This is a genomic window from Streptomyces sp. rh34 (assembly GCF_002551245.1).
In the GTDB taxonomy this organism is placed as follows: domain Bacteria; phylum Actinomycetota; class Actinomycetes; order Streptomycetales; family Streptomycetaceae; genus Streptomyces.
Window position 1 is genome coordinate 1 of the sequence record NZ_NTGZ01000014.1, and the last position, 56,200, is coordinate 56,200.

Here is a 56,200-nt window from a genome sequence, read left to right on the forward strand (position 1 = left end):
CTCGCGCCATCAGAGATGTGTATAAGAGACAGACATGGGGCCGTGCCCGAAGGACCCGGCGCGGGCCACGGCGGAGGCCGAGGCGTTCGCCGGGGCAGCGCGCGCCGCCGGGTGGCCGGCCGGTCCGGCCGTCGCCGTACGCACCGGGTTCACCGACGCCGCGGAGGCGGTACTGGCCCGGCTGCGCGTGCTGCGCGCGGCCGGCCTGTGCGACCTGGCCGACCTCGCGGCGCCGCTCGGCGGCGCCGCCGAGCCGGACACGGTGCTCGACGCCCTCGAAGCAGCCGACACGGTACGCACGGCCCTGGGGGTCCCGGTCATGCTGAGCGGCTTCTGGGCCCGCCCCGACCAGGTCGCGACGCACATCCTGGCAGGTCGAATCGACGCGTGGTGCGTTCCGGGACCGCAGTAGCCCGGCCCGCATCCCCGCCGGCGCGGGGGCCGCTCCTCTGCGGTACCGCCCCGTCGCCATCATGCGCACGAACCGAGCAACAAAGGGAGATTGACAGATGATCAGCCGCAGAACCCTGCTGGGAGCAGGCGCCGGCCTCACCGCCGCCGCCACCGCCGGCGGAATCGTCACGGCCTCCGCGGCCGGAGCCCGCTCCGCGCCGCGCGCGGACGCGAAGTGGGACGCGCTGCGCGCGTCGCTCACCGGCGATGTGGTGCTCCCCGCCGACACCGGCTACGACAGCGCCAGGATGCTGGCCAGCGCCCAGTTCGACTCCATATATCCGCAGGCGGTCGCCCTCTGTGAGACGCCTCAGGACGTCAGCACGTGCATCCGTTTCGCCCAGGACCACGGCATCCACGCCTCGGTGCGCAGCGGCGGCCACAATTACGGAGGCTGGTCGACCACCGAGGGCCTCGTCATCAGTCTGACCCGGATGAACCAGGTCGTGCCCGGGGCCGACGAGGTTCGGCTCGGCCCCGGTGTACAGACGGTGGACGTCGTGTCCCGGCTCAGCCCGAGCGGGCTGACGGTGCCCTCCGGCTTCTGTCCGACCGTCTGCCCCGGCGGCTTCATCACGGGCGGCGGCACCGGCTGGCAGTACCGCAAGTACGGCCCCGCGTCCGACCGCCTGCTCTCGGCCCAGGTGGTCCTGGCGGACGGGTGCGTCGTCACCGCGTCGAAGGACCGGAACGCCGACCTCTTCTGGGCGCTGCGCGGTGGTGCCGGGGGCAACTTCGGCGTGATCACCGACTACCGGATGAAGGCGACCGCCATCCCCCGGGTCGGGCACTACAGCCTGACCTGGTCCTGGGACAAGGCGCAGGCCGCGATCGCCGGTTACCTGGAGTGGGTGGCGCAGGGCTCCGCCGACCTGGCCTGCGGCGGCGTCCTGCGGATGCCCGACGCGAGCCCAGGGGCCGTGCCCGTGTTCGGCGTCTCCGGTGTGCACTTCGGCTCGATGGAGGCGCTCGACGCCGAGCTGCGGATGCTGTCGGCCCTCATCGGCAGCGAGCCCGCGACGCGCGTGGTGCAGGACCTCACGTACGAGAAGGCGATGATGCGCGTCTTCGGCTGCGAGGACAAGACCGTCGACGCGTGCCACACCACGGGCAGCTCCCCCGAGGCGTCCCTTCCGCGAACCGCCTACATCAAGAACCGCGGCCGGATGTTCAGCCGTGTCCTGCCCCGGACCGGGGTGGACGAGATGCTCGCCGCGTTCGACGCCGACCGCAGGGCAGGCCAGTTCCGCGTCATCAGCCTGCTCGGCCTGGGCAAGAACGCCAATCTCCCGGCCACGGACTCCACGGCCTGGGTGCACCGCGACGCCCTGTACAGCGCGACCATCACGACCAGCCTCAAGGGCGCGTACCTCACCGACGAGGACAAGGCGGCCGCGGGGCAGTGGCTGAACGGCGTGTTCGGAGCGATGGACCCGTACTCCAACAGCCGTTCGTACGCGAACTTCCCTGACCCCGACCTCACGAACTGGGCGGACGCCTATTACGGCTCGAACCTTCCCGAGCTCAGCCGTGTCAAGCGCACGTACGACCCGAACGGGTTCTTCCGTTTCCCCCAGGCCATTCCTGCCTCTGTGTAGCCTGCGTTCGACGTGACGCGCGGGTTCTGAGGGTCCGTGTCCGCCGCCCGACGACCGGGCGGCGGATGCGGACCAGGTTCTTTCCGTGCAGGGTTCTTTCCGTGCAGGAGCCGAACCCGTGGCACCCGGTACTGCGCGGGGGCCGGCATCCTCGTACGCAAGCACACATGGGGCCGAGCCGCGCCGTCGCCGGGGCGGCGATCGACGGCGAGTCGTCGACCGAGTCCATCGCCCCTGAGGTGAGGTCTGAAGCCGGTGGCAGACGCCGCTGTACGAAGCACACGCGCAGGCCGGTCAGGGTGTGCCGGGCACCAGTCCGACCCGGTAGGCGAGGACGACCGCCTGGACGCGGTCGCGCAGGCCGAGTTTGGCCAGGATACGCGACACGTAGGTCTTGACGGTCTCAGGCGTGATGTACATCGACGCGGCGATTTCCGCATTCGACAGCCCCTCGGCGATCAGTTGGAGCACTTCCAGCTCGCGGGGCGTCAGCGCACGGACAACCTCCTGTCTGGCCGGCCGGGAGGCATCGGCCGGTCGCAGATGCTGGGCGAAGTGGCCGATGAGGTGGCGGGTGACGGCGGGTGCCAGCAGGGCCTCGCCCCGGGCGACGGTCCGGATACCGTTGACCAGCTCCGCCGGAGGCGCGTCCTTGAGAAGGAACCCGCTCGCTCCGGCGCGCAACGCGTCGTAGACATAGGCGTCGACGTTGAACGTGGTGACGACCAACACCTTCGGCGCGTCTGCGGTCTCGGGGCCGGCCAGTTGTCGCGTCGCCTGGATGCCGTCGAGCAGGGGCATCCGGATGTCCATCACGACCACGTCGGGGCGCAGCCGCCGCGCGGTCTGGACCGCCTCGTGACCGTTCTCGGCCTCCCCGACGACCTGCAGATCGGGCTGTGCGGAGAAGATGGTGACGTAGCCGGTCCGCACCAGTGCCTGGTCGTCGCAGACGAGCACACGGATCGGTGGCGGAACATCGCTCACGAGGTCACTCCTGAAGGGGCTTGGACGGAATCGTGGCACGGACCTCGAACCCGCCTCCGGGCCGGGGACCGGCCTCCAGTTCACCATCGAGCAGCCGCACCCGTGCACGCAGCCCGGCCAGCCCCCGTCCGCCCTCGGGGCCCGGCTTCCGCGCGACCGGTACGGCGGCGGGTCCGTCGGTGGTCACCACGATCTCGATGTGCTCGTCGCCGTGCCGGAGATGGACCCGTGTCGGCTTCCCGGCCGCGTACTTCAAGGCGTTGGTGAGCGACTCCTGCACCACCCGGTACGCGGCCAGCTCCACGTCCACGCCCTGCGGCCGCCGCTCACCCTGCTCGCCGAACTCGACCGGCTGTCCCGACCTGCGGGTCTGCTCGATCAGGTCCCCCACCCGCCCCAGGGCGGGTGCCCGGCCCACGCCCGCAGGTTCCGCGGATGCCGCCTCGCCGGTCGCCTCCAGGACACCGAGCAGGTACCGCAGTTCCCTCAGCGCCCGACGGCCGGTGTCGCTCACGGCCGTCAGTCCCTCGCCTGCGCGTTCCGGCGCGGACGTGAGCAGGAACTGCGCCGCGTCGGCTTGGACCACCATGGCCGTCACGTGGTGGGTGACCACGTCGTGCAGCTCGCGGGCGATCCGCGCCCGCTCGGTGGCCGTGGCCACCTCGGCGGCCAGCCGCCGCCGCTCCGCCTCTTCCGTCCGCCGCGTGCGCACCATGCTCCCCACCAGCCAGGCCGTGGCCAGGGCCAGAGAGAACGCGAGGTAGTCCGGTAGCGAATTCGGTGAGCCGAGACGGTCCAGGACGACGGCCAGCACGGCGTAACCCGCACTCGCCACGACGACCGGGCCGTGGCGGAAGCGGACCTGGTGGGCTGCGGCGGAGTACAGGGCCAGATACAGTCCCATGCTCGCAAACGTTGTCGCGAAGCCCAGCGCCTGGTGCACGGCGAACGCACCCGCGACGACGGCCAGACAGGCTGCGGGCCACCTGCGGCGGACCGCCAGTGGCACGGTCTGGGCCAGGACCAGCCCGACGCTCAGCACGTTCGTCGGCCGCTCGGGCAGATCGCCGATCTGCGCACCGATCCGGGACAGGGGCGGCACGAAGGCCAGCAGGGTGAGCGTCAGGGCGAGGACACCGTCCTTGAGGAGAGCGTCCCGCTCCCGCCACCGGTCGAGCGACGCCCGGAGCAGCGGGAGGCTCCAGGTTGCCTGACGGGACATCACTTCAGGTTCCTCCAGCCGTCCTGTCTCAACGGGGCACGCTTTGACGGGACTTGATGCCACCGTTCTGGTGAGCGCGGACGAGCATCGGAACGGCGATGGCCACGCCCATGAGGACGGGCACGATCGATGCCTCCAGACCGAAGCTGCCACCGGTCAGAAGGGCGGAGCCATGGACGTCGACGGTGAACAGGCCCTCGGGGGCGTGTCCGGAGACCGGGATGCCGAGCAGCTGCTGCGTGGTGTTCCAGGCGAAGTGCAGCCCCACGACGAACCAGATGTTACGCCGCCACAAGAACGCGGCTCCGAGCAGGACCCCCGCCTCCAGGGCGATCGCCAGCCCGCTCCACGCGCTCGCTCCAGGGGCGCCCAGGTGGGCGGCGCCGAAGAACACCGAGGTGATCACGATGGCGGCCCGGCTACCCCACAGCTGTTCAAGAGCCTGCAGGGCAAGACCGCGGAACAACAACTCCTCGGTGACCGCAGCACCGATCTGGACCACGACCGCTGTCCGGACGACCGACATGAAGCCGTCGCCCGCCCAGGTGAACGAGTAGCCTCCGAACGCCGTGATCAGGAGGGCGGAGACAAGGATGAAACCCAGGCCGATCCCGCCGCCCAGCAGCACCTCCCGAGCGGCCCCGGACCGGGCGATCTCCGGCGCGGAGCGTCGTGCCACACGGCGCATGACGTAGCAGTAGACGGCCACCGCGGCAACCGCGCCCAGCACCGGCACGGGGCCGGGTCCGGTCGCCGTCAGCCCCGACACCAGGCCGACGCCGACCATTCCCGCCAGCATCCAGCCGAGCGGAGACCTCATGATCCGACCGAAGCGGCCGCCGCCCCGGTCACGGTCCGTTCCCGGGCCGGAGCCTGCGCTGTGTCGTATAGCGGATGTCGTGCCCATGGCGGCCTCCCTGGCAGTGGGTCACCCTCGCGGCAACCTGACGACCACACTAGGAATCCGCAGACGTCCGCAAATCACCCGTGCATGGACAGCTCCTGTAGCTCTCACGGGGGATGCGCCACCCGCCCGCGCCCGTTCCGCCGCGGGACGCGGCCGAAGCGCGAACGAGACTGTACGCCGCAAGAGGCGAACGTGTTCGATGCCGCCCCACAGCAGCTGGATCGGCTGCGGGCCTCCTGGTACCGGCAGAGCGCTGCCCTCGGTCGTGGTCTGCTGAGGCACGGTCATTCCTGGCGGCGGACCACGGTGACGGGGCAGTGGGCGTGGTGCAGCAGGGCCTGGCTGACGAAGCCGAGCAGCAGGCCGGTGAAACCACCGCGTCCCCGGGCGTCGACGACGACCAGTTGGGCGTCGCGGCTGGCGTCGAGCGGGGCCGGGCGGATCCGGGCACGCTCCAGCCCACGTCATGGTGGAGCGGCTGGCGTTGAGGGGGTCGCCGGGGCCTTCATGGGCGCGCTCGCTCCAGGTGCTCCAGACGTGCGGGGCCACCAGCGGCGCCCCGCGCAGAGCGGCCTCGGTGAACGCGAACTCCATCGACGGCCTCGCGCCGCACGCCATCCGCCTGGTCTTCAGCCACCTGGAGGCACCGGCCACCGACGGCGAGGTCATGGAGCCCCCCGCCGCGGCCGTCGAGCGCCTGCGTGACGCCGTCGGGCATCGAACCGACGTTCAAGGCGCTGGGAGTCGACGGACGGACCTACCTGGACGCGCTGTCGCGGCAGGCCCTCCGCGCCTACGCGCACCAGTGCGCACCGGCCAACCCCCGCACGCCGATGCCGGACGACATGCGGGAGTTGACGCGCACGGCCCACTACGGCTGAACACGCGGTCATGTCCGCGCGGGAGCTGCCGCCAAAGCCTTCCCCCGACAGCCCTGGCAGAGGACCGCCCGCATGCGCGATCACCGTCCAGCGTGCTTCGCGACCAGGGCTGCGGGCGGGCGGGGAAACTGCTCTCGTCCCTACCGTCGGATGTGGTGCGGCGCGTTCGGGGCGAAGCGGCGTGCGGCTCGGATTCCCAGGCGGCTCAGCCGGTGGCGGGGCCGGTCCAGCCTGTGGGGACGTGGCCGAGGCGGACCCGCTGCGGATGGTCGCCGACGGGGATGGAGGTGACCTTCTCGCCGGTGGCGAAGTCGATGGCCGTCACCTGGTCGGTGCCGCTCTCGGACACCACGCAGTGCTTGCCGTCTCCGCTGACGGTGGCCCAGTACGGCTTGGAGGCGGTGACGAGCGGGCCTTCCTGAAGCGTCTCACGGTTCACTACGGTGACGTAGTCGTCCATGGTCCCGGCGATGCAGAGCTTGTCTCCCCGGGGGCTCATGGACATGCCGTGGTGGCGGGAGTCGTTGACGTAGGTGGTGCGGTCGTCACTGGTGTCCGGGTTCTTCGGCAGCGTCTTCACCCGGGTGATCTTGTCGTTGTGCACGTCGTACTCGACGAAGCCGTTGAAGAAGGAGACCTGGAAGTACATCTTCGACTCGTCGGGCGTGAAGGCCACGGGGCGCAGCGCGTCGGACAGGTCCTTGCGGCCGAAGGCGTCGAGCCGCTCGCGCATGTCGATGATCTTCTTGACCTGGAAGGTCTTCGCGTCGGCGACGGTGATGCGGCGGTCCCCCTTGGTGAAGTCCTGCCAGGGCGCGTCCATGTCGGTGTTGACCTCACCGATGGCCATGTTCCAGAGGTACTTGCCGCCGTCGGTGTACACGTTCTCGTGCGGCTTGTCGCCCGTCCTGAACTTTCCTGCCTCCTTGCCCGTCGCCATGTCCAGCACGTGCACGGTGTTGGAGGTCGAGGAGGAGACGGCGACCTGGGTGCCGTCGGGTGAGACCGCCATGTGGTCCGAGCGGAAACCGGACACCGGGAAGCGCCAGTTGATTTCGCCGCTCTCCACGTCGATGGAGACCACGTCGGCGAAACTCGGCCGGGAGGCGATCACGGACTTGCCGTCCTTCGTGGTGTACATGTCGTCGACGTACTGGTCGTGCCCCTCGCCCGGGCCGAGCCGGATGCCGAGGAAGAACGCGAGCTTGACGGGGTTGAGGTAGATCTCCCACAGGCGCTCCTTCTTGTCGGGGATCATGTCGATGCGGCCGATCTTGGCGTAGTCGCCACGGGAGCTGATGACGTCGGCGGTGCCGTCCCAGTTGTTGCCGACGAAGAACACCTCCTTGAGCTCCTCCGAGGAGGTCCCCCGTGCCTGCTTCGGGATCTCGCTCGCGCCGGCCGAGCCGGAGATCGCCGGCAACGCACCTGCGGTCAGCCCCAGGGCGACAAGGACGGCCGCGCCGAAGGGGGACCGACGGCGAGGGCGACGAGCGGGGAGGGAACGCGTCATGGTGAACTCCAGGGGCCGGGGTGGGCGGCGCGCCGTCAGACAGGCTCACGCCTGTTACTGGAGGTAACGTAGCCAGGAGCGGGAAGCTTGAACAGAGCCCAATCGAGATTCCTCGACAGGTGCCATCGAGTCGTCACAACGGTTCGCCACGTGTCAGTTCGGGCGACAGTCCCAGCTCAGCGCAGCCTCCGCCGCGCCTCCCCCGCGCCTTCAGCGGCGCCGAAGGCAGCTCCGGGGCCGGAATCGGAGGGTCGGCGTAGCTCTTCACCTCACCGAAGCGGGTGCCGTTCATCCAGTCGTCACGGGCCTGTGCGCTGTCCTCCTGGGACCGTCCGATCCAGTTCCGGAACATCTTGCGCTGCAGGCATCTTTCCGCAGCTCAGACACTCTGCGGATCGCTGCCGGCCAGCAAGCCGCCCGCCTCGGAAGCACTGGGGTGTCAGAAACGTGGCGGCTGGGGCCTGTTGTGAAGGTTGGTGGCCAGACTTTCACCTGGCGGATGGAATGCCCAGGCACACCTGGAAGTTGAGCACGTCATGACTCAAGGTCCAGCACCCCGCTCCCTGTCCGACGATGCACTCTCCGAACTGCTGAGCACTCAGCAGTTCGGCACCCTCGCCACCAATAAGAGCAGTGGCCATCCTCATCTCACCACCATGGTCTACAACTGGGACGCCGAAGCGCGCATCGTGCGGTTCTCCACCACTGCCGACCGCATCAAGGTCAAGCAACTCCGGCGGGACCCACGCGCGGCCGTGCATGTTCCGGGCGGCGACGTATGGTCGTTCGCCGTGGCTGAGGGCGAGGCCGATGTCTCCGAGATCACGACCACGCCGGGGGATGCGATCGGGCGAGAGCTGCTCGCGATGGTGCCAGGGGCCGCGAAGCCGCAGGATGAAAATGCGTTCTTGCAGCAGTTGGTCGCCGAGCGCCGCGTGGTCATCCGGCTGAAGGTATCTCGGCTGTACGGGACGGCACTCGACATCAACGGCTAGAACGGTCACAGTCAGGAAGGCGAGCGAGGGTGCCGGGGCGTCGGGGTCGGCATCGACCACCGGTGCCGTGTGGGCCCCGGAACCCGCCGGGAGGCGCCGACCTCACGCCGCAACCGAGCGCGGAAGCCCTCGTCGTGGGCGAGGTCGGCGTGTAGGGGTTTGACGGCGAGGAGGCGACCGTCCGCGGTCGCAGCCAGCAGGACCCGGCCCGTGGCAGCCCTGGCCGAGCAGGGCGCCCGTCCTGAACTGCCCCACGTACGACGGGTCGTCGGGCCCCAGTGCCCGCAGTCCGCCGTCTCCCCCGAACGGCTGACCGTACCGGACCATGATCCCAGAGGGTGGTCGACGCGCTCTTCTCCCCCAGCCGGTGGCACTGCCGCTCGGCGCTCCAGGTCACCCCGCCGAGCGGAGGCCGGGCTCCTGGTGACGGACGGGCGAGGCGGGCTCACTTCCAGACGGCGAACGCCTCGTCGTCGCTGCTGCGCAGCAGGCCGCCCTTGACCCACTCGACCCTCTCGGGCTCCGCACTGGAGCCCGACTCGGAGAGGTAGACGGAGCATGCCTCATAGCTCTCACCCGCCGCGGCCTTCTCGAACTTGCTTGAGTCGTGCTCGTCGAGGCACTTGTCGAACTTCGGCGCCTCCTCGTAGTTGAGCTGCCCGTCCTCGCCCACGACCGGCTTCGGGAAAGCGCTCATGATGTTCAGCCGTGTCAGGCGGTCCCCGTCCGCCATGACGTCGAAGGAGGGCCCCTTCACGTCCCCGGCCTCGGTCTTGGTCACCCGGTAGTGGACGTAGTACGGCGTACGGCCCTGGTACTGGGCGGCGTCCTCGAGCATGGACAGGTCGCCGGAGGTCCCGGCGTCCACGCGCACCACGCTGACCTCCAGATTGTCCTTCTTCGCGTTGTCGCCGTAGGACAGCTCCTCGGTGTCGGCGGAGCATCCGGTGAGCGCGAGCGCGGCGGCGAGGACGGCGAATGCGGTACGGGCGTTCAAGGCTCCTCCTGGAGGCAGTGGTCGTCAGGATCGGTTGGTCGGTCGGTTGATCGGTTGATCGGTTGGTCAGTAGGGGCCGGTGTCGGGCTGGTGGGGGCCGGACTCCCCCGAGCTCCACTCGTCGCGCCCTGCCGCGGGGCCCCCGCTCCGGGCGAGCAGCCGGTCCATGGCGACGAACCCCGCCAGCCCCACGAACGCTCCGAAGTGCAGCAGCCACCAGCCGCTCTCGTAGCCGCTGAAGGGATGGCCTTTGAAGGCGTCGTGCGCGAGGAGTACCAGCGGAAAGGCCACGGCACACAGGAGGCCCACGATCCGGAACGCACGCGACGGCGCGTGCGGCCCGAGGGCGCGGTAGGCCAAGGTGAGTGCGGCCAGGAGGAAGAGCAGCGAAGGCCAGGTCACCAACCCGCCCGGGGGGCCGCCGGGCGGGACGTCGGACAACCCGAGGACGTCCTCCGTCAACACGGCGATGCCGCCCGTCGCACCCACACCCTCATACGGGAAGACCATGGCAATCCGGGTCAGTGCGGCAGCGAAAACCGCCGAGACCGCGACACACGTCAGCACAGCGGCCAGGGCGAGGCCCCAGCGAGGCGCGTATCCATCCGGCAGCACGGTCCGCGACCGGCCGGACACCACCCCCGGTTGCCCGGCCGCCGCGTAGGGGTTGCCGGCGGCAGGATGGCCGGTCCCGTACGGATTGGCGGAGCCCGCGTACGGATCGCCGCCCGCGACCGGGCCGCCTCCGAACCGCCCGGAAGCGCCTGCTGTCGCGTCGACGATCTGCACATGCGGCGGCGCATACCGCCGCGCCTTCGCGGTCAGCTTCCCGAGATCGAACTTCCGCCGCTCGACCGCCACATGGAGCTGCGCGGGCATAGCCGGATCGGGCGGCAGCACGTCGGCCCCCGCGGGTATGAGCGTGCCGTCGCGCAGCCGCGTGCCGAGGAGCACCCGCGGCCCGAGCGCGGCGGAGTCGGCGACGACGAAAGCGACGACGTCGGCCCATGGCAGCTGAACGCTGCCGATACGCACGCCGGAGGGGCCGAATTCGAAGAGGACGCGCCGCGCGTCGAACCACAGGAAGACATACGGGGCGGCCACCACGATCACCGTGCCGCCCTTCACGTCCAGTACCCAGCCGCAGAGCAGCGCGACACCCACCAGAGCGCCCATCAGGCCCCAGAGCGCCGCGAGATCAGCGGGGGAGAACGGCCCCGTCAGCCGGTAGCGCTCCCAGCGCGTACGGCGCCAGGCCGACGACCGCGGCACAGGAAGAGGCTGCGGATCGGGCATGTCGTGTTCCTCTGCTGAGCGTCGTAGACCAGCACGGCACGGCAACACCCTGTAGGTGCCCAACCGTTACGAGCCCCGGTCAGCCCGCGGAATGTTTGTACCGCACCCGAGTGACAGGTCGTCCACATCGTCCAGAACCGGAGACGAAGATCACAGGGATGGAGAGCGCCTGGTTGAGCAGTGCGCATGCCGTGATCCCCGGCCGATGCCGGCCGCGACCCGGCCGCGCAGATCCACGACCTCGAAGGGCACCGGCCGGCGCCCTGACCTGGCAGGATTCGGGTCTCCGGTCGGGGTGAGCAACGGTGTTCCATGATCGCCGACGGTCCGGCTCGCGTGCGGGGGTGCTCCGGCCAGTTCACGAGCCCGCCGTACAGGGCTGGCGCGGGATGCAGTTCGAGTTCGCCCGAGGCAAGGAGCGACGCCGGTCCGCCCACGATGACGGCTGAGACGTGTAAAGCTTCTTGCACAGGTCTTCTGCGGCCTCCAGCCCTCGCACCTGCACAGGAACCGATCTGCCACCGCCGCCTTATAACGGCGGGCAGCAAGACGTCCTGCTCGTTCCGGCCGGCTGGCATTCGACGTGCTCACCCGACGCACCTGCGCACCGGGCTCTTTGCCTGCCGACCTCGGTGGCACCCGCACTGCCTTCTTCGTCGCATCGGTCACGACGGACCGCGCCTCCCGGTTTACCGGGAGGCGCGGCGCAGGCTCAGGAACCTAAATCGTCGTGCCCCGGCCCGGCATGGCCGCCGGCGGGATGCGCTGGCTGGTGCCGCCCGACGGCGGCCGCACCCTCAACGACCCTGCCGAACTCGATGACGCCCTCCCCGAGGCAGCTGCCCGCATCGCGGCAGGTGATCCGCTACGGTCCTGATCACAATTCCGCGTGCTTCCACTTCACCGCCGCCGGACCATTCGCCGCAAGACACGTCCCGTGCCGCGCCTGTCTCGCGTCTACGCGGCGTGGAGGGCGAGGGTGGGGGAGATCCGGGCGGCGCGGACGGCGGGGTAGAGGCCGGCGAGGGTGCCGATGGCGAGGGTGGCGGCGAAGCCGCCTCCGACGGCCCATAGGGGGACGACCCAGGGGATATTGCCGGCCAGGGCGTACAGGGCGGTGGCTGAGGAGCCGAGGATGATGCCGGCGGCGCCGCCGAGGGTGGACAGCAGGAGGGACTCGGTGACGAACTGGCCGCGGATCTGGCCGCGGGTGGCGCCGATGGAGCGGCGCAGGCCGATCTCGTGGCGGCGTTCGAGGACAGAGATGATCATGGTGTTGGCGACGCCGACGCCGCCGACGAGGAGGGCGACTCCGCCCAGGCCCAGCAGGAGGTTGCTGAAGGCTCCTTCGGTGGCGGCTTTGGCCTGCAGGGCAGCGGAGGGGTCGGAGACGCTGACGTTGCGCGGTGTCCGGGGATCGACGGCGCGTGGGATGAGCTGGTGGACTTGTCCGACCTTGTTGTCGGCGGAGCGTTCGTAGATGGTGGTGGGCCGGGCGTCGAAGCCGAGCTCACCGGCGGCGATGTCCCAGCCGACGAGGGCGGAGCGGGCGATCTCGGGGGCGAGCGGGAGCGGGTCGAGGATGCCGACCACGGTGAAGTACTGCTGGTTGATGTAGACCTGCTGGCCGGGTTCGGTGATGCCCAGGCGTTGGGCGGCCACGTCGCCGAGGACGACCGCCGGGTATGTGCCGGTGGCCTCGTTGAGCCAGGTCCCTGAGTGCATGGTGCCGCGCAGCGTGGCCAGCAGGTCGTCGGTGGCCGCCTGGACGGTGATGCCGCCGGTGATGGTGTCGGCGATCTTCTCCGAGCGGCGCACCGTGTGGGGCAGGAGTCCGGTGGCTCCGGTGTGTTCGACGCCCTCGATGCGGGCGACCCGGCCGGCGGCATCCTCGGCGAGAGGAACTTTCCTGCCGGTGAGCAGGTCGGTGCCGGGGGTGATGACGAGCATGTTGGTGCCCAGCTTGTCGAGTTCCTGGAGGAGTTGTTCCTTGCTGGAGGCGGAGATGCCGACCACGGAGATCATGGTGGCGATTCCGATGGCGATGCCCAGTGCGGACAGCACGATCCGCATCGGCCGGGCACGCATCCCGGCGGAGCCGGTGTGCAGGACGTCCCGCGGGGCCAGACGGGCCGGTTTGAGGGCCGGCCGACGGCGGCTCACCACTCCCGCCCGGCTGCGTGCGTGCCGGCGGTCGTGTCCTGGGCGATACGGCCGTCGCGGATGCGGACCTGGCGGGGCAGGCGGTCGGCGATGTCGGTGTCGTGGGTGATGACGGCGATGGTGGCGCCCTCCTGGTTGAGTTGGTGCATGAGTTCCATGACGGCCTGGCCGGAGGCGGTGTCCAGGGCACCGGTCGGCTCGTCGGCGAGCAGTAGATCGGGCTCGCCGACGACGGCGCGGGCGATGGCGACCCGCTGCTTCTGTCCGCCGGACAGTTCGTGCGGCCGGTGGCTCGCGCGGTCTGCGAGGCCGACGCGTTCCAGAGCCTGGGCGGCGCGGCTGCGGCGCTGGGCGCGGGGAAGGCCGGAGTAGAGCAGGCCCTCGGCGACGTTGTCCTGGGCGCTCATGCCGGGCACCAGGTGGAATGCCTGGAAGACGAAGCCGATGTGCTGGGCCCGCAGCGCGGAGAGCTGCCGGTCGGTGAGGGTGGCGGTGTCGTGCCCGGCTATGTGCACCGAGCCGGTGGTGGCGGGGTCGAGGGTGCCGATGATGTGCAGCAGGGTGGACTTGCCCGACCCGGACGGGCCGGCGATCGCGAGGAGCTCCCCGCGACCGATGGCCAGGTCCACGCCCTGCAGGGCGTGGACACCGCCCGGATAGGTCTTGGTCACCCCTGCCAGCTCGACCACCGGACCGTGCGCGGCGGTGGGCCCGCCGGCAGTCGTGGGAATCTGGGCGGTGTCGTTCATATCGACGGCACTCCGACGCGCATGCCGGCTTTGAGGCCGTCGCCGGTGACCTCGACGCGGCCCTGGGCGAACATCCCGAGCTTGACCTCGACCTCGCGTACCTGGTCGCCGTCGACGACCTGGACGCCGAAGGAGCCGCCCTTGAGCGCGAGCAGGGCTCCGACGGGCACGCTGAGCACATCTTTGCGGGTCTGTCCGGTCAGCTTCACCGTCGCGGGGGCCTTGTCGATGCCGGAGACCTTCTCCGGGTCGTCGAAAGTGACCGTTACGTCGATCCGGGGCGTCCTGTCGTCCGGGCTGTCTCCGCTCCTGGCGACGGTGCCGACGGAGGCGACGGTGCCGCTGGTGGTGGTGCCCTCCGGCAACTGGATCTCCACCTTGCTGTCCGGCTTGGCCAGCGACGCCTGGGACACCTTGACCTTGAGCTGCACGACCCGGTCGGAACTGGTGGTCGTCAGCACCTGCTGCCCGGGGTCGGTGCGGTCACCGACCGCCGCCTCCGCGCCGGCCACCCGCACCGGGCCCGGAGCGAAGGCGACCAGATTCGGGCCGATCTCGCCGGTCTGCTTCAGCCCGTGGTCCTTCTGCCAGCGCTTGACGCCCTTGGTGGTGCCGTCGGTGAACTCGTCGTCCGCGGCCAGACCGGTGCCGTAGCCCAGTGCGATCAGGTTCTGCTTCAGCTGCTTGACGTCCGTACCGGTGTCGCCGTTCTTCAGCTTCCGGTACATCGGCTCCGTGCCGTACATGAGACGGACCGGCGTGCCGTCGACCGCATACAGCTTTCCGTCCCGCTCAACCTTCGCGCCGCCCGAGGCCACCCAGGTCAGGGTGCCGGTCGCACCAGAGTTGATCTTGCGTTTCCTCGAATAGCCGAGGGTGCCGTCCACACTGGTGGTACTCACCAGATCGCCCTGTACAACCGGCTCGGTGGCGGCGGGCAGGTTCGCCTGGTCCTGTCCGGCGTCGGCTGCGTCGCCTTCGGTCAGAGTGGTGGCGGCGAAGCCGCCGCCGACCAGGACGGCCGCGACGGTGACCGAGACGATCAAGGTCGTGCGCTTCATGCCACACACTCGTTCAGCGCCGTCATGAACGTGTCCTGGTCCGCGCCCTCGGGGATCGTCCAGGCGTTGCGAGAACCGTCCGGGCCGGCCTTCGGGTCGGGCATGTCGAAGCCCTTGCCGCGCAGGCACTCAGCGATCTTGACCTGCTGGTCCAGCGACTGCTGTTCCCCGGTATCCCCGCCACCGCCGGAGCCGCCTGGGCCCGAACCGCAGTCCTCCAGGGCCTTGGACCACTTCGCCGGGTCCGAGCCTAGCGGCGGCTGAAGCATCGTGGAGTAGGGGTTCTCGCCGGGCTGAAGGTCGGGCACATCCATGCCCTTGTCCCGCAGGCACTTGCGCGTAGCCTGCGCCTTGTCGAACGCGGCCGTGTCCGGCCCCGCTCCGTCCGACCCGCCCGAGCCGGAAGTCGACTCGCTCGGTCCCGGACTGTCGGAGGACTGGGAGCAGCCGGTGGCGAACAGCGCTACCCCCGTCAGCGCCGACATCAAGGCCAGGGCGATCTTGTGGCTTCTCAAGGTCATGTCTCCTCGCGCAGGGGCCACCGGCACGGCGGCGGCCCGCCTGATTGCGGACGAGGGCATCGTGGCCAAGAGCGCTGTTTCATTTCTCTTACAGCGCCCGCCTCCCCCGCTGACGGTGGCCGCCCCGGTGCTGTAACAGCGATGAAAGCCACAGGTCAGGTACACAGGACACATGCGTGTTCTGGTGGTGGAAGACAAGGCGTTCCTGGCCGCAATGATCGCCGACGGGCTACGCCGTGACGCGATCACGGTCGATGTAGCTCTCGACGGTCTGACCGCCCTTCGCAAGCTGCAGTTCGGCGACTACGACGTGGTCGTCCTCGACCGGGACCTGCCCGGCCTGCACGGGGACGAGATCTGCCGCCGGGTCGTGGCCAAGCAGCTGCTCACGCGGGTGCTGATGCTCACCGCCTCCGCCACCGTCCCCGACCGCGTCGAGGGCCTCAACCTCGGGGCGGACGACTACCTGACCAAACCGTTCGCCTACGACGAACTCCTCGCCCGCGTCCTTGCTCTCGGACGGCGGGCCCAGCCCGCGCTGCCGCCCGTGATCGAACGCGCCGGCATCACCTTGGACACCGCGCGCCGCCAGGCATACCGGGACGGCACACCGCTTCCCTTGTCACGTAAGGAGTTCGCCGTGCTGGAGACGCTGATGCGCGCCAGCGGTGCGGTCGTCAGCGGTGAGGACCTCATCGAGAAGGTCTGGGACGAAGGCGCCGGGTACGACACCAACCCGGTGCGCGTCACCCTCAGCCGCCTGCGCGCCAAGCTCGGCGACCCGCCCGTGATCGAAACCGTACCCGGCGCCGGGTACCGCGTCCCCGCTGGTCCGGACGGCGAGCGACCTACCGCGCCCGGGGAGGCGGGGACATGATCCGCCGCCTTCTGCCGACCACCGAGCGGGCCCGTCTGACCGCCCTGTACGGGGGCCTGCTGCTGCTCGCCGGATGCCTCCTGATCACCGTCATCTACCTGCTGGTCCAAGACGGCCTCGACAGCCGCATCCAGGACGCGGTCTCCCACGCCACCCTCGACCGGCCCGTTTCCACGCCCGACGACTCGCCCGATGACATCGTCCCGCCCGAGCGGGCCGGCCGGTACGCCCAGACAGTCACGGTCGAGGCAGTCACCGCCACCACACTGAGCCGTCTGCTGACCGTCTGCGCGCTCGCCTTCGCCCTCTACACGCTCCTCTCCCTCTTTCTCGCCTGGTGGATGGCCGGCCGCGTCCTGCGCCCAGTCGGCGTCATCGCCACCACGGCCCGGAAACTCTCCGGCCAGAACCTTCACCAGCGCATCGACCTCAAAGCCCCGCCCGGCGAACTCAAAGACCTCGCCGACACCTTCGATGCGATGCTCGAGCGCCTCGAGCGGCTCGTCACCGCCCAACAGCGATTCGCCGCCAACGCCGCCCACGAACTGCGCACCCCGCTCGCCATCCAGCGCGCAGCCGCCGAAATCGGCCTCGCCGACCCCGGCCCCGACCTCGAACGCGTCCGCTGGATCCGCCGCGAACTCCTGGAAGCCGCCGACAGCAGCGAGAAACTCATCGACTCCCTGCTCCTGCTCGCCGCCACCGACCAGGGCCTCCAGCGACCGGAACCAGTCGCACTCGACGAGATCACAGCCAGCGTCACCACCGGCTTCTCGGACCAGGCCCTTGAGCAGGACATCAGCCTGCACCTCGCCCTGGAACCGGCCACCATCACCGGTGACCCCGTTCTACTGCGCCACCTGGTCCGCAACCTCCTCGCCAACGCCCTCACCTACAACCGCCCCGGCGGCCACGTCCATATTTCCCTCGCCGACAGGGCGCTCCGCATCACCAACACCGGCCCGGTGATCCCCTCCCATATCGCCCCCCAGCTCTTCGAACCCTTCCGCCGCCTCACCGAACGCACCCACACCCCCGGCGAAGGAACCGGCCTCGGCCTGGCCATCGTCGCCTCCATCGCCCACGCACACCACGCCCACGCCACAGCACACGCCAACGAAGACGGCGGACTGACCGTCACCATCACCTTCCTGTGACACGCCCGGCCCCGCCTACCACTCCGGTCTTCGGCGCACAGCGCAGCGAAGGCGAAACGATTCCTCGCCGGCCCTGGCCCACCACTCCCCTTGGCCCAGTCACTGACCGCGCGGTGCGGGCGAGCAGCCCCACCACACACGCCCAAGGAGCCCGCAGGCGCCCGAGGCTCTTACCGGACAGACCGGGCGAACGTGACACGTTCTCGAAAGGTCACCCGTATGCCGCGCTTCCTCCGGCGAAAGAGATCGTTGTGCGGAGTACAGGAGCGGAAAGCATATTTCGTTTCAATTTTGAAGATTTCCGAGGTCGCGTCCCCGATGGCGTGCGCGCCTCCTACGAACACCCGAACGTTCCGGCTCCGCGGCGCAGGGCAAGGGAACGATGCAGGAAACGAGGAGCAGATGAACGAAGAAAGTATTCCGCTCGAGGACTTTCTCGACACCTTGAACCGGCTGCAGGCCGACTTCGAGCAACGCCTCGGAGGCATCGAACGCAAGGCACTGCCGACATCCCTGGCCGACGCTCACGTGCAGGAACATCCCAGCCGTTCAGCATGGACACAGGGTCACGGCTACCGTTCACTTGGACTGGAGGCCATCTGGACCTCACCCCGAACTTCTTCGGATGAACGTTCAATTGGCCAGCGGGATCCCATCTCCTCGCGACACTTGGAGACCCTCTGCGACTAGCCCTCCAGAAGAAACGTTCCACTCGCCTCGCAGCAGCGGTAGTTGGCGTCGTACCAGCCTGACATCGGGGCGGCTTCGACGGGCACCGCCCGTGCGCTGGTCATGGCCGATCTCACCGCCGGGCAGGTCGCCCAAGCGGACGACGTCTCGCTGGACTAGGAAGCGGCGCCCCATCGGCGGTGGCGGTTGGAGCAGTGGCCGGAGGGCACGGAGTTCGTGGCCGGACTGGTCACCCAGGACGATGCAGGACGCGCTGCTGGAGCGGTACGGGCGGTGGCCGCTGTGCCCGGCGGGCGATGTCCGATCCGGCGGACGGGTCGTCCTCGCGGACGTCGAGCAGCAGCTGGCGGCTGGCGGCGCTGAACCCGGTCGGCGAACAAACCGGCTGCCACCTCGACGCCCTCCCCGAGGACTTCGGCGAACTCGAACCGAAGGGCCCGGTGGCCTGACGGCGCCGATGGAGGCGCAGGGGTGGCGGAGGAACGGCTCCGCCACCCCGAGCGGAACCAGTGGTCTGCCCGTTCGGGTCAGATGTTCCAGTAGTAGCCGCTCGATCCGTAGGCGTAGTCGGCCCGGCTGTCCACGTGGGTGAACGTGTTGTAGCGGATGATGCCGGAGAAGCCCGACGTCTGCGCGTAGGAGATGACCTGGCTCACCGAACGGCCGCTCACCACGATGTCGGCGGCGATGCCGTACATGTGCTGGCTGTTGGACGCGCCGCCGACATTGGAGTTGTGCCGGATGCTGCGGAATCCGCTGTTGACCGTGATGGCCTGGTTGCCCGCCTTCTTGCGGACCGCCTCCAGCTTGTACATCAGCCGGCGGACGTTCTCCTTGACCGTTCCGGAGTTGACCTTACCGCCGCTGAAACCGGAGCCGTCCTTCGAGTAGAACTCGGAGAAGTTGAAGTGGTCCGTGGACCTGTCCGAGTCTTCCAGGCTGTTGAGCACGCGGTGAGTGGCCGGCCCGACGACGCCGTCGGCCGTCAGACCGTAGGCGCGCTGGAAACGGACCACCGCGGCCTTGGTACCTGGACCGAACTCGCCGTCCACGGCGACGCGCGTGCGCGTGGGACTGTCCGCGGCCCATCCCGCGACGCGAATCTGCAGCTCGCGGACATCGGCGCCGCTGGACCCCGCGCGCAGCGTGCGGGACCAGTCGTAAGCGTGCGCCTTGGGAGGTGTGGCGATCTGCGCGACGCCGAGGGCCAGCAAGGCCGCGAGGAGTACGAACATCGACCGGCCGAGCCGGGAGGTCCTGGTTCTGAGGATCACAGTGGTCCCTTCGATGGTGCTGTGTGGGGATAGTGCCGACCCGCCCGCGGTGCCGGGGCGGCGCGGACTGCGGTCGGGTGGGGCAGTGGCTCGGTCGACCCCACCCAGGCACGCGATTCAGAGCCTGCTGTTAGCCCTCGGGCATCACCGATGGCCGCCCTGCAGGCCGGTGGCCCGTGGTGATCGCCATGAGCACGACATGATTACTGCATGCGCCGACGCGCTTGTAAAGCGCTGTTAAAAATTGGTACTGGTCTACACCACTTGACGGCCCTCTGAGCTGCGCCTTCCGGACCAGTTTTCCGCGAAATTCCACGAGAGGCGGCCCGCGTGGTGATCTCGCCACCTCTTACAGCCCCGAGCGGTTCCTGGACGAACTGCGGTCCAACACGCCCGCACGCCCTATGCCTTTCGTGACCGCGTTCGGCAGACCTGAAGCGGTCGCGGCAAACGGCTGACCTTCCACGAGCGCGCAGAACCGGGTCTGCGTACCTCCTGTCAGGTCATCCGCTACCTGGACGGCGCCGACGCGGACACCACCGCCCTGGCCGACCTGCTCATCGCGGAGGGTCTGTGCGAACCACTGACGGAGATGTCGTCCTCGGCCCATACCGGTCCCGTCACCCCCGTGACGTACTCGAAGCAGCCGCCGGTCTCGGCGTAATGCGCCTCGACACTGCCTCGAACTACCTCCGCCACCGCTCGCATGAGGCCTTGAAGACGGCTGCAGGCGATCCCCGGCCGAAGTTCTCGCTCTCCACCAAGGTCGGGTACTTTCCCGGAGAACACTCCCTCGACCCGGCCCGGCTGCGCGCCGGAGTCGAGCGGGCGGCGAAAACCTGGGACGGGAGCCAGACACGGAGCCCTTTTCGTCTTGATCAGGTGGCGAGTTCGAGGGCCACGACGGCACGGACGACGGCGGTGATCCGGGTGGTGCTGCACCGGAGTTTCCGCAGGAGCCGCCAGCATTTGAGGGTGGCCGTGGCACGTTCGCCGAGGCTGCGGATCTTGGCGTGAACGCGGTTGTGACGCCGACGCCAGCCGCGCGGATTCTTGCCCCGGATCGGGACGCGCACCGCAGGGCCTGCGCCCTGATACGCCTTGTCCGCACAGCACTTGATGACGTCGACGGCGAGAGCGTCGGGAATGCCGTGGGTCCGGGCCGCGGTCAGATCGTGCACGGCCCCGGGTAGCGCGTCCGAGACCCAGTTCAGGCGGCCGGCTGGATCCGCGAAGCCCTGCACGTTCCTCCCGTGGTGCTTCTTCTTCCCCGAGTAGTACGGGCGGTCGGCGGCGGTGCGGTCGATCGGCAGCACCGTGCCGTCGAGGATCACGTACGTCTCCTTCCGCACGGTCGTCATGGTCTGTTCCAGCGTGGGCGCGAGGGCGGCCAGGGGGTCGACGGCCTCGCGTCTGTAGCGGCATGCGGTCGCGATGCCGATACCGAACCCGGCGGCGCGTTGGGTGCAGGTGTCACCACAGCGCGGATGGGCCAGGGCGAGCAGAGCCTGACGGCCGGCGGTCAGACGTCGCCACCGGGTCCCGATCTCCCGTCGCCGGGCAGCGAGTCGCCCGGTCAGATACCGCAGGGAGCGACTGGGCAGGTCGATCGACGACGGAAAGACAAGCACACGAAGCTCCTGGTGGCTGCGGGCAATCTTGGTCGAGAACTCGTCTACCAGGAGCTTCGTCGTTCCGCAGTTCCGTCCAAAACCGCTGGCTGAGGCGTCAGTTGGCCGGTTGGGCGTTGACCGGTCAGGTGCGCCGAATCCCATGCGGGCGCGCCGTCCCGTTCTACTCCACCGGCTCGCACCAAGCGGCGACGAGATCTTTGAAGCCCGAAAATCGGGTGCCAGGAACAGTCTCACCACTGAACGTCTCGCCGTTGAGCCAGCAGATGTCGAAGATGTCGGTCTCGGTGTCGAGGAGGCAGCACACACCACCGGTAGTGGCGGTAAGTTCGGTGAACACCTTCCTGATGCTCGCGGACTGTACGAACATCCGGCTCATGCTCGAGGTAGCGGCTGTGAACTGCAGTGACGCAAAGTTCGGGTGCCATGCAGGGGAGAACCTGACCGTCAGGTAGATGTACCCGACCGACACCCGTCCCTGCTCGTCGACCCTGTCGGAATCGCGGAGGAAGAACTCGCGCACCGCGTCGTCGACGCCGACGACGATCGAGGTGTCCAGTTCGAGCGAGCCGCCTGAAGAACAGTCGACCGGTTCGCTCTTGAACTTCGAGGTGAACGGCACGAGCAACTGCTTTCCGCCCGGCAGGGTCACCGGAAGCGGCAGCGTCTCGCGGCCTCGGGGAGCGAGCTCGGCCAGCCGGGTCAGTGCTCTCGCAACGTTCCAAGGGGGCATGAAGATCTCATAGCTGTAGTCCAGCCCCATACCGCCCCGCCTCCCCCGTCCTGAACCGTCATCCTGTCATGATCAGGATCGATCACCCAGTTGATTCCAACGCGGCTGGCTTCATCCGGACGCGGTCGGCAACATATGTGAACATCGACTCGTCTCCGAGGAGGTCAGCTCCGAGCGAAAGGGCTACCGCCCACTGCTCACAGGGGACCCCGCAGCGGATGAAGACGCCGATCTGACGCGGCTCCACCTGTCGTTCCAAAGTGCGACCTGACTGACGAAGGCACTACCGCGAGCCGAACTCCCAGGTGGCCAGATCAACCGCTCACCGGCCACCCGAAGCGCTCAGTCACAACACGGCGCCACCGCCGTCAGGTTGGAAATGGCTCACGGTGCTCCTCCACAACCCCGAGCAAGCCGAGATCAGGATTGACGCTGATCGCGACGATCGTCCGGTCCGGGCGACGGGTCTCCGAGGCGGTGAGTTGCGACAGCTGGGTCGGGCCGGGCTAGACCGTGATGACGCGAGAGCGGCGCGGCACGTGGTCAGGCGACATGCCGCTGCTCACCGCCGAGGCGGTCGAGATGCGCATCGCAGGCCTGCCCCCCAGAGCGCTGCTCAACGCCGGGCCGCCCGGAACGATCGTGGAGCAGCGTTCTCGACTCCGCCCGGTGAGCGGATCCGCGTGCGCGCCCAGGCGGCTCGGCCCGGGTTCGGCCCGCAGAGATTTGCCGCACGCCGACGTAACGACTATTGTTACGACGAGGTTGCAGGGTCGAGGGAGTGAGGTCCAGGTGAGCGCCAACAGCAGGCTGACCGTCGCAGCGCATACCCTCACGTGGATAGGGCTGTATCAGCGTCGCGGTCACGAGGTCGCCACCTCCGAGCAGATCGCGACGAGCGTCAACACCAATCCAGTGGTGATCCGTCGCCTCCTGGCCGAGCTACGCAAGGCCGGCCTCGTTGACTCGCGGCGAGGTACGGGAGCAGGCTGGACGCTCTCCCGGGACCTGGCGGCGATCACTCTGCTCGATGTCCATGAAGCGATCGCCGCCGGGCCGACTTTCGCCCTGCACCGCTCGACGCCCGACCCCGAGTGCGTCGTGGGCCACGGCATAGGACCAGTGCTGACCTCTGTCTACGACGAGATCGAGGCCACCCTCCGCAGGGAGCTGGCGAGAACCACACTGGAGGACGTCCTGCGGGACGTACTCAAAAACGCGTAGCCCACCCCTGCTCTCGGCGGTGGCACGTTTTCTGCGCCCGTCAATGTAACAGAAATGGTTACGTCAAAGATTTGGAGAACCCCATGGGACAGCTGGACGGCAAAACCGCCCTGGTCACCGGCGCCTCTACCGGCATCGGTCTCGCCATCGCGCGCACGTTCGCCATCGAGGGAGCGACGGTCTACCTGACCGGCCGCCGCAAGGCCGAACTGAACACCGCTGTCGCGCAGGTCGGCAACCGCGGGATCGGCATCCAGAGCGATGTGTCGCGGCTCGACGACCTCGACCGGCTCTTCGCCGAGATCGCCGAGCGCAGCGGAGGCCTCGACATCGTCGTCGCCAACGCCGGCGTCGGGGACTACGGCCCGCTCGGCGAGATCACCGAGGAGGAGTACGAAAAGACCACCTCCATCAACCTCAAGGGCACGATCTTCACCGTCCAAAAGGCCCTGCCCCTGCTGTCGGCCGGCGCCTCGGTGACTCTGCTCTCCTCCAGCGCGGCCCTGCGCGCCGCCCCGGGCCTCGGCGTTTACGCCGCCACCAAGGCCGCCATCCGCAGCCTCGCCCGCACCTGGGCCGCCGAACTGGCCGGCCGCGGGATCCGGGTCAACGCCCTCACTCCCGGCCCTGTCGAGACCCCCGGCGGTGACGAGCTGCGGGCCGCGTTCCCGCAAGGCGATCAGTCCACGGTGGCCGAACCCCCCGCGCCGACCCCCCTCGGCCGCGCCGGTCGTCCCGACGAGGTCGCTGCCACCGCCCTCTACCTGGCCGGAGACCACAGCTCCTTCACCACCGGTGCGGAACTGCTCGTCGACGGCGGCGCCACCCAGCTCTAGTGGTGACGTGAGGCACATGCACATGCGACACCCACCCCACACTACGAAAGGCAAGGACACGCACAATGACAACAGACACCCAGGCCTCACGGGCAGTGGCCGAACAGTTCCTGGAGCGCCTCGGCAAGCAGGACCAGGACGGCATCCAGGAACTGTTCGCAGCAGACATCTACTGGCACGTCCCCGGCAACGACGAACTGCCCTGGACCGGCCGCCGTACCCACCGGGAGGAAGTCGCGCCCTACTTCACCAGGATGTGGCCGCACTTCGTGCCCGGCAAGAGCAAGGTCGTGCTGGAGCGGATCATCGTCGACGCCGCTGACGTGATGCTGCTCGGGGTCTTCACGCACACTGTCGCGACCACCGGCAAGGAGTTCACCACCCCGTCGGCCATGCACCTGGTGGTCGAGGACGGCGAGATCGTCCGCATGCACCTCTACGAGGACACGCTTACCGTCGACCAGGCGTTCAACACCGACTAAGAGCGAAAAGGGTTCACGGCCATCTCCGGCAAACCGCCGCTTGGCGTCTGGCTGGGATCGACGGTCGGGTGGCGCTGGTCCTTCGCCGCGATGTCACTGCTCAGCGTCATCGTCATGGTCTTCGCGAAGTTCCTCGTGCCCGACGCACCGGGGCAGTCGGCGCGGACACGCGCTCCGCCCGGTCGTGTGCTGGGCATGCCCGGCGTGGCGAGCGTGACCCTGTTCATCGTCGCCGCGGCGTTTCTTGCCGCCGCGCAGCAGTCCACGGTGCTCGTGCTGCTCGCGATCGTCCTGTGGGGCCTCGGGTCCGGTGGCTCGGCGACGCAGTTGCAGACGGCCATGAGTGAGACCGCGGGCGAGAACGCCGATGCGGCGAACGCGATGCTGACGACATCCTTCGACATGGCGATCTTCGCGGGCGGTGCTGCGGGGGCCCTGGTCGTCGATGGCGTGGGCGCACCGGCTCTTCCAGCCGGGATGATCGCTCTCAGTCTCGTGGCACTCGTCTCGGTCGGCTTCGGCCGCCGCGCGGCATTCCCCGCAGGGCGTTGATCGAGGCAGGAGCTCGTCGCCGCGATGCGTGCCGTGCGCCGCCGACTCCGGACGCATCCGGCTCCGGCAGGGTGCGCACAGCGTGCCGAACGGCTCAGTACCGCCATCCGCGACACGCATAGCCCGGACCATCGGCAGCGGCTCCGGAACGGTCTTCCCCTGTCGGCCCGCCTGACGGCACGTATCACCGACGGGTGATCGGGTTGAGGCCGCGTCGTCATGCAAGCCCGGGACATGCGAACGCAGCCGCTCAGGCCGTCTCTTCCGCCCAGTGGCCCAACTCGTTTGCCCGGTCGACCTCGGCCATGTGCTCTTCGGCCCAGGCTCGGAGGCCGGCGAGCGCGGCCTCCAGTGACAGGCCGAGTCCGGTGATCCGGTAGTGCACGCGGGGAGGAGCTGTCGGCTCGACGCGGCGCGTGACCAGGCCGTCGCGCACCAGGTTTTGCAGCGTCACCGAGAGCATCTTCTGTGAGACCCCCGGCATGCGGCGCTGCAGTTCCGCGAAACGCACCTCCTGCGGGGAGGCCTCTGCCAGCACCTTGACCGCCATCGATGTCCACTTCGTACCGATCCGGTCGAGCAGCCGACGTGTCGGGCACTGCGGGTCGAACAGATCGCCGCGCACGCCGGAATCGTCCCTGACCTGGGAGGTCACCTGGAGCTCACCACCTGAGGAGAAAGTGCCGTCTTGGACACTTCAGTGTACTTACCTAATGTTCCCTTGTAACCAATCGATACCACTGGAGCACACATGACCGCCAGGACCGTCCCCCTGCCCGCCGACCCCTCCCATCCGGAGTTTCCCTCCGAAGTCGAGTTGCGCCGAGTCACGGCCAACGGGGTCGAACTCAACGTGGCGACCGCAGGACAAGGGCCCGCCGTCCTGCTGTTGCACGGCTTCCCGCACACCTGGCGGGTATGGAGCCATGTCATCGGCGAGCTGGCCACGCGCCACCGGGTGATCGCACCGGACCTGCGGGGCTTCGGTGACAGTGCCCGGCCCTCGGACGGCTATGACGCCGGAACGCTGGCCGATGACGCCGAATGCCTGCTGGAGGTGCTCGGCGTCCCCTCCGCGGCCGTGGTGGGCATCGACGTCGGCACCCCGCCCGCCTTCCTCCTGGCCATGCGCAGGCCCGACCTCGTACGACGGTTGGTGATCATGGAGTCGCTGCTGGGCCGGCTGCCCGGGGCCGAGGGTTTCCTCGCCGACGGCCCGCCGTGGTGGTTCGGCTTCCACGGCGAGCCCGGTCTGGCGGAGTCAGTGCTGAAGGGTCACGAAGAGCGGTACGTGGAGTGGTTCCTCAACCGCGGCACGCTCGGCCGCGGGGTACCGCAGGACGTGCGCGCCCCGATCGTCCGGGCCTACGCGGCAAGCGATGCGCTGCGCACCGCGTTCGGCCCGTACCGAGCGCTGCCGGCGTCCGCCCGCCACATCCGGTCAGCCGTGGACTCGGCTCGGTTGGCCATTCCCGCGATGACGATCGGCGCTCACCCTGTGGGCCGCGCTCTCGAACACCAACTGCGCCCTTACACCGATAACCTGGAAGGACACGTCATCGAGGACTGCGGCCACATCATCCCCCTGGACCGCCCCGACGCCCTGCTGCCCCTGCTGCGGCCGTTCCTCGCGGCGGACCTTTGAGTCCAGGTGACGTCGAAGCCCCCTCACCGGGCGGCCGCCGCGCACGCCGGTGACGTCGACGTCCCATCCCGCGTCGGCGAAGACGCGCCCGGGATCGGCGGCTTCGGACACGGTGCAGCCGGTGGGCCGGCCGGTACCGCCGAGAATGCCGTGGCTGGTCACCACCACAGCAATACCTCGCCGAGCCACGTGACCTTTTCGGGGTCGTGGTGGTCGAAGATGTGGCTGCGGGCGGTGCCCAGGCCGGTGATGCGTGCTCCTTCGTCGTCGGTGAGCTGGAAGGCGATGACGTCGGGGGTCGCCGCCCTGCCTTCGGGCCGTACCGACTTCGGGATCGCGACGACCTCCGCCGGACAGTCGGCGTATGCCGAGGGCGGGGCCTCGGCGAGGGAGGTCCCGATGCATGTCCAGAGGTCAGAAGCGCATCTGAAAATGATTATCATCGTGCTACGGTCGTCGCGCACTCAACCATTGGCCTGCCCTTATTACCCGGAGTGACCTCGTGCGCGTCCCGACCCGTCCCCTGCTCCTGCCCGCGGTCCTCGCCGCCTCCGCCCTGCTCACCGGCTGCTTCGCGTCCCCGGAGGCCGACGATGCCGGTGCCGGCAAGCGCCTCCGCGTCGCGATGATGCAGCCTCCGCGCTCGGGCCTGTCCCCGCTGTCCGATGACGCGTTCAAGCTGTCCCGCTGGTCCACTGCTGAGACGCTCGTGAGCCTGAACGCGGACGGCGACGCCGAGCCCGCGCTGGCCACCGAGTGGAAGCAGTCCGGCCGGAGCTGGACCTTCACCCTCCGTGAGGACGTCACCTTCCACGACGGCTCCGAGCTGACCGGCGAGGCCGTCGTCCGTTCCCTCACGAAAGCCGCTGGCGCCTCTCCCAAGCCCCGCATTCTCGACGGCGTCGAGCTGACGGTGAAGAAGGGAAGCCCCGGCACCGTGGTCGTCACGACCGCCGAGGAGGACCCTCTGCTCCCGCAGCGGCTCAGCTCCCCGCAGTTGTCGATCCTCGCGGCGAAGGCGTATCGGGGGAAGACGGTGAATCCGGCCGGTGCCGGCACCGGCCCCTTCGAGTTGACCAGGGTCAACGGCACCTCCTCCGCCACACTCGACCGCTACGACGCCTACTGGGGCGGTGTGGCCAAGGCTCCCGGCATCGACGTGACGTTCGTACCCGACGGCACCGCCCGCGCCGCCGCTCTGCGCAGCGGCGAGGCCGACATCGTCGAGGCGGTGCCCGTCTCGCAGGCCGCGCTGCTGGACGAGGACCTGATCACCGAGGTCCCGATGCCGCGCACCAACACGCTCTACCTCAACACGGAGTCGGGCGCCTTCACGGACCCGGCTCTGCGGGCCGCGGCCCGGGAGGCGATCGACGCGGAGTCAATCGTCAAGGGCGTGTACGAGGGAAGGGCCGACATCGCCGAGGGGCTGCTCGGGCCCGCCCTGCCGTGGGCGGCCGACCTGCGGGAGCCGGTGCGCCGTGCGAAGGCGGGTGATCCTGCGGGCAGGAGCATCACCATCGGCACGTTCACCGACCGGGCGGAACTGCCCGAAGTGGCCGCCGCTCTGCAACAGCAGCTGAAGAAGGCGGGCTTCCAGGTGAAGCTGGAGGTGCGCGAGTACGCCAATATCGAGTCCGACGCCCTGGCGGGCGTGTTCGACGCGTTCATCCTCTCCCGGGCCACGGTTCTCGATTCCGGCGACCCGGCCGCCTACCTGTACAGCGATTTCGCCTCCGACGGTTCGTTCAACATCCCCCAGCTCGCCGATCCGGCCGTGGACAAGGCCCTGGACAAGGCGGGCGCGACGCCGACCGGTGATGCCCGACGTCGGGCCGTCGTCGACGCCGAGGCCGACGTACTCGCCACCGACGCGGCGGTGCCGATGCTCCACGAGCGCGTGATCCAGGGTGACGCCGGCGACGTGGCCGGCGCGGCCCACGATCCGCGGGAGCGGGAACTGGTCACGCTCGACACGCACGTCAAGTGAGGCCGACCAGGGCGGGGGTGACCCGCGCTCTCTGCCTCGCCGCCGCGTTGGCCGCCGTCGGTCTGCTGCCCTGGCTCTCCGGCCGGGACCCGGCCCTGACGGTGCTGCGTGCCCGGTCCGCCGAACAGGAGCCGACCGAGGAGGCCTTGTCGGCGATCCGCCGGGATCTCGGCCTGGACGCGGGCCCGCTCTCCCTGCTCGGCGACTGGGCAGCCGGACTCCTGCGCGGCGACCTCGGCACCTCCTGGGTGTCGGGGACGGACATTCTGCCGTCCGTCGTCTCCGGGCTCCAGGTGTCGCTGGGCCTGATGGTCGCTGCGCTGACCGTGGCGGTGCTGCTGGCCGCGGCCCTGGTGGTGCCCGTGCTGGTGCGGGGGCGGGGGTCGGCCGGGGCGTTCGCGGCCATGACCGCTGCCGTGCCGGAGTTTCTCCTGGCCACCGTGGCGTTGCTGGTGTGCGGGGTGTGGCTGGGGTGGCTGCCGACGTCCGGCTGGCGGGGGCCCGAGTATCTGGTTCTGCCTGCCCTCGCGCTCGGCGTTCCCGCCGGCGGCCTTCTCGGGCGGCTCGTCGCGGACGCGCTGCCCGCCGTGCTGGACGAACGATGGGTGGAGCTGTGGCGGGGAGCGGGAGTGAGCCGCACCCGTGTCGTGTTCGCCGCGCTGCGTCGTGTACTCCCGCCGCTGGTACCGCAGTTCGGGATGGTCGCCGTCGGTCTGACGGGCGGCGCGGTCGCGGTGGAGACCGTGTTCGCGGTGCCCGGCATCGGGCGTACCGCGCTGGGGGCGGCCAAGTCGCAGGACCTGCCGCTGCTCCAGGGGTCCGTCTTCGCCCTGCTCGCTCTGGGTCTGGTCATGGGGGCGGTGGCCGCCCTCGTACGGCGCCGGCTGCTGGGCCCCGCCCTGCGTGACGCCGGGCTCTCGTTGCCGCCGGCCCGCCCGGTCCGGGTACACCCGGCGGTCCCGGCCGTCCTCGGGGCCCTGCTGCTGGCGGCGATCGGCTGGGGTCTGTTCCGCGACCCGTACGCGGTCGACACCACGGCCCGGCTGGCCGCGCCCTCCTGGGCGAACCCGATGGGCACCGACGGGCTCGGCCGCGACGTGCTGGCCCGGCTCGGCCACGGTGCCGCCTCCACGGTCGGCACGGCGGCGGCCGTGTGCCTGCTGAGCCTGGTGGTCGCCCTGGCCCTCGGTTTCCTGCCCGGCGTCGCGGCGGGTGCTGCGGATATCGCCAATGCCCTGCCGCCGGTGATCGTCGGCATCCTCGTCGCGGCGGTGGCCGGTCCGGGCACCGGCGGCGCGGCCCTCGCGGTCGCGCTGATCTCGTGGCCGCCCCTGGCGGCGCATGCGGCGGCGCTGGTGCAGGAGGTGCGGGCGTCGGCGTTCCTGACCGCCCAACGCGCCATAGGGGCGCCACCGCTGTGGATTCTCACCCGGCACGTCCTGCCGTCCGTCGCCGCCCCGGTCGCCCGCCACGCCCTGTTGCGGCTGCCCGGCATCGCCCTGGCCCTGGCCTCACTGGGGTTCCTCGGCCTCGGTGCCCAGCCGCCCGCCCCCGAGTGGGGCCTGCTCCTCGACGAGTCCCGCGCCTATGTGGAACGCGCCCCGTGGGCGGCCCTCGCGCCGGCCGCCGCACTGGCCCTGCTGGCGGGGCTGGCCGTGTCGGGGGCGGCGTACGCCCAGGGCCGGGGAGGCGGGCGCACGCCCGCGCGCACTGTACGGAAGGAGACCGCCCATGCGGTCTGAAGCACTGCTGTCGGTCCGTGACCTGCGCATCTCGTTCGGCGAGGCCGAGGTGGTACGCGGACTGACCTTCGATGTCCGTCCGCGTGAGGTGTTCGCCCTCGTCGGGGAGTCGGGTGCGGGCAAGTCCCTCACCGCCCGGGCCCTGCTCGGCATGGTGCCGCGCGGTGCCACTGTCGGCGGCGACCTGCGGTTGCGGGGCTCCGCCGATCTCGTCGCCGAACGCGGGCGCAGGATCACCTTCGTCCCCCAGGACGCCCTGTCCGCTCTCTCCCCCGTCCACACGGTGGGCGACCAGCTCGCCGCCGCCGTGCGGTCGGTACGGCGACTGTCCCGCGCGAAGGCGCGTGCCCTGGCCGTGGAGGCACTGGACCGGGTCGGCATCCCGGACGCCGCACGCCGGGCCCGGGCCTACCCCCATGAGTACTCGGGCGGCATGCGGCAGCGCGCGGTGATCGCCATGGCTACGGTCAACGAGCCCGATGTCGTCGTCGCGGACGAGCCGACCACCGCGCTGGACGAGGAACGCCGCGAGCAGGTACTGCGGGTTCTCGCCGAGCAGCGGGAAGCGGTCGGCGCCTCGCTGGTCCTCGTCACCCATGACCTGGGCGTCGTGCGGGCCCACGCGGACCGCGTGCTGGTGATGTACGCGGGGCGGTCGACCGAACTCGGCCCGGTCCGTCAGGTCCTGGACCGTCCGCGCGCCCCGTACACGGCGGGCCTGCTGGCCTCCCTCCCGCGGGACGGCCCCCGGCGCCGCCGATTGCCCGTGCTCCTCGGCACCCCGCCCACGCCGGACGCCCTCGGGCCTGGCTGCGCCTTCGCGCCGCGCTGCCCGCTGGCGACGAACACGTGCCACGACCGCGAACCCGATCTGCAGACCGTGGACGGACGTCTGGTCGCCTGCCATCACGCCGCCGACGTACCCGCACCTTTCCGGGAGCTCCTGTGAACCACCCTCTTCTGGATGTTCGCGACCTCGTCGTCCGTCACGGCCCGGTGACCGCCGTGGACCATGTCTCCTTCGCACTGGACGCCGGTGAGACCCTCGCTCTCAACGGACCTTCCGGGTGCGGCAAGACCTCCACGGCCCTCGCGGTACTCCAGCTACGCCGGCCCGACGCCGGGAAGGTCCGCTTCGAGGGACAGGAGCTGACAACCCTGACGGAACACGAACTGCGCCCGCTTCGCCCACGCATGCAGCCGGTCTTCCAGGACCCCTACGGCTCCCTCAGCCCTCGCCACCGCATCCGCGACGCGGTGGCCGAGCCGCTGAAGGTCCACGGCAGGTGGAACTCCGCCGACGGCCCCGCACGCGTGGCCGAGCTGCTCGACCAGGTCGGCCTCGCCCCGTCATGCGGGGACCGGCGACCCCACGAACTGTCCGGCGGCCAGTGCCAGCGGGCGGGAATCGCCCGCGCCCTCGCCTCCGGGCCGCGCCTGCTCGTCCTCGACGAACCCGTCTCGGCACTCGATGCCTCCGTGCGCGCCGGCGTGCTGAACCTGCTCGCCGACCTCCAGGACGAGCTGGGCCTCGGCTACCTGTTCATCTGCCACGACCGGGCAGTCGTACGGCACTTCGCGGACCGGGTGATCGAGATGCGGGACGGGCGCACCGTCCCCACCTGAGACCGCGATGAGGCGTGCCGGGCTGCGCCCCCGAACTCCGATCGAACCATGATCAGGTACGCAGTGTCAGCTGGGGTCGACATCCAAGCACGCCAAGGGGCAAGTGAGCAGCTGCGAGTCGCCCAGAAACGGAACTCCTCCGAAGCCAGCCACCCTGAGGCCAGTTCGGGCGATAACCCCAGATCAGCGCAGCCTCCCCCGCGCCTTCAGCGGCACCGAAGGCAGCTCCGGGGCCGGAATCGAAGGGCCGTCGTAGCCCTTCACCTCACCGAAGCGGGTGCCGTTCATCCAGTCGTCACGGGCCTGCGCGATCTCCTCCTGGGACCGTCCGATCCAGTTCCAGAACATAACATCGATTTACCGTTTCATCCCAGCTCAGGGGCTTGATCGACCATCCGGGGTCAGCAAAAGGTCAGCAAGACGCCCGGGAGTCGACAACATGGCCACCATTAACCTCGTCCGCGGCATGGGAAGCTTCTTCAAGGAGTGCGAGCACCCTGAAAGCCGATGGCCGAAGTGCCCGCACGATTACAAGATCCGCTACCGCAACGCGGCCGGACGGCAGGCCGAGGAATCCGGCTTCTCCACCCAGGAGAAGGCGAAGGCCCGCCTCGCCGAGGTCTACCAGGCCCGGAAGAACAGCCCACAGAACCAGCACAAAGTCGAGCGCATCCAGAAGTACGGCCCGATGCGGTTCGAGCAGTACGCCACCGAGTGGAAGGCCAGCCAGCGCGACCTCAGCCCCAGCTCCCGGCGACACCTTGACTCGCTACTCGTCCACCACCTCTACCCTGCTTTCCAGAGCCGCCGGATGGGCACCTTCGACCACAAGGTCGTCGAAGCCTTCATCCAGTCCATGGAGCGCAACGGCGTCGGCCTGGCCACTCAGTCCAACGTCTTCGACAAACTCAAGTCGATCCTGCTGGACGCCCACCGGCTCGGTCTCTACGACGACAACCCGCTCGGCGGCGTCAAGCCCCCGCAGTACGACCCCAAGCGCGCTGTCATCCCCTCCCCCGCTCAGCTTCACGGCATACGCGCCGCCGGCGACGACGTGTTCCGCCTCGTCGCCGACCTTATGAGCGGCTGCGGTATGCGCAACGGGGAAGCGCTGGCCGTCAACATCAACAACATCGTGGCCGACAACGTGTACCGGATCACCGAGCAGGTCAACCAGACCACGAAGGCCTACGCTCCCCTCAAGCACCGCAAGGTCGGCGACTACCGCGACGTCCCGCTCCCGGCACGGGTCAAGCACTCCATCGAGTGGTACGCGGACACGTACGGCACCATTGACGGCTACCTGTTCCGCAGCCCGCGAGACCTGACCAAGCCGATGCTCAACTACTGGATCGGGAACCAGTGGCAGCGCATGAAGAAGGCTGGCCTCGTCGAGATCCCCGAAGGCATGGTGGTCTACGGCTTCCGCCACTTCTTCGCCTCCAACTGCCTCACCCACAACATCCCCATCACCGACGTCGCGGAATGGATGGGCCACCGCAGCCTCGACATCACCTTCAAGATCTACCGCCACCTCATGCCCGGCTCGATCGGCCGCGCCGCCAAGGTCCTGAACCTCGACCTCGCCGCCTGAACGTGCGAGGCCCCCTCCATCGCCATGGAGGGGGCCTCGCACACATCCAATCACGCGACCTCAACCACCCGACGACCGCTGCTGTTTCACCCACGCTTGAACCTCGGCCACCTTGAACTGCAGCTTGGCATTTCGCCCGCTCCCGAACCTGTACGGAATGAGGCCCGCGCGAGCGGCTTCGCGATACACCCACGGTACCGACATGTTCAGGTATTTCGCGGTTTCCTTGGCACTCATGAAATTCTGGCTCATTGGGATTCCTCTCGACGACGGTCAGCATCTGCCGGAGAGAATCACGCGCGGAGAGTCGTTTGGCTGAACCGAAATTCTGCGCTAACGCGCCTTCCACGCACCCCTAAATAGCCGCAGGACAAAGGGTGCGGAGAGCCTGGAAGTTGCCAGGGGTACGGGACTTGTTCAGGTCGCGGGTACACCCCGGCCTGGCCTGGGAGAACCACAGTCGGGGCCGTTCGGGCGAGCGATGAACTACACGGTCATCCCATTCCGACCCTGTTTCATCGAGTAGCACGGCTCGTCCGCGTGGATCCGGTCGATGGGGATCAGGATGCATCGACGACCGCTTTGCGACCCTCCGGAAGGTCGCGACGACCGCAGCCACCTTGTACGCCGAGTACAAGGAGCCGCTGTACGCCGCTCCCCCGCTGCTCCAGCGGATGGTCGACGCGGGGCGCCTCGGCCGCAAGACGGGGTCGGGCTTCTACGCGTACTGAGCGTCCCCCGGGCGGGCCCGTCGCTCACGTCGGCGGGCCCGCCCGGGGCACGTTCTCCGAGGTCAGGGCCATGTGCGGCTCCGAAAGAGCCTCGTCTTTCACTGCCGACCCGACCCCGTGCCGGAGCACTACGGGGCGACGGGAGATGCGCGAGCCCGAAGCCCTGGGCCCTTCAGCGCTGTCGCAGCCTTCCGTGCTTGTACTGCGAAAACTCCCTCGGATGTCCCTCCGACAGAGCTGAAAGTCCCTGAAAAGTCCCTGGCGACTCGGACCTGGGACCTACGCATTACGAGACCGTGAGCGTTCGTGTTGCGTGGTGCTTGACCGTACTACCGAGTGACGTTTTGCCTGATCAGAGCACGTGTGGCTGGTTGGCCTGTACCCGCTGGTATTTTGATGTCCAAGGGCGTCCGGCCACCGGCTGGCCACCGGAGGGCGCACTGATGGCTACAACTAGGAGCCTCAGGCGGATTGTGGGCCTTCCACAGTGCCTCCTGCAGCCGATCCTTTTCCTGCGTAAGCACTCCCAAGAGCACTTCACCCGCAGACGGTACGGATCGCCACGCGGTGACCTATCACGTCGAAGGTTGTGTGCAGCGGTGAGGCCGGACATGAACCCAAGCCTCCCCGCTTCCTAGACCGCGATACAGCCGCTTCACCTGCGGCCGAAGTGTGTGCAATGAGGACACGAAGGGTGCGGTCGAGGTCATCGCCGGACCCCATGGCCGTGGTCCCTCCAAAGGGGCCGCCCCCGCCCTCGGTCACCCCGGAAGGCGACCGCCACCGCACGCATCGCGTATGCACGCGCGTCCGCCGAGCTGTTGCGATCCTCGGCCACCCTGGAGGGCGACCGCTACGTGTACCCGTACTCCACCCGCACTGTTGCGAGCAGTTGCGATCCTCGGCCGCCCCGGAGGGCGGCCGCCACGACGGCGAGCACCGTGGTGACCACCTCTCCGGTGGTGTTGCGATCCTCGGCTGCCCCGGAGGGCGGCCGCCACCCCGGGTGTGGCAGAGGCTCGAGCCCGTACGCCACGTTGTGATCCTCGGCCACCCCGGAGGGCGGCCGCCACGCGGTACAACGCCTGCCGGCCGACGCTCTACACCTCGTTGCGATCCTGCCGCCCCGGAGGGCGGCCACCACTTCTGACGCGTCATCTTGTGCCCGTTCTCCGTGAGGTTGCGATCCTCGGCCGCCCCGGAGGGCGGCCGCCACAGCTGGTGGACCTGGCCCCGGGGTCGCGGGTGCGGTCGTTGCGATCCTCGGCCGCCCCGGAGGGCGGCCGCCACAGCTACCCCACTAGCTCAGCCCCCACAAACCATGACGTTGCGATCCTCTATGTCTTCAAGGCAGTTGTATGCGCATAGTCGCAGTCCGGTCTCGGGAGTGCGGCATGAACTGGCGGATCACCTGCGTGAATCGGCGGTTCTCGCTCGTAGGTTCGGAGAGGTCTTCGGGGCTGGTGAACTCGCGGAGTACCTCGCTCTGGTGCACGACGTCGGCAAGGGGTGCTGTGCTTGGCAGGACGGCCTGCTGCAGCGGGCCGAGCCGGAAGGAAAGCCGGTGGGGATTCCGCACAAGGAGGCCGGCACCCGTCTGGCCGCCGAGTACGCGAGCCTGCCGTTCGCCGCTGTGGTACAGGGACATCATGGTGGTCTTCCGGACCAGCAGAAGATCAAGGACGTGCTGACCGCGCTCCAGGGCAGCGGGCGGGACGCCGAGGCCGCGCGGGAAGCGACTCGACGAGTTGCCGAACGGGTTCCGGAGATCGTGCGCACGGGTCCGGTGGCGTTGCCGCCGTGGGTGTCGGCCTTGCGGGGGACCGCTGCCCGGGCCGAGGTAGACCTGTTGGTGCGCATGGTGTTCAGCTGTCTGGTGGACGCCGACTTCCTCGACACCAGCGCGCACTTCGACGGCCGCGTGACACCGCGGCTCGCCCCGGCGAGGGGCATGGCCTTCTTGTCCGAGAGGTTCGAGGAGAGGCGTGCCGCGTTCCTCGCGAAGCGGCCGGTGTCCCCCGTGGACAAGATCCGCGGCCGGGTATTCGCCGAGGCGGTGGCCGCTGCCGCGCGCGAGCCCGGTATGTATGTCCTGCACGCGCCGACCGGAGGAGCGAAAACGATTGCCGCAGGGGGCTTCGCCCTTCGCCATGCTGCCAGGCACGGGATGCGGCGGGTCGTGTTCGCCGTCCCCTTCATCAGCATCACGCAGCAGAACGCCGCGGTGTACCGGTCGCTCCTCGACCCTCTGGAGGAAGACGCGGATAGCGAACCGGTGGTTCTGGAGCACCACAGTTCCGTCAGTCTGGATGAAGACAGCGACGACGAAACCTGGGCGCGTCTGGCCGCCGAGAACTGGGACGCTCCCGTCGTCGTGACGACCATGGTTCAGCTGTTCCAGTCGCTGTTCTCCGCGAAGCCTTCCGCCATGCGCAAGCTGCACCGGCTGGCGGGATCGGTCATCGTGCTGGACGAGGTGCAGGCGCTGCCTGACCGGCTGCTGAACCCGATCCTGAGCGTGCTGAGGGGGCTGGTCGAGCGGTACGGGGCGACGGTCGTTCTGGCCTCGGCGACGCAGCCGGACTTCTGGTCGCTGTCGAAGCTGGACGGTGTGCCGCGCCTCGGCATGGTGGCGGACGTGCCCGGCTTGTTCGACGAGCTCAGGCGTGTGACGTACGAGTGGCAGCTCGGCAGCGATGTCACCTGGCAGAGCGTGGCCGAGGACATCGAGGAGCGAGCCGGCGACCAGGTCCTTGCGGTGGTCAACACCACCCGGGACGCGGCGTTCCTGCACCGCCTCCTCGACGAGTGTCCTTCCGGGCCCGGCCCGGTCCTGCACCTGTCGACCCGGCAGGTGATGGGCTCCATCAACCTCTTCGGACTCGTGGCCATCGTCGGCGCGCTCGCCGTCAGCGCGGGCGTCTGGGCCTGCACTCGGTGGCCGTGGACCAGCGCCGACACCGAACTGCCGGTGACGGGGGTGGAAGGGTGAGGGCAGCACCGAGTAGGACGGGACGGCCTTCGTGGTTTGGAGTACGCGGGTAAGCAGGGCGTCGACGACGAGGACGGTGTGGCGCCGCCGGTCGGTGCCGGAGTAGGCGGCTGGCTCGGCGACCGATGTCTTGAACACGTACTTCAGGCACATGACCTACGCGATGACCTGGACGTCGACGGGGACCTGCTGGGTGGTAGCGGCCCGCCTTGCGCTCGACGGGCAGGGTGGTGCCGTCGGCGTGCGCTTCGACGGTGTCGCAGATCCCGGTCAACCCGTGCCCGTCGTGCCAGACAGGAGGCGCGTGGACGGTGCGCACGGCGCTGCGGCCGCGGTTACCGGGGGTGTCGACGTGCTGGTGGAGAAGAGTGCCGCGCACCGCGCCCGCGTCGGTGACGGAGCCCTAGAGGAGGATCAATTCGCACTGGCGTGGCAGAAGGCGTAGCGCACCAGGGCGGAAAGGAAGATCTGCAGGACGTCTCCCTCTCCGCCCTGTGCGGGGCCGGGAGGCGTCATCCCAGGGGGCGTGGGGCGAGGGTGGTTAGGGTGACGCCGGACGGGAGGTCGGTGTCACGGATCTCGACGGTGCCGTAGTCGGAGAAGCTGCGTGCGTTGGCGTCGTCGCGGGCTTTGACTGTGATCCGTTCGAACAGTTCGTGGGCGGGGGCGCGGCCGAAGGCGTCGTCGTGGGTGAAGACGTACAGGCCTCGCAGGGCGAGGTTGGCGCGAGCGGCGGCGCGGTCGTGTTCGAGCATGATTTCGAAGGCGCGCCAGAACAGGGCGAGGTCGTCGGTGGTGACGCCGGTCCGCTTGGCGAGGGGGGCGCTGAAGTGTCCGGTTCCCCGGTACAGGGCATAGGGCACGACGTGCTTGGAACCCATCTCGGTCTCCTTGCCCTTGTTCTTGCCATCGGTGTTCTCACCGCGCTCGAGCCACGCCTTGAGGTCTTCCTCCTTGGTGGGGGTGACCCGGGTGATGCCGATGTCGAGGGGGGTGATGCGGTCGATGGAGCGGGAGAACCCGATCTGGACCGGTCCCTGGACGCGGCCGGCCTGCTTGTCGCGCTTGCCGGTGGTCATGACGGCTCCGAACATGCGCACGTCGAAGAAGTTGCGGCACATCCACTCCTGGGCGGACTTCTGGTCATGCGCGGAGCCGGCGGTGTAGGCGCGTTCGTGCTGGGCGTTGAGGGCGGTGCCCGCCTCGACGTAGATCTCGCGGCCTTCGCGAGGCTCGAGGCTGTTGATGAGGGCGACGGTGTTGCGGATCTTCCGCTTGATGGCAACGTCGGTGATCAGGCCGTGCCCGCTGACAGGGTCGGTGCGAGGCAGGCCGCCATTGTCAGGGTCGCCGTTGGCGTTGGAGTCGACGGCTTCGATGAGGTAGACGAAGTCGTGCTTACGTGCGGGGTCCAGGTGGGCAGCGGTCATGGTCGGAGTTACTCCTCGAATGGATTGAGTACGGTCGGAGGTGGCGTGCGGGTTCTCAGACGGCTGCGGGTTCCTGGGCGGGCACGTCCTGCTGTGCGGGGATGGCGGCCTGCTTGCGTTCCTTGGCTGCCTGCCTCTGGAGAATGTCGTCGTGGCGCTGGTGGGCGTAGCCGATGATGAAGCGGCCCTGCTGGACGTCGGTGAGGTGTCCGGGCAGGTCGTCGCTCACCTTGCTGTAGATCTCGAACAGCCGCTTCTCCAGCGCTTTGTGAGCGGCCGGCCTGTCTCGACGCAGCCGTTTGAAGTGCGCTCCCGAATCGGTGAACAGTCGGCGCAGGGTGATCCCGGGGGCGGCGACGGCGGCGCTGAAGTACTTGTCGCGCAGCGTGGTGTTGATGTCGGGGAGGGCGGCTTCCTGGACGGATTCGAGGACGGCGAAGAGCCGGCCGCAGAGGTAGGCGGGATCTTCGCTGTCCTTGTCGAGCTGGGGCATCGGACGGTCCTGGGGGTTGGAGGAACGGGTGAGGAACAGCCGCAGCACCGCCAGACGCGGAGCGTCGACGCGCCTGTCGGCGTGGATGCGCTGCAGGAGGAGCGGCAGGGCGCGGGCGGGTGGGCTCAGACGGTGCAGGGCGCTGTGGAGCAGTTCGGCTTCCAAGCCGTGGGGGGCGCTGTCGGGTGCGTAGCGCCCGCATTGCCAGCGGCCGCAGGACAGCGCCATCTGCCACAGGGGGAAATAGCGGGTGCGTCCTGTCCATGCGTCCCAGACGCCGTGGTCGGCGTACCAGGCGGCCAGATTCTTCTTCGCCTCAGCCAGGGGGACTTCGATCCAGTCCCGGACGACCAGGCGGGCGTTGTTCAGTCCAAGGGACAGGCTGTAGAAGGCATCCGTGTCAGTCCGCTGCACGGCTGCGGGGCTCGGGGTTTTGTTCAGCGAGTCGATGAGGTGCTCGATGTCGGCCGCTTCCGGTTGGTCCTCGAAGAACATGGTCAGTACGGAATCCGGATTGGGCTTCTTGGTCCACCACAGCAGCACTCCGTCGTCCCGGAAGCGACGCCGGTGACGCTCGCAGGCCACCAGATGGTTCAGGACCGCCATGGCTCGGCCACCGCACCGGTGACAGACCGGTGTGTTCACCAGCTGCGTCACCGCGCCCCGCCCCTGGGCGGGGGCGTTGATGCTGATGAGCTGGCCTTCATTGCTGCCGCCCGCTGTCGGGACGGCACCCTTTTTCAACGGTTCGGGGATCGTGGCCAGCAGGGCCCGGTGCTCCCCGCACACCAGGCACAGTCCTGTGCGCTCTGCGGCGCCGCCCTTACGCGCCCGTACCTCCTCGGCCCACAGCTGCTTCACCGAGCCCAGTTCGTGCAGCCAACGGGTACCGACCATGACCGCGACCGTGTCCTTGGCCTCGACCTCATCGGGCAGCTCCCACCCGATCCGGCCGGCCGAGAAGAACACCTCTGCCGCCTCCGCCTCCGGCTCGCCGGCCGATGACGCCCAGCGCCGTACGAAGTCGCGGTAGGCGTCATGCCGCCGCAACGCCTCGTCCCGGTCCTTCTCCGTTACTTGGCCGTCCTTAGCCTTCTTCGGCACACCGAGCACGAACTCGGCCGTGTCCACCAAAAGGTAGGGAGGGACCCTCGTACCGGACCGCTGCACGTAAGGGACCGGCATGTTCACCACCTGGTCCCGCTGCCGCCCCGACACCTTGCGGCGGTGGAGCATCATGCCCGAACCGTCCGTGGCGATGTCCAACACCCAGTGGATCTGCTTCTCACGGTAGAACTCCGCGGGCAACTCACCGGAAATCCGCTCGCCATACTCGACCAAACGCTGCAGCAGCACCGATCAGCCCTCCGCCGCATCAGCACGCCAGGCCGTCAGCGGCATGGCGACCGCTTTGTCCGGCAGCGGCTCTTCCGGAACCTCCAGCACACCGTCAACGACCGATGCACGAAACCAGCGGTAACGCTCCCCCTGCGGCCCGTACTCGATCGAGTGCAGCATCACCCCGAGCTCCTCGTCGAAAGGCACCCGCTGCCGCCGCGGATCGGCCTTCCCGAACGAGGCGGTGAACTCCCGGCACCCCAGAAACGGCTGCGAGAAACACGCACCGCGCTCCACCCTGCGCCGCAACTGCTCGCGGTACTTCTCCTCCGACACCGGCGGATACTTCTCCGAACCGGCCAGAGCATCAGGACTCACCACGATCTGCGCGTGAACCCGGTACCTGACGTCCCGCAGCGCCAGCGTGCTGCGCTGGTCCCGGTCCCTCTCCACGTCATAGCGGTGACGCCGGTCCGCCTGGAGCTTCTTCACATCCTGGGCGGTGATCACCGACTTCACCTCATTGCGGCGCACCCGCAACCAAGTCACTGGCCGCAACACCTCGATCTTCCGCACCACGTAACGGAACTGAGGACGCCAGAAGATCGCTTCCAGCACTCCACGGGCCGCCGACGGCGTCATCACCTGGTAACTGACCCGCTCCGTCTTCAGCTCCGGACGGGTAAAGCACGCCGCCTCACCCCACACCTCCACCACCAGATCCGGATAGACCCACCCCTCATTCCCGCGCCGCATCCTGCTGGAGGACACCGTCGACCTCATCGCCTCGCACCCCATCCCTGACAACCGCCCTCGTCGACCCCGTCCGGCGACGGACCCGACGAGAGCATGCGGAACCAACGGGGCATCAGGTCACGCTCTGCCCCCTAACGATTCCGCACTGTAGGCGGAGGCACTGACAATGCACCCCGGAACCGGAAAAACCGCAGCTCACAGACGTCCCGACATCTCATCCGCCGACTTGGAACCGTGTCGGCCCTGCCGTCAAAAGACGTAGCCGCCTCGGTCCTCGCAATCATCCGCATCCAGACCACGCACCAGGTCGTAATACCCCCGCCACACGACGAGGTCACCGATCACCGGCTCCGCCAGACCCGCCTGCAGCGCCTTGGCGACCTCATGCCGCGGCAAGGTCGCCATGTGCGGCTGCAAGCGACGCAACGGCTTCGGACCTACCGGGTAGGAAGAGCGCAGGAGCGCGATGTCCGACTCGATGGCATCGCGCTCCTCATCGGTCTTCTCCGCACGGATCACGACAACGGACTGCGCATACTTGTTGTCGATCATCTGGAACGCCCCCGCGACCGCAGGAAAGTCCAAGCCCCGCCGCAGTTGCTGAATTCCCTCACCCATCGACCGGCCGTCAACGCCCTGCAGCGCCCAGCGCTTCCCGTAGTACCACTCCAGGGCCTCCAGATCATCCGGAGCCGAAGCGTCACCCGGCCCGAAAAACTCCGCCGTCGCCTCCAGAGCCGCCGTGTACGACAAGTCCTTCGGCACGCCGCCGTCGACCGGCCGGAACACCACCACCGTCCCCCTGTCCAGCCGGCCGTCCCTGTTGCAGCGGCCCGCCGCCTGCTGCAGAGCTTCGGCCGGCGCCCACGCCCGGTACACCCGCGGGAAGTCCACATCCACACCTGCCTCGATCAGCGACGTGGACACCACATGCACAGGCCGGCCGGCCGTAAGCTCGCCACGCACGTGCTCGATCACTTCGCGCCGGTGCTCGGCCGTCATCCTCGTCGACAAGTGCCACACCGGCGCCGTCACCCGCGCCTCGCCCTTCGTACCGCTCAAGAGGCGGTGCAAACGCGCCGAGTCCCGTGTGGTGTTCACGATCGTCAAGACCTGCTCGCCGCCTTCGGAGGCGATCTCCTGTGCGATCGACTCCCACGCGACATCAGGCCCCAGACGCCAGTCGTACTCCACCCGCCGCAGCTCTTCGAACAGCCCGGTCACGTCCTCGATCATGCTGTGCCGCGGCAGCCCGTCCAACTGCGCGAGAGACCAGAAGGAAGGCTGGGTCGCGGACGTCAGCACCACCGAAGCCCCGAAATGCTCCACCAGGTCGCGCAGCACACTCAGGATCGGGATCAGCAGCCGGTCGGGAAGAGCCTGCACCTCGTCCAGCACGATCACCGAGCCGGCCAGCCGGTGCAGTTTGCGCATCACGGACGGTTTGCGCGCGAACAACGACTGGAACAGCTGCACCGTCGTCGTGACCACCACAGGCGCGTCCCAGTTCTCCGACGCCATACGCGCCCAGGCGCCCGCTCCGTCCTCCTCGTCCAGCTCCACCGAACTGTGGTGCTCCAGCACGACAGGCTGCTCGCCGCTGTCCGGGGCGGGGTCGAGGAGTTCCCGGTACACCTCGGCGTTCTGCTGCGTAATGCTGATGTACGGAACCGCGAACACCACCCGGCCCAGACCGTGCTCAACCGCATGCCGCAGCGCGAACCCGCCCGCAGCGATCGTCTTCGCCCCACCCGTCGGCACATGCAGCACATACATACCCGGCGCGCCCGCGGCCGCCGCCAACGCCTGCGCGTACACCCGCTCACGCAGCTCATCCACCGGCGAAGCCGTACGCCGGGCAAGCAGCCGTAGCCTGCGCTCCTCGAAGCGCTTCAGCAGCATCCCCATGTCCGCACGCGCGGCAGTACGTGGCTCCCTGCCGGCGAAGTGGGCCTCGGTATCGAGATAGTCCGCATCGACCACACAGCTGAACACCATGCGTGTGAACACATCCAGTGCCAGTGCCTGCCTCTGCGGCGATCCGAGTCCCGCAAGCCAGGCCGGTGGCGGAATGCGGCCTTCCCGAAGGATCTCCGGCACCACCCGGGCCACAGCCTCGGTCGCCTCCCGAGCACGGTCCGCGTCCACACCGGTCCCCCGGAGCTCGGCCAGAACATCCTTGATCTTTTTCTGATCCGGCAGCCCTCCATGATGCCCCTGCACCACAGCAGCGAGCTGACGCCCCACCGTCCGCGCAGCAAGCACCGTGCCGGCTTCCTTATGCGGGATGCCCACCGGCTTACCCGTCGGCTCAGCATGAAAGATCAAGCGATCCTGCCAGGCACAACAACCCTTCCCCACGTCATGAACCAAGGCCAGGTACTCGGCCACATCCCCAGCACCGAAACGCTCGGCGAAAACCCTGGCCAAAGCAGCCGAGCCACGCAGATGATCCTCGAGCCGATGCCGGCACCCCGACCGCGGACTACGACTATGGGCGAACAACCCACGCTCTGACACCTGACCTCCTGACCGCCGAACCACCAACCTCCCTGTAACCGACACCATAAGATCGGCCACTGACACAGCCGTTGCGATCCTTGGTCGCCTTCGAGGCCGACCGCCACACGCACTTCGACGGCCTGTTCGCCCACGAATCCTGAGTTGCGATCCTCGGTCGCCTTCGTGGGCGACCGCCACCGCTCCACGTCACCGGCCGCTCGTTGACCGTGCCGTGGTTGCGATTCTCGGTCGCCCTGGAAGGCGACCGCTACGTGTCCGCGCGGAGGGCTGTAGAGGGGAGCCCGGGTTGTTGCGATCCTCGGTCGTCCCGAAGGACGACCGCCACCTTCGCCGGTGGCCAGCGGGGCGCCGAGGCAGTGGTGTTGCGATGCTCGGCCGCCCCGGAGGGCGACCGCCACGCTCCTGCTGCCGGGTGATCCCGGCCCACACCAAGGTTGCGATCCTCGGTCGCCCCGAAGGACGACCGCCACTGGCTGCCCTGAACCTGCTGCTGGCCCGTGACACGTTGCGATCCTCGGCCGCCCCGGACCAGCGCACACCACAAGGCGGCGAAGACGTGGTTGCGATCCTCGGCCACCTCGGAGGACGACCGCGACCTCACCGATCAGGCTGCCGCCCGCCGCGAGCGCAAGTTGCGATCCTCGGTCCCCCGGAGAACGACCGCCACAGCTAGGTGGTGACGAATCCCGGTGACCACCTCGTCGTTGCGATCCTCGGTCGCCCGGGAGGACGACCGCCACCTCATCTCGGTCTTGCCGTAGCCGGCCTTGCCGAGGTTGCGATCCTCGGTCGCCCCGGAGGACGACCGTCACCTGGTCAGCGCCATCGAGTCCGTCACCCGGGGCCAGTTGCGATCCTCGGTCGCCCTGGAAGGTGACCGCCACCCCCGGATGATGTCGCTGGGCTGAGACGCGGTTCCGGTGTTGCGATCCTCGGTAGCCCTGGAAGGTGACCGCCACCCTGTCTGAGCAGTACAAACAGCCTAGTGCGCTTCGTAGAGCGAGAGCGCTGGAGGTGATGACTCCGGTTGATTCGGGCATCTGGCTTCGGTCTGGTCCGCGTGTCGCGTGTGTGCTTCCGGTTCCGAAGTGGTCGGTAAGCACCACGGGATCGGCGATGTGAATCCGCATAGCCGTTAGAGCGCGAGGTCTTCGCGGTGAGGTGAGTGTGGCAGGTACACCAAGAGCCGCAACCCAGACTCGGTCTCGCCGTTACTACGCTCGCCGGGTGCGCATCGCACAGGGTCGACTGCGTCCTGGCGGTGGTTGTCCTTCGGGGCGACGAAGAACTGCGGCCGGCAGCTGAACGGCAGCTTCTCGTGACGAACGCCTGGAATACCTAAGCTGTATCTCCAGCAGTTGTGATGGCGGAAGCGGGACAAATGACGAGCGCGCCGGACTACGGCCAAGGCATCGACGCTGAACGTGCCCTGAAGTTCGCGGTGCAGCACATCCGCGGAGACCGAGTCGAGATCATCGAGGGAATCATCGAGGCCGTGTCACCTACCTGGGACCACGAACGTGTGGCAAAGGTCGTACGACGACAGATCGAAGACCGGGTCGACGAACTTGGCTGCGTCGAAGGCTCCGGGAACCTGGACCTGCCCGGATCCTCCAACTGGTACGTACCCGACATCGCCGTAGTCCCCGAGGACCTCGCCAGAGGTGGAGGCGCGCTACTTCCGGATCAGACCTTGCTCATCATCGAGGTCACCTCAGAATCGAACGCCGACACAGACCGCATCGTCAAGCGCCGACGGTATGCCGAGTACGGCGCCCCCCCTCTACCTTCTGGTCGACCGCATGGAAAGGAGCCTGACCCTCTTCTCCGAACCAGGGCAGCTCGGCTATACCCGCGTTGACGGTCCCCACCCGTTCGGGACCACTTTTCATCTGCCGGCCCCGTTCAGCATCGACATCAACACGACCGCCCTCACGTGATGAGACGACACTCGCCTTGGAGCGGTCGAGGGTCACAGCTGTCAGTACCGGCAGGAGCAGCAGCAGATATCGCTGTGGCGGTCGCCTTCCAGGGCGGCCGGGGATCGCAACCTGCCGGAAGGCTGGGTTAGGACCGGCGACCGTGGGCGTGGCGGTCGCCCTCCGGGGGCGGCCGAGGATCGCAACCCAAGCCGGGCACCCTCACGCGCCGGGTCTACGACATGGCGCTCGTCCTCCAAAACGACCGAAGATCACAACCTCGCCACCATCGACCCCGCCGCCCTGAGCCGTGCCGTGGCGGTCGCCCTTCAGGGCGACCGAGGATCGCAACTCCAGGAAGACGAGGCGCGGTCGAATGACGCGAACAGGTGGCGGTCGCCCTTCGGGGCGACCCAGGATCGCAACAGCACCATCAGCAGCAGCCCGAGCCGGCCGGTCGCCGGTGGCGGTCGCCCTGGAAGGCGACCGCCACGTCGACACCGAAGCGGGCCGGCCACCAGGTGAAGTGTTTCGACTGCGGCTGGCCCGTCCAGTTGCGATCCTTGGGTCGCCCCAAAGGGCGACCGCCACTCGGCTCGCTGTCGCCCTCGCGGTGCAGGACCAGGTTGCGATCCTCGGTCGCCTTCGAGGGCGACCACCACTCTGAACCTGAACCTCATAGGTGGCTGGGGTAAGGGTTGCGATCCTCGCCCGCCCGGGAGAGCGACCGCCACACCCTCCCGTGGACGAAGGGCTTCGACCCGGCGAAGTTGCGATCCTCGGCCGTCCGGGAGGGCGACCGCCACACTGGCCACCCCGCAGTTCGCGGAGATGGGCGACGTTGCGATCCTCGGTCGCCCGCAGGACGACCGCCACTCCCCGTACACGTGGTCAGGCCCGTACGGCTCGATGTTGCCATCCTCGGTCGCCCTGGAAGGCGACCGCCACTCGCGCGCTACTACCCGCATCTCGCCTACGGCGGATCGTTGTGATCCTCGGCCGCCCCGGAGGGCGACCGCCACCTTCGACCTCCTACGCCACGGTGCGCGCCTAGGTGTTGCGGTCCTCGGTCGCCTGGAAGGTGATCGCCACTCAGCTATTTCCTGGACCTGTGTATCGGCCAGACTCACCTCACCGCGGAGACGCGTACTCTGACGAGCGTGCGGGTCACCCACGTCCACGATTGCGGGTTACTTCCCGTCCGCTTCGGAACCGGAAGCACACACGCGGACCGCACCGAAGCCAGATGCCCGAATCCGCCTGAATCATCACCTCCAGTGCGCTCCCTCTATGAAGAGCGCTAGGCTTTTTTTACTGGTCAGACAGGGTGGCGGTCGCCCTTCGGGGCGACCGAGGATCGCAACTCCAGGTCCGAGCCGCGGAACGTCCACGGCAGGCGGAGTGGCGGTCGCCCTTCGGGGCGACCGAGGATCGCAACACCCTCGACCACGCGACGCCCCTCTCGCGCGGCGGGGTGGCGGTCGCCCTTCGGGGCGACCCAGGATCGCAACAGCACCATCAGCAGCAGCCCGAGCCGGCCGGTCGCCGGTGGCGGTCGCCCTCTGGGGTGGCCAAGGATCGCAACCCGAAGTGGGGTGCACTCGGCGAGCTGGACACCCTGTGGCGGTTGCCCTCCGGGGCGACCAAAGACCGCAACCGGCACGGTGACCGCCACGTTGCGATCCTCGGTCGCTCCGGAGGGCGACCACCACTGCGCTACATCGGCACCGAGGCGCTCGATCCTGGGATGGGGCTGTGGCGGTCGCCTTCCAAGGTGACCGAGGATCGCAACGTCGGCTGGTGCCACCGGCTGATCGAGCGAGTCAAAGTGGCGGTTGCCCTCCACGGCACCGAGGGTTGCAACTCCTGCGCGAGCAGAACCCGGGCGGCGTCGTCGGCGGGTGGCGGTCGCCCCTCGGGGCAACCGAGGATCGCAACTTCCGTACGGGTTGCGGTGGTGCGGGTGGTGGCCCGTGGCGGTCGTCCTCCGGGGCGGCCGAGGATCGCAACACCGGCCACTCGGCCGCGTCGACCTGGACGTACGCCGTGGCGGTCGCCCTCGGCGACCGAGAATCGCAACATCTACTGCCCGTTCTCGGCGTTCGGTGACGGCCTGGTGGCGGTCGCCTACCAGGGGCAGCCGAGGATCGCAACTCCCCCTGCGACCGAGTCCCCGAGGATCGCAATCCGGGGACGGTCTTGCCGTCGGTCCAGTCGGTCGTGGTGGCGGTCGCCCTCCCGGACGACCAAAAATCGCAACCTGTCCCGCCTCGACCGCTTCGACGCCGGGAAGCGGTGGCGGTCGCCCGTCGGGGCGACCGAGGATCGCAACCGGGGTTCGGGTGTGGCCGCCTGTGGTGGGGCAGCGTGGCAGTCGCCTTCGGGGCGGCCGAGGATCGCAATTTGTACGCGACGACGAGGGCGGACCCGAGCGCAACGTGGCGGTCACCTTCCAAGGCGGCCGAAGATCGCAACGGTCTTGGCACACAGCTCAACGACCGCAAGTGCGTGCGGCGGCCGTCTTCCGGGGTGGCCGAGGATCGCAAAGACATCAAGCACAAGGTGCTCCCGGCGAGCGACAAGGTGGCGGTCGTCTTCCCAGGCGGCCGAGGGGCGCAACATGCTGCTGGCTCGCAGGCCGGTAATGCCTAGTGGCGGTCGCCCGGAGGCCGCCCGCCACCAGAGGGGCGCTCTTATTGGTCCCGGTCGAGCAAGGACGTTGCGATCCTCGGCCGCCCAAGAGGGCGACCGCCACGCTGGCGGGCGGTGGTGCGCGGGCACGGCCTGAGTAGGGCTGCGTTCCTCGGCCGTCCCGAAGGGCGACCGCCGCGACGCGGCCGCAAGCCCGGACCGACCCGGGTGATGATGTTGCGATCCTCGGTCGTCCCGGAGGGCGACCGCCACCGGGCGGGGCTCCGTAGCAGCACACCTCGTGAGGGTTGCGATCCGCAGTCGTCTTGAAGGGTAACCGCCATACGGAGCCAAGGGCGCTCCGGGCATCGCGACATGTTCGTTGCGATCCAGAGTCGCCGCGAAAGGTGACCGCCGCACCGGAGTCAGCCAGCCGGCCTCGACGCAGTAGTCGTTGCGATCCACGGTCGCCATTAGGCGACCGCCACAGGCCACCGGGTGCTGGCCGTGACGCCGGTCGGGCTGTTGCGATCCTCGGCCGCCCGGGAGAGCGACCACCACGCCTCCCCGTGGACGAAGGGCTTCGACCCGGCGAAGTTGCGATCCCCGGCCGCCCCGGGGGGCGACCGCCACGGCAGCTGCACGAGACCGTGACGGCCAGGGCGTGGGCGTTGCGATCCTCGGTCGCCCCGGAGGGCGACCGCCACTGCTGGGTATCCCGGTATCCGCTCTCACGGACCAAGTTGCGATCCTCGGTCGTCCCCGAGGGCGACCGCCACTCGCGCTCCTCGACGGTGAGGGAGCGGTGAACGGCGTTGCGATCCTCGGCCACCCCGGAGGGCGACCGCCACAAGGCGGACCGCCGGATGCAGCTCCGCACGCCGGAGTTGCGATCCTCGGCCGCCTTGAAGCGCGACCGCCACTGGCACTTTCGACTGGGCGCCCTCGTCCGGTCCGCCGTTCCGATCCTCGGTCGTCCCGGAGGGCGACCGCCACCCGTGGCTTGTTGACCTGTCCGGCGCGGTGCTGCGCACGTTGCGATGCTCGGCGCCCCGGAGGACGACCGCCACGTCGACCATGTCGCCCGCGCAGCGCGAGCTGGTCGTGTTGCGATCCTCGGCCGCCCCGGAAGGGCGACCGCCACCCAGGGACCTGTCCGAACTGTGCAGCAAGCCAATGGAGTTGAGACTCGGGCGCCCCGGAGGGCGACCTCCACAGCCCGCGAGCTGCCGTCGAGCACACGGCCCTAGCGTTGCGATCCAGCCGCCGCGGAGGGCGACCGCCACCACCGCTTCCTCGCGGAGTTTCAGCGCCAGCTCATCGTTGCGATCCTCGGCCGCCCGGGAGGGCGACCGCCACGACTCGCCGTCGGTCCCGTCGGCCGCCCAGCGGACGTTGCGATCCTCGGCCGCCCCGGAAGGGCGACTGCCACCTTGTCGCGCTTGGCCTTGTGGTCCATATGGTTGACGTTGCGATCCTCGGTTGTCCCGAAGGGCGACCGCCACCCGTCGGCGGTCAACCGGTCGGCGGCCGCCGGGGACAGTTGCGATCCCCGGTTGTCCCGAACGGCGACCGCCACAGTCGCCTCACGCGGCGCGCGGGGGACCATCGTGGAGTTGCGGTCCTCGGTCGTCCCGAAGGGCGACCGCCACGCCAGACCTGCCTGCCAGCGTTCCATCCGCTGGAGGTTGCGATCCTCGGCCGCCCCGGAAGGCGACCGCCACACCAGGAGGGTCGCGCAGCCGCGTAGCCACTCCGCGTTGCGATCCTCGGCCGCCCCAGAGGGCGACCGCCACCTGCTGGCACTCGTCCTGGGTGCGGCCGTGGACCGTGTTGCGATCCTCGGCCGCCCCGGAGGGCGACCGCCACGCGACCGCCACCACTTCCACACCACCGACCGGTACGCGTGCGGGTAGTTGCGATCCTCGGTCACCCCGGAGGGCGACCGCCACCGGGCCCGTGCGTACTTCTGGCCCGGGACTTTCTCGTTGCGATCCTCGGCCGCCTCGAAGGGCGACCGCCACACTACCGCTGGGCTACCTGGAGTACGGGCCGGAACTTTTGCGATGCTCGGCCGCCCGGAGTGCGACCGCCACGGTGGAGTTATTGACCCTGGTCCTCCCCATCGGGGTTGCGATCCTCGGTCGCCCTGGAAGGCGACCGCCACTCAGGCGTGCCAGGTGCCTCGGAGAGCGGCTGCGGAACGCGGATTGCTACCTGGTGGAGAACGGGCTGCCCTTGAGGTTTCTCAGGAACCTCGTAGAGCCGGGACCTGCGCCGTCGGTCCGGTTCATGCCGTACAGTCCAGCAGCCGCTGCGGCGCGGCCGCCGCCGAGGTGATGCTGGTCAGGCCAGCGCGTTTGGCGGCCATACCTTTTCAGGGCCCCCGCGCCCGGGGACCATCGCTCGGCCGGGCCCGCTGGGCGGCTGCTTTGGCGTGGAGCTCGCTCCTCAGGGCCAGCGGCCGTCGGCGAAGTGCTCCTCAGGGTCCCGAAGCCGTTCGTTCGCGGAGCTGCCGCTCGGCGGCCTCCTGGATCTCGAGGCGGGTGTGCTGCCGGCTCGTGTTCCAGGCGGCGCGGTGGGCGGCGAGAGCCTCGCGGTAGCCCTCCGACAGATCCGCGCGCCGCATCGGTGCGGCGGGTGCAGTCGGCCGCGGAGCCGGTTCGGCAGCCGCCGCGATGAGCTTTGGGGCGCTCCAGTGCAGCTTGGTGCCCCGGCCGGGGCGTCGGGGACGACGTCCAGGCGGCCGGTGTCCGCGTCGACGCCGCTCAGCTCGCCAATCATGCAGTCACCGTCCCGGTGGCGTCGCCATCCGGGCGCGCGGCGAGCTCGGGCAGCCGGTCCGTCCACGGTACGGCCGGGACCTGTTCGGTCCGGGCGGTGGTCTGCTCGCGCAGCTGCTCCAGCCGCGTCGCGAGCAGGTACTCGGCAGTACGCTCCCGGGCGATGTTGGCGGCCTTCGCCGCGGCCGCGATGGCGTCCGCGCTGTTCGGGTTGTGGCGGAACCAGCGGCGGTTCACCGTCACACTCATCCCCAGGGCAGCCCAAGCGGTCACCACACTCATGAGGATCACCGGCCTGTCCAAAACCGATTCCATCAACCGGGCCGTCCAGGTCTACGCCTTCCTCGCCCAGCAGATGGCCGACGGAAAAGAAGTCCTCCTACGCGACGAGAACGGCGACACCGAACGCGTCCATATCGTCTAACCGCGGCGGCTTGTCAGGTCAGCTCGAGTGGCTTGCCGAACGTTGCCCACGCCCGCAGCGCCATGCTGTCCACCAACGCGATCCCATACCTCGCTGCTGCCTTCTCCGCGTGCACGGTGAAGCGTGTGTTCGTCACCATGATCGGGTGGGTGGCGTCATGGTCGGGACGGGCTGTCCCGTTGAAAGCTTGCACGTCCGGCGCTCCGATCGCAGCCGACGGCGCCCTGCGAAGCTTGCACTGCACGACGATCCGCTCACCGTTCCCGCCGGTGGCTATAACGTCCGCTCCCCTGTCACCCGCGCCCCCATGCGTACGCTGCACCTCGTAGCCATCTCGCTCCAGAAGCCGGGCGATAAGCAGCTCAAACCCTTGGCTCGACAGCCTACGTATCTCCTCCAGGGAAGTGCTGGCACTGCTCAGGCGGAAGTCCTGACGCCGTCGCTCCTCCGCGGACAGTTCTTCCAGTTCTCGCCGGTAGGCCTCCAGAGAGCAGACGTAGCGTGCCCGAGCCCGCTGCAGTTCCTCCAGCAGTTCGCCCAGTGGGGCTGCCTTGGCCGAAGGAAACTCAGTCCTCCGCTCCCGCACCAGCCGGCCGAAATCCTTGATGACGCCCTCACGTACCTCTTCACACCACTCGACGGCCTTCCCTGCGAGGGAGACCAACTCGTGCAGCTCGTCCCTGAGAATCTTCGCCGCCGCCGAGCGCCCGTAGCGCACGGTGTCCTGGTCGACCGTCCCGTCCTCGAGCAGCCCGCGGCCCTTCCAGCAGCGGCTGAGTTCCGCTTGCGCCTCCTCGCCCAGCCGACGCCAGTCAGCAACAAGATCGTCCGCGAGCCGCCCTTCCGCTACCCACGCGAACGCGGCCTCCAGATCCACCGACGTCGCCCGCTCACGTGCCGACTCCAGCAAACGCCGCACCACGTTCTCCGGTGACGGCCGCACCGCATCCGCAGAAGGTTCCAACAAACTCATACGAGCAGGCTAAAGACACCCACTGACAATTCTGCGAGGCTCCCACACAAGTCCTCCCAGGCAGGCAGCGACCGGCACCCCGCCGCCCTGCAGAGGAAAGTGACCTTCGATGCAGCGCAGCACCAGCCGGCGTGTGAATGGCTTGCCGGAATCCTGCGGTGCCCTCGTGTCGCTGCGCCGTCTCGGCTTCCTGTCCGCCGCCCTGCTCACCGCCGCCGCCCTGACCGCCTGCTCCACCGAGCCGGTGGAGGCCGACGACCCCAAGCCCTCCGCCAACGGCACCACCGCACCGTCCGGCGCGCCCGGCGGAGCCCCGGACGAGGGCGGCCTGGCCCTCGCGGACGCCATAAGGAAGATCCCCGTCGCCGAGGAGCAGCGCACCGGGTATGAGCGCGATGCTTTCAAGCACTGGGTCGACGAGGACGACGACGGCTGTCCGACCCGTCAGGAAGTCCTCCTCGCCGAAGCGGTCACCGCCCGGAGCAGGGTGCCCGGTGCACGCTCAGCGGAGGCAGCTGGATGTCCTACTACGACGAGGCCGAGGTCACCGATGCGAGGGGCCACCGCCACGCCCCAGGCGGCGACGTCGCGCCCGGACCACAGGTTGCGATCCTCGGCCGACCCGAAGGACAACCGCCACCCTCGCTCCGAACGTCGGACTCGCCCGCGTGGACGAGTTGCGATCCTCGGCCGCCCCGGAGGCCGACCGCCACGGCGTCGTCCGCTGATCCGGTGACACCGAGACCAAGTTGCGACCCTCGGCCGCCCGGGAGGGCGACCGCCACCTGCACGGTGTAGTCCCAGACGCCGTCGTACGCGGGGTTGCGATCCTCGGCCGCCCGGAAGGGCGACCGCCACATCGTCCGAGTAGACCGTGCGGAGTACGAGCACAGGTTGCGATCCTCGGTCCCCCGGAGAACGACCGCCACAGCCAGGTGGTGACGAATCCCGGTAACCACCTCGTCGTTGCGATCCTCGGCCACCCCGGAGGGCGACCGCCACTTGCCAGCCTGAAGCCCCGAACGATGGGCGGTACGACGTTGCGATCCTCGGCCGCCTTCGAGGGCGACCGCCACCACCTGCCGCTGCACCAGGGCGGAACGAAGTACCAGTTGCGATCCTCGGCCGCCTCGGAGGGCGGCCGCCACCTGTGCCTGCTGCAACATTGCCTCGGCGCCTCGCGGTTGCGATTCTCGGTCGTCCCGAAGGGCGACCGCCACGTCGGTGTCGCCCCCGGCTGCCGTACTGCTGGCAGTCGCGATCCTCGGCCGCCCCGCAAGGCGACCGCCACCGGGCAAGCCGAAACCAGAAGCATGGCGCTCTTGTGGTTGCGATCCTCGGCCGCCGTCGAGGGCGACCGCCACGACAGCGCCTTGCGGGCGATCTCTTCCAGCTCGTCGTTGCGATCCTCGGACACCCCGGAGTGCGACCGCCACCTCACGCGTCCTCCCGTGTCGAGATCGTGCCGATCGGGTTGCGATCCTCGGCCGCCCCCGAAGGGCGACCGCCACCTCCGCGCCGGGCAGCGCCTCGCGCACCATGCGCATGTTGCGGCCCTCGGGCGCCCCGGAGGGCGACCGCCACTTGCCAGCCTGAAGCCCCGAACGATGGGCGGTACGACGTTGCGATCCTCGACCGCCTTCGAGGGCGACCGCCACGAGCTGGCCTGTGTCGACCCCGCCGGATGGACCGGGTTGCGATCCTCGGCCGCCTCCGAGGGCGACCGCCACACTTCGACAGCACCTCACCCGCGGTGGACTTGAAGTTGCGATCCTTGGCCGCCTTCGAGGGCGACCGCCACGCTGGTCAAGGCGCTCACCGGGTCCGGCGACCTGGTGTTGCGATCCTCGGCCGGCTGCGAGGGCGACCGCCACGCCTGGCTCCGAACGTCGGACTCGCCCGCGTGGACGAGTTGCGATCCTCGGCCGCCCCGGAGGGCGACCGCCACCCCGAGGGCCCGCGACACCGTCTTGGCCGCTACGCCGTTGCGATCCTCGGCGGCCCCGGAGGGCGACCGCCACCCTGTCTGAACAGTGCAAAGAGCGTAGCGCCCTTCGTAGAGGGAGCCTGCTGGAGGTGACAGTTCTGGTGGATTCGGGCATCTGGCTTCGGTGTGGTCCGCGTGTCGCGTGTGTGCTTCCGGTTCCGAAGCGGTCTGGAGGTTCCAGCCACATCCGAGGGGGGCTTTGCGGCAAGGGGTCGGAGTCTCCGGTTCCGGTCCAGCGGGCAAGGACCTGATCGCCGGAGGCTACAACACCAACTTCGGCTTCAACTGGTTCCACCAGACCTCCGACGCCATCACGGCCAGCGCTCCGAACGTGGCTCGGAGCGGGGCGTGGGCCGTGAAGTCGACCAGCGGCGCGGAAATCACGCGCAGGAAGCGAACGTTGGCCTCCGACACCGCCGGTTGGCCGCCGCGATGAGCTTCGGGGCGCTCCAGTGCAGCTTGGTGCCCCGGCGGCTGGTGTCCGCGTCGACGCCGCTCAGCTCGCCAATCACGCAATCACCGTCCAGGTGGCGTCGCCATCCGGGCGCGGCGAGCTCGGGCAGCCGGTCCGTCCACGGTACGGCCGGGACCCGACCGGGTCCTGCTGGTGGTCTCGTATCTACCGCACCAACTTCACCATGCGGCAGCTCGCCCTTAGTTTGTCTCCGGCTCACCGTCTGCCGGGTTATCCAGCGCCTGCGTCAGTTGCTGGCCCCGCGGCTGGTCGACTTCGGCACCCCGTCACCCTCAGCAACTCCGCCTGGATCGGTTTCCGGCATCCGGGCGATAGACAGCCATCATCACCTGACTGGCAATCAGGAAAGTCAGCGAAAGGTCAGCATCGATCCGATTGAACCCTGACACACAAGCTTGAACACGAGACTCGACCTACCACCCCTCAAATCCACTAGACCCCCGAGCTCCGAGCACAAGACACAGACGAACCGGGCAGACGGCGTAGCGGCCACCAGTGGAAGCGCGGCCAGCCCGTCTTTAGGTTTCCGCAGGTCAGCACGCACGTCCACGTGGCTTCAGCGGGGTCGGGGGCAGTTCCGGGGCGGGCAGGCGGGCGCCGTCGTAGCCCTGCACCTCACCGAACCGCGAGCCCTCCTCCCAGTCCTTTCGTGCCTGTACGATCTCCTCACCGGATCGGGCGATGAAGTTCCAGAACATGACGAGTTCCTCCTCGAACGGCTCGCCGCCCAGGAGCATCAGCCCGGCGTCGGAGACGGCGCGCAGCGGCAGTTCGGTGCGGCCGCAGCCGAGGTAGAGCATCGAGCCGGGCAGCACGGGGACGCCGTCGACCTCCGCCTCGCCCGACATGGACAGGACCGCGTACTCGAAGTCGGGGTCCAGGGGCAGGCGGGCCCCGGCGCCACCCGCCAGGGCCACGTCGGCGCCGACGATCGGGGTGTACGCGGTGCCGGGCGAGGCCGCGCCGTCCAGTTCGCCCAGGATGACGGTGGCGGTCACGCCGGGGGCGGTGACCACGGGCAGGTCCGTGTGGTGCTGGAAGTGCGGCTCGATGTTGCGGTGCGCTTCCGGGAGGGCCACCCAGAGCTGGGCTCCGTGCAGCAGCCGCGCGTGTTCCTTCGGGCTCTCCTCGGAGTGGCTGATGGCACGGCCCGAGGTCATCAGGCCCAGTTCGCGAGGGCGTACCGTCTGCAGGCTGCCGAGGCTGTCCCGGTGGAGGACCTCCCCGTCGTGGAGCCAGCTGACGGTCTGGAGGCCCATGTGGGGATGGGGCGGGACCTGCATTCCGGGCTCGTCGGCGATGTCGTCGGGGCCGTAGTGGTCCACGAAGGCCCAGGCGCCCACCATGCG

General features: G+C 69.0%; 51 protein-coding genes and 7 pseudogenes (1 of these 58 cut by a window edge). 29 read left to right on the top strand and 29 right to left on the bottom strand.

Translation table 11 applies throughout. The annotated features are described in order from the left end of the window. Positions 1-34 precede the first annotated feature (34 nt). Complete coding sequence (locus CR470_RS05260; protein WP_097866410.1) at positions 35-412, top strand: hypothetical protein; 378 nt, start codon at positions 35-37, stop codon at positions 410-412. A gap of 97 nt (positions 413-509) precedes the next feature. Then, entirely contained in the window at positions 510-2,051 is a 1,542-nt protein-coding gene (locus CR470_RS05265) for an FAD-binding oxidoreductase (RefSeq protein WP_097866411.1), read from the top strand. A gap of 294 nt (positions 2,052-2,345) precedes the next feature. On the opposite strand, the gene CR470_RS05270 is transcribed toward CR470_RS05265, so the two are convergent. The 4 genes and pseudogenes from CR470_RS05270 to CR470_RS41260 form a co-directional block, all read right to left on the bottom strand. Next, positions 2,346-3,038 carry a response regulator gene (locus CR470_RS05270; RefSeq protein ID WP_097866412.1) on the bottom strand — a complete coding sequence of 231 codons (693 nt, stop codon included), beginning with the start codon at positions 3,036-3,038 and terminating at the stop codon, positions 2,346-2,348. Between the two features lie 4 nt (positions 3,039-3,042). Then, positions 3,043-4,260 carry a sensor histidine kinase gene (locus CR470_RS05275; RefSeq protein ID WP_179892148.1) on the bottom strand — a complete coding sequence of 406 codons (1,218 nt, stop codon included), beginning with the start codon at positions 4,258-4,260 and terminating at the stop codon, positions 3,043-3,045. A gap of 28 nt (positions 4,261-4,288) precedes the next feature. Beyond that, on the bottom strand, positions 4,289-5,080 hold the full coding sequence (locus CR470_RS05280; protein WP_257138430.1) for a CPBP family intramembrane glutamic endopeptidase: 792 nt from the start codon (positions 5,078-5,080) through the stop codon (positions 4,289-4,291). Between the two features lie 371 nt (positions 5,081-5,451). After that, a pseudogene (locus tag CR470_RS41260) lies at positions 5,452-5,755 on the bottom strand (universal stress protein); the annotation flags it as partial. Positions 5,756-5,868: 113 nt separating this feature from the next. Between CR470_RS41260 and CR470_RS05290 the strand changes: the two are divergent. Then, a complete protein-coding gene (locus CR470_RS05290; RefSeq protein WP_179892149.1) occupies positions 5,869-6,048 on the top strand; it encodes an alcohol dehydrogenase in 180 nt (59 codons plus the stop codon). A gap of 205 nt (positions 6,049-6,253) precedes the next feature. Here CR470_RS05290 and CR470_RS05295 read toward each other — a convergent pair whose 3' ends face one another. Next, positions 6,254-7,561: a YncE family protein gene (locus tag CR470_RS05295; protein WP_097866415.1), complete on the bottom strand. Its 1,308-nt coding sequence runs from the start codon at positions 7,559-7,561 to the stop codon at positions 6,254-6,256. Positions 7,562-8,097: 536 nt separating this feature from the next. Here CR470_RS05295 and CR470_RS05305 point away from each other — a divergent pair. Continuing rightward, on the top strand, positions 8,098-8,556 hold the full coding sequence (locus tag CR470_RS05305; RefSeq protein ID WP_097866416.1) for a TIGR03618 family F420-dependent PPOX class oxidoreductase: 459 nt from the start codon (positions 8,098-8,100) through the stop codon (positions 8,554-8,556). A gap of 445 nt (positions 8,557-9,001) precedes the next feature. Here the strand turns inward: CR470_RS05305 and CR470_RS05310 are convergent, their stop codons facing one another. Together CR470_RS05310 and CR470_RS05315 are read right to left on the bottom strand one after the other, a co-directional pair. Then, entirely contained in the window at positions 9,002-9,553 is a 552-nt protein-coding gene (locus CR470_RS05310) for a hypothetical protein (RefSeq protein WP_097866417.1), read from the bottom strand. Between the two features lie 66 nt (positions 9,554-9,619). Further along, positions 9,620-10,849 (bottom strand): hypothetical protein, encoded by a 1,230-nt coding sequence (locus CR470_RS05315; protein WP_143663770.1) that lies wholly within the window; start codon positions 10,847-10,849, stop codon positions 9,620-9,622. 730 nt (positions 10,850-11,579) lie between these two features. Between CR470_RS05315 and CR470_RS39400 the strand changes: the two genes are divergently transcribed. Then, positions 11,580-11,726, top strand: coding sequence for a hypothetical protein (locus tag CR470_RS39400; protein WP_179892150.1), 147 nt, complete (start codon positions 11,580-11,582; stop codon positions 11,724-11,726). A gap of 80 nt (positions 11,727-11,806) precedes the next feature. Here the strand turns inward: CR470_RS39400 and CR470_RS05320 are convergent, their stop codons facing one another. Genes CR470_RS05320 through CR470_RS05335 form a run of 4 tightly spaced genes read right to left on the bottom strand, consistent with a single transcriptional unit; the run spans position 11,807 to position 15,343 of the window. Further along, complete coding sequence (locus CR470_RS05320) at positions 11,807-13,015, bottom strand: ABC transporter permease (RefSeq protein WP_373561390.1); 1,209 nt, start codon at positions 13,013-13,015, stop codon at positions 11,807-11,809. Then, on the bottom strand, positions 13,009-13,761 hold the full coding sequence (locus tag CR470_RS05325; RefSeq protein ID WP_097866419.1) for an ABC transporter ATP-binding protein: 753 nt from the start codon (positions 13,759-13,761) through the stop codon (positions 13,009-13,011). Before CR470_RS05325 ends, CR470_RS05320 begins: the two co-directional genes overlap by 7 nt. Beyond that, on the bottom strand, positions 13,758-14,822 hold the full coding sequence (locus tag CR470_RS05330; protein ID WP_097866420.1) for a peptidoglycan-binding protein: 1,065 nt from the start codon (positions 14,820-14,822) through the stop codon (positions 13,758-13,760). Before CR470_RS05330 ends, CR470_RS05325 begins: the two co-directional genes overlap by 4 nt. Next, entirely contained in the window at positions 14,819-15,343 is a 525-nt protein-coding gene (locus tag CR470_RS05335; protein ID WP_097866421.1) for a hypothetical protein, read from the bottom strand. Before CR470_RS05335 ends, CR470_RS05330 begins: the two co-directional genes overlap by 4 nt. Positions 15,344-15,515: 172 nt before the next feature. Between CR470_RS05335 and CR470_RS05340 the strand changes: the two genes are divergently transcribed. From CR470_RS05340 to CR470_RS39405, 5 genes and pseudogenes are all read left to right on the top strand, one after another. After that, positions 15,516-16,220 carry a response regulator transcription factor gene (locus CR470_RS05340; RefSeq protein WP_097866422.1) on the top strand — a complete coding sequence of 235 codons (705 nt, stop codon included), beginning with the start codon at positions 15,516-15,518 and terminating at the stop codon, positions 16,218-16,220. Beyond that, a complete protein-coding gene (locus tag CR470_RS05345) occupies positions 16,217-17,377 on the top strand; it encodes an ATP-binding protein (RefSeq protein WP_097866423.1) in 1,161 nt (386 codons plus the stop codon). The genes CR470_RS05340 and CR470_RS05345 overlap by 4 nt, the downstream gene beginning before the upstream one ends. Positions 17,378-17,779: 402 nt before the next feature. Continuing rightward, positions 17,780-18,067, top strand: coding sequence for a hypothetical protein (locus tag CR470_RS05350; RefSeq protein WP_097866424.1), 288 nt, complete (start codon positions 17,780-17,782; stop codon positions 18,065-18,067). Between the two features lie 102 nt (positions 18,068-18,169). Further along, a pseudogene (locus CR470_RS05355) lies at positions 18,170-18,365 on the top strand (hypothetical protein); the annotation flags it as partial. Next, positions 18,364-18,516, top strand: coding sequence for a hypothetical protein (locus CR470_RS39405; RefSeq protein ID WP_179892147.1), 153 nt, complete (start codon positions 18,364-18,366; stop codon positions 18,514-18,516). The pseudogene CR470_RS05355 and the gene CR470_RS39405, both read left to right, overlap by 2 nt. A 78-nt stretch (positions 18,517-18,594) precedes the next feature. On the opposite strand, the gene CR470_RS05360 is transcribed toward CR470_RS39405, so the two are convergent. The 3 genes from CR470_RS05360 to CR470_RS05380 all read right to left on the bottom strand — a co-directional run bounded on the left by CR470_RS05360 (position 18,595) and on the right by CR470_RS05380 (position 21,735). Beyond that, the gene (locus CR470_RS05360; RefSeq protein ID WP_257138433.1) at positions 18,595-19,341 is read right to left on the bottom strand and encodes a D-Ala-D-Ala carboxypeptidase family metallohydrolase; all 747 of its coding nucleotides are present in this window, start codon (positions 19,339-19,341) and stop codon (positions 18,595-18,597) included. Between the two features lie 878 nt (positions 19,342-20,219). Continuing rightward, positions 20,220-20,972: a transposase family protein gene (locus tag CR470_RS05375; RefSeq protein WP_097866426.1), complete on the bottom strand. Its 753-nt coding sequence runs from the start codon at positions 20,970-20,972 to the stop codon at positions 20,220-20,222. Positions 20,973-21,135: 163 nt separating this feature from the next. Continuing rightward, entirely contained in the window at positions 21,136-21,735 is a 600-nt protein-coding gene (locus tag CR470_RS05380) for a hypothetical protein (RefSeq protein ID WP_097866427.1), read from the bottom strand. A gap of 762 nt (positions 21,736-22,497) precedes the next feature. Between CR470_RS05380 and CR470_RS05385 the strand changes: the two genes are divergently transcribed. The 4 genes from CR470_RS05385 to CR470_RS05400 all read left to right on the top strand — a co-directional run bounded on the left by CR470_RS05385 (position 22,498) and on the right by CR470_RS05400 (position 24,799). Next, positions 22,498-22,929, top strand: coding sequence for an Rrf2 family transcriptional regulator (locus CR470_RS05385; protein ID WP_097866447.1), 432 nt, complete (start codon positions 22,498-22,500; stop codon positions 22,927-22,929). An 83-nt stretch (positions 22,930-23,012) separates the two neighbouring features. Further along, on the top strand, positions 23,013-23,765 hold the full coding sequence (locus CR470_RS05390) for an SDR family NAD(P)-dependent oxidoreductase (protein ID WP_097866428.1): 753 nt from the start codon (positions 23,013-23,015) through the stop codon (positions 23,763-23,765). 65 nt (positions 23,766-23,830) lie between these two features. After that, on the top strand, positions 23,831-24,247 hold the full coding sequence (locus CR470_RS05395; RefSeq protein ID WP_097866429.1) for a nuclear transport factor 2 family protein: 417 nt from the start codon (positions 23,831-23,833) through the stop codon (positions 24,245-24,247). 90 nt (positions 24,248-24,337) lie between these two features. Then, complete coding sequence (locus CR470_RS05400; RefSeq protein ID WP_257138434.1) at positions 24,338-24,799, top strand: hypothetical protein; 462 nt, start codon at positions 24,338-24,340, stop codon at positions 24,797-24,799. Positions 24,800-25,049: 250 nt separating this feature from the next. Here CR470_RS05400 and CR470_RS05405 read toward each other — a convergent pair whose 3' ends face one another. Continuing rightward, positions 25,050-25,454 carry a winged helix-turn-helix transcriptional regulator gene (locus CR470_RS05405; RefSeq protein WP_097866430.1) on the bottom strand — a complete coding sequence of 135 codons (405 nt, stop codon included), beginning with the start codon at positions 25,452-25,454 and terminating at the stop codon, positions 25,050-25,052. A 96-nt stretch (positions 25,455-25,550) separates the two neighbouring features. On the opposite strand from CR470_RS05405, the gene CR470_RS05410 reads away from it, so the two are divergent. After that, positions 25,551-26,444, top strand: coding sequence for an alpha/beta fold hydrolase (locus CR470_RS05410; protein ID WP_097866431.1), 894 nt, complete (start codon positions 25,551-25,553; stop codon positions 26,442-26,444). Between the two features lie 158 nt (positions 26,445-26,602). On the opposite strand, the gene CR470_RS05415 is transcribed toward CR470_RS05410, so the two are convergent. Further along, complete coding sequence (locus tag CR470_RS05415) at positions 26,603-26,887, bottom strand: hypothetical protein (RefSeq protein WP_179892151.1); 285 nt, start codon at positions 26,885-26,887, stop codon at positions 26,603-26,605. A 59-nt stretch (positions 26,888-26,946) separates the two neighbouring features. Between CR470_RS05415 and CR470_RS05420 the strand changes: the two genes are divergently transcribed. From CR470_RS05420 to CR470_RS05435, 4 genes are read left to right on the top strand one after another with little or no spacing between them, the layout of a single operon-like run. Beyond that, positions 26,947-28,434 carry an ABC transporter substrate-binding protein gene (locus CR470_RS05420; RefSeq protein WP_097866432.1) on the top strand — a complete coding sequence of 496 codons (1,488 nt, stop codon included), beginning with the start codon at positions 26,947-26,949 and terminating at the stop codon, positions 28,432-28,434. Beyond that, positions 28,431-30,176 carry an ABC transporter permease subunit gene (locus tag CR470_RS05425; protein WP_097866433.1) on the top strand — a complete coding sequence of 582 codons (1,746 nt, stop codon included), beginning with the start codon at positions 28,431-28,433 and terminating at the stop codon, positions 30,174-30,176. Before CR470_RS05420 ends, CR470_RS05425 begins: the two co-directional genes overlap by 4 nt. Beyond that, positions 30,166-31,125 (top strand): ABC transporter ATP-binding protein, encoded by a 960-nt coding sequence (locus CR470_RS05430; RefSeq protein ID WP_097866434.1) that lies wholly within the window; start codon positions 30,166-30,168, stop codon positions 31,123-31,125. Before CR470_RS05425 ends, CR470_RS05430 begins: the two co-directional genes overlap by 11 nt. After that, positions 31,122-31,802, top strand: coding sequence for an ATP-binding cassette domain-containing protein (locus tag CR470_RS05435; protein ID WP_097866435.1), 681 nt, complete (start codon positions 31,122-31,124; stop codon positions 31,800-31,802). Before CR470_RS05430 ends, CR470_RS05435 begins: the two co-directional genes overlap by 4 nt. 183 nt (positions 31,803-31,985) lie before the next feature. Here the strand turns inward: CR470_RS05435 and CR470_RS05440 are convergent. Beyond that, positions 31,986-32,153: pseudogene (locus CR470_RS05440) on the bottom strand (pirin family protein); the annotation flags it as partial. An 88-nt stretch (positions 32,154-32,241) separates the two neighbouring features. Between CR470_RS05440 and CR470_RS05445 the strand changes: the two are divergent. Continuing rightward, the gene (locus CR470_RS05445; protein ID WP_257138436.1) at positions 32,242-33,396 is read left to right on the top strand and encodes a tyrosine-type recombinase/integrase; all 1,155 of its coding nucleotides are present in this window, start codon (positions 32,242-32,244) and stop codon (positions 33,394-33,396) included. 60 nt (positions 33,397-33,456) lie between these two features. Here the strand turns inward: CR470_RS05445 and CR470_RS05450 are convergent, their stop codons facing one another. Then, positions 33,457-33,648 carry a helix-turn-helix domain-containing protein gene (locus tag CR470_RS05450; RefSeq protein WP_097866436.1) on the bottom strand — a complete coding sequence of 64 codons (192 nt, stop codon included), beginning with the start codon at positions 33,646-33,648 and terminating at the stop codon, positions 33,457-33,459. A 338-nt stretch (positions 33,649-33,986) separates the two neighbouring features. On the opposite strand from CR470_RS05450, the pseudogene CR470_RS05455 reads away from it, so the two are divergent. Beyond that, positions 33,987-34,127 (top strand): annotated as a pseudogene (locus tag CR470_RS05455) (3-hydroxyacyl-CoA dehydrogenase family protein); the annotation flags it as partial. An 853-nt stretch (positions 34,128-34,980) separates the two neighbouring features. Here CR470_RS05455 and CR470_RS05460 read toward each other — a convergent pair. Then, complete coding sequence (locus tag CR470_RS05460) at positions 34,981-35,163, bottom strand: hypothetical protein (protein ID WP_097866437.1); 183 nt, start codon at positions 35,161-35,163, stop codon at positions 34,981-34,983. A 303-nt stretch (positions 35,164-35,466) separates the two neighbouring features. Between CR470_RS05460 and CR470_RS05465 the strand changes: the two are divergent. The 3 genes and pseudogenes from CR470_RS05465 to CR470_RS05470 all read left to right on the top strand — a co-directional run. Next, a pseudogene (locus CR470_RS05465) lies at positions 35,467-36,696 on the top strand (CRISPR-associated endonuclease Cas3''); the annotation flags it as partial. 279 nt (positions 36,697-36,975) lie between these two features. Next, positions 36,976-37,056 (top strand): annotated as a pseudogene (locus tag CR470_RS41455) (DUF6112 family protein); the annotation flags it as partial. A gap of 214 nt (positions 37,057-37,270) precedes the next feature. Next, a complete protein-coding gene (locus tag CR470_RS05470) occupies positions 37,271-37,564 on the top strand; it encodes a hypothetical protein (protein WP_143663771.1) in 294 nt (97 codons plus the stop codon). Positions 37,565-37,631: 67 nt separating this feature from the next. On the opposite strand, the gene cas7c is transcribed toward CR470_RS05470, so the two are convergent. The 4 genes from cas7c to CR470_RS05490 all read right to left on the bottom strand — a co-directional run bounded on the left by cas7c (position 37,632) and on the right by CR470_RS05490 (position 43,704). Continuing rightward, positions 37,632-38,549, bottom strand: coding sequence for a type I-C CRISPR-associated protein Cas7/Csd2 (gene cas7c, locus CR470_RS05475; RefSeq protein ID WP_097866440.1), 918 nt, complete (start codon positions 38,547-38,549; stop codon positions 37,632-37,634). A 55-nt stretch (positions 38,550-38,604) separates the two neighbouring features. After that, a complete protein-coding gene (gene cas8c, locus CR470_RS05480; RefSeq protein ID WP_097866441.1) occupies positions 38,605-40,398 on the bottom strand; it encodes a type I-C CRISPR-associated protein Cas8c/Csd1 in 1,794 nt (597 codons plus the stop codon). A gap of 3 nt (positions 40,399-40,401) precedes the next feature. Further along, positions 40,402-41,151, bottom strand: a complete 750-nt coding sequence (gene cas5c, locus CR470_RS05485) for a type I-C CRISPR-associated protein Cas5c (protein ID WP_257138439.1) — start codon at positions 41,149-41,151, stop codon at positions 40,402-40,404. Between the two features lie 234 nt (positions 41,152-41,385). After that, positions 41,386-43,704, bottom strand: coding sequence for a CRISPR-associated endonuclease Cas3'' (locus CR470_RS05490; RefSeq protein WP_257138445.1), 2,319 nt, complete (start codon positions 43,702-43,704; stop codon positions 41,386-41,388). A 722-nt stretch (positions 43,705-44,426) separates the two neighbouring features. Between CR470_RS05490 and CR470_RS39410 the strand changes: the two genes are divergently transcribed. The 3 genes and pseudogenes from CR470_RS39410 (at position 44,427) to CR470_RS39045 (ending at position 48,230) form a co-directional block, all read left to right on the top strand. Further along, positions 44,427-44,567 carry a hypothetical protein gene (locus CR470_RS39410; RefSeq protein ID WP_179892154.1) on the top strand — a complete coding sequence of 47 codons (141 nt, stop codon included), beginning with the start codon at positions 44,427-44,429 and terminating at the stop codon, positions 44,565-44,567. Positions 44,568-45,040: 473 nt separating this feature from the next. Beyond that, positions 45,041-45,599, top strand: a pseudogene (locus CR470_RS05495) (Uma2 family endonuclease). Positions 45,600-47,945: 2,346 nt separating this feature from the next. Beyond that, the gene (locus CR470_RS39045) at positions 47,946-48,230 is read left to right on the top strand and encodes a hypothetical protein (RefSeq protein ID WP_143663772.1); all 285 of its coding nucleotides are present in this window, start codon (positions 47,946-47,948) and stop codon (positions 48,228-48,230) included. Between the two features lie 2,461 nt (positions 48,231-50,691). Here the strand turns inward: CR470_RS39045 and CR470_RS39415 are convergent. Both CR470_RS39415 and CR470_RS05500 read right to left on the bottom strand, forming a co-directional pair. Next, the gene (locus tag CR470_RS39415; protein ID WP_179892155.1) at positions 50,692-50,838 is read right to left on the bottom strand and encodes a hypothetical protein; all 147 of its coding nucleotides are present in this window, start codon (positions 50,836-50,838) and stop codon (positions 50,692-50,694) included. 151 nt (positions 50,839-50,989) lie between these two features. Further along, positions 50,990-51,265, bottom strand: coding sequence for a hypothetical protein (locus CR470_RS05500; protein WP_257138441.1), 276 nt, complete (start codon positions 51,263-51,265; stop codon positions 50,990-50,992). Between the two features lie 7 nt (positions 51,266-51,272). On the opposite strand from CR470_RS05500, the gene CR470_RS40040 reads away from it, so the two are divergent. Next, the gene (locus CR470_RS40040; protein ID WP_218923750.1) at positions 51,273-51,416 is read left to right on the top strand and encodes a hypothetical protein; all 144 of its coding nucleotides are present in this window, start codon (positions 51,273-51,275) and stop codon (positions 51,414-51,416) included. Positions 51,417-51,429: 13 nt separating this feature from the next. On the opposite strand, the gene CR470_RS05510 is transcribed toward CR470_RS40040, so the two are convergent. Beyond that, positions 51,430-52,389, bottom strand: coding sequence for a restriction endonuclease (locus CR470_RS05510; protein ID WP_179892156.1), 960 nt, complete (start codon positions 52,387-52,389; stop codon positions 51,430-51,432). A gap of 166 nt (positions 52,390-52,555) precedes the next feature. On the opposite strand from CR470_RS05510, the gene CR470_RS05515 reads away from it, so the two are divergent. Next, a complete protein-coding gene (locus CR470_RS05515) occupies positions 52,556-53,125 on the top strand; it encodes a hypothetical protein (RefSeq protein WP_373561391.1) in 570 nt (189 codons plus the stop codon). A 1,512-nt stretch (positions 53,126-54,637) separates the two neighbouring features. On the opposite strand, the gene CR470_RS40325 is transcribed toward CR470_RS05515, so the two are convergent. From CR470_RS40325 to CR470_RS05520, 3 genes are all read right to left on the bottom strand, one after another. Next, positions 54,638-54,760: a hypothetical protein gene (locus tag CR470_RS40325; RefSeq protein WP_257138442.1), complete on the bottom strand. Its 123-nt coding sequence runs from the start codon at positions 54,758-54,760 to the stop codon at positions 54,638-54,640. Next, positions 54,757-54,888 (bottom strand): hypothetical protein, encoded by a 132-nt coding sequence (locus tag CR470_RS40330; RefSeq protein WP_257138443.1) that lies wholly within the window; start codon positions 54,886-54,888, stop codon positions 54,757-54,759. Before CR470_RS40330 ends, CR470_RS40325 begins: the two co-directional genes overlap by 4 nt. Positions 54,889-55,384: 496 nt before the next feature. Continuing rightward, positions 55,385-56,200, bottom strand: partial view of a pirin family protein gene (locus tag CR470_RS05520; RefSeq protein WP_097866443.1) — the 3' portion only. 150 nt of this gene lie beyond the right edge of the window; only the last 816 of its 966 coding nucleotides appear in the window; its start codon lies beyond the right edge, outside the window; its stop codon occupies positions 55,385-55,387.

Bases quoted from the DNA above. Each gene is read 5' to 3' on its own strand.
- CR470_RS05325 (WP_097866419.1), bottom strand. From the start codon at position 13,761: ATGAACGACACCGCCCAGATTCCCACGACTGCCGGCGGGCCCACCGCC.
- CR470_RS05445 (WP_257138436.1), top strand. From the start codon at position 32,242: ATGGCCACCATTAACCTCGTCCGCGGCATGGGAAGCTTCTTCAAGGAG.
- CR470_RS05315 (WP_143663770.1), bottom strand. From the start codon at position 10,849: ATGCCCGATCCGCAGCCTCTTCCTGTGCCGCGGTCGTCGGCCTGGCGC.
- CR470_RS05350 (WP_097866424.1), top strand. From the start codon at position 17,780: ATGAACGAAGAAAGTATTCCGCTCGAGGACTTTCTCGACACCTTGAAC.
- CR470_RS05430 (WP_097866434.1), top strand. From the start codon at position 30,166: ATGCGGTCTGAAGCACTGCTGTCGGTCCGTGACCTGCGCATCTCGTTC.
- CR470_RS05265 (WP_097866411.1), top strand. From the start codon at position 510: ATGATCAGCCGCAGAACCCTGCTGGGAGCAGGCGCCGGCCTCACCGCC.
- CR470_RS05470 (WP_143663771.1), top strand. From the start codon at position 37,271: ATGACCTACGCGATGACCTGGACGTCGACGGGGACCTGCTGGGTGGTA.
- CR470_RS05305 (WP_097866416.1), top strand. From the start codon at position 8,098: ATGACTCAAGGTCCAGCACCCCGCTCCCTGTCCGACGATGCACTCTCC.
- CR470_RS05330 (WP_097866420.1), bottom strand. From the start codon at position 14,822: ATGAAGCGCACGACCTTGATCGTCTCGGTCACCGTCGCGGCCGTCCTG.
- CR470_RS05340 (WP_097866422.1), top strand. From the start codon at position 15,516: ATGCGTGTTCTGGTGGTGGAAGACAAGGCGTTCCTGGCCGCAATGATC.
- cas7c (WP_097866440.1), bottom strand. From the start codon at position 38,549: ATGACCGCTGCCCACCTGGACCCCGCACGTAAGCACGACTTCGTCTAC.
- CR470_RS05295 (WP_097866415.1), bottom strand. From the start codon at position 7,561: ATGACGCGTTCCCTCCCCGCTCGTCGCCCTCGCCGTCGGTCCCCCTTC.
- CR470_RS05510 (WP_179892156.1), bottom strand. From the start codon at position 52,389: ATGAGTTTGTTGGAACCTTCTGCGGATGCGGTGCGGCCGTCACCGGAG.
- CR470_RS05400 (WP_257138434.1), top strand. From the start codon at position 24,338: ATGTCACTGCTCAGCGTCATCGTCATGGTCTTCGCGAAGTTCCTCGTG.
- CR470_RS05410 (WP_097866431.1), top strand. From the start codon at position 25,551: ATGACCGCCAGGACCGTCCCCCTGCCCGCCGACCCCTCCCATCCGGAG.
- CR470_RS05380 (WP_097866427.1), bottom strand. From the start codon at position 21,735: ATGGGGCTGGACTACAGCTATGAGATCTTCATGCCCCCTTGGAACGTT.
- CR470_RS05395 (WP_097866429.1), top strand. From the start codon at position 23,831: ATGACAACAGACACCCAGGCCTCACGGGCAGTGGCCGAACAGTTCCTG.
- CR470_RS05415 (WP_179892151.1), bottom strand. From the start codon at position 26,887: ATGATAATCATTTTCAGATGCGCTTCTGACCTCTGGACATGCATCGGG.
- CR470_RS05390 (WP_097866428.1), top strand. From the start codon at position 23,013: ATGGGACAGCTGGACGGCAAAACCGCCCTGGTCACCGGCGCCTCTACC.
- CR470_RS39415 (WP_179892155.1), bottom strand. From the start codon at position 50,838: ATGCGGCGCGCGGATCTGTCGGAGGGCTACCGCGAGGCTCTCGCCGCC.
- CR470_RS05260 (WP_097866410.1), top strand. From the start codon at position 35: ATGGGGCCGTGCCCGAAGGACCCGGCGCGGGCCACGGCGGAGGCCGAG.
- CR470_RS05275 (WP_179892148.1), bottom strand. From the start codon at position 4,260: ATGTCCCGTCAGGCAACCTGGAGCCTCCCGCTGCTCCGGGCGTCGCTC.
- CR470_RS40040 (WP_218923750.1), top strand. From the start codon at position 51,273: ATGAGGATCACCGGCCTGTCCAAAACCGATTCCATCAACCGGGCCGTC.
- CR470_RS05345 (WP_097866423.1), top strand. From the start codon at position 16,217: ATGATCCGCCGCCTTCTGCCGACCACCGAGCGGGCCCGTCTGACCGCC.
- CR470_RS05450 (WP_097866436.1), bottom strand. From the start codon at position 33,648: ATGAGCCAGAATTTCATGAGTGCCAAGGAAACCGCGAAATACCTGAAC.
- CR470_RS05490 (WP_257138445.1), bottom strand. From the start codon at position 43,704: ATGGTGTCGGTTACAGGGAGGTTGGTGGTTCGGCGGTCAGGAGGTCAG.
- CR470_RS05335 (WP_097866421.1), bottom strand. From the start codon at position 15,343: ATGACCTTGAGAAGCCACAAGATCGCCCTGGCCTTGATGTCGGCGCTG.
- CR470_RS05280 (WP_257138430.1), bottom strand. From the start codon at position 5,080: ATGAGGTCTCCGCTCGGCTGGATGCTGGCGGGAATGGTCGGCGTCGGC.
- CR470_RS39405 (WP_179892147.1), top strand. From the start codon at position 18,364: ATGTCCGATCCGGCGGACGGGTCGTCCTCGCGGACGTCGAGCAGCAGC.